Here is a 57,671-nt window from a genome sequence, read left to right as displayed (position 1 = left end):
AAGTATTCGCCCATGATGGTCTGGGAGACGTCCAGGACGTTGACCTTGCGCTCAGCCAGGGCGGTGGTGACCGCGGCGATGATGCCCTCGTGGTCGATACCTGTAACGGTGATGATGATCTTCACGGTGTTCTCCTTGGGGATGGTGCGAATACTGACGGCGGATGCGTCCAGCTGCCGCGGCGGGCGGAATCACCCGGGTTTTATGCATAGAAGAACGAACCTATGCATAATTATACCGACAATTATAGGTTACCCAGGCCACAGATAACAGGGGAACGCGCACTATTTTGCAAAGCCACACCCCAAACCCTCAAAACCCGAGAATAAAAAATCCGCGGCTTCCCCGATATAGATATCGAAAAAACCGCGGATTCTTATAAACCCGTGTATCTAAAACCTCTAGCGAGACTTAGATATTAAACGTAGGATGCGATATACAGCTCACCGCTACCGCTCAGCACGGCCTCGGAGGGCTCGCCCACGTGCAGTACCGACTCGGTGGCGCCGAGCACGAACTCGTCCGTACCGTTGCCGTCCTTGGCCTGAATCGTTACCTTACCCGCGACGCTCAGGGCCGCGCTAATGCCCTTGAAGGTGTAGTTCAGCGGCTTGCCCTCTTCAACGCGAACACGGGTCACGCTCATGCGCTCATCCCACATGGCGTAGGTGCCCAGGGGACCGTCCTCGGGGTTGGGGCGCTGGATGACGGGTGCATCCTGCTTCTCGCCGAGCACCTTAATGAGCTCCTCGGTGTCGATATGCTTGGCGGTCAGGCCGGCACGCATCACGTTATCGGAGGGGTTCATCAGCTCAATGGCGGTACCCGAAACGTAGGCGTGCACCTGGCCGTCGGGGGTAAAGGCGGACTCGCCGGGAGCAAGGTGCACCAGGTTCATCACGAAGGCCACGAGCAGACCGCGGTCACCGGGGTACTTGCCGTCCACGATGCGCACGAGCTCGGCGGCGTCGGCTACCACATCGTTCGAGGCGCCCAGCAGCCCGGCGGCGGTGTCTACCAGGTGCTGCACTGCGGCGGAGGCGGTCTCCTCGGGCAGGCGGATAATCTCGGTCAGAAGCTGCTTGGGGCTGAGCTCGGCACGCTCGTCCAGCCAGGCGGCACCGAATGCGGCGGCCAGGGTCTTGAGCTGCTCGACGGGGCGCACGCCGGTGAGCACGCGCATCGGGCTCAGCGCGATGACGGTCTCGGGCTTGGAGTAGCGGTCCTTGTAGTTGCGGTAGGGCGCATCAATCGCGATACCGCGGGCCTGCTCGTCCTCGAATCCGGCGATGGCCTGTTCGGGGGTAGGGTGCACCTGAATGGACAGGGGGGCGTCAATCGCAAGGATTTTAAAGAGGAAGGGGAACCAGTCGGAGGTTCGGTCCGGGCGCAGGAAGCGGGAGGGGTTCTCCACGATCAGCTCGTTCAGCGGGGATTCGGCGCCGTCCACGGTAGCGCGCGAGGGTGCAGCCGGATGCGCACCCACCCACACCTCAGCTTCGGGCTGTTCGGTGGGTACGGGCACGCCACGCATACGTCCTAGAATTTCGCGTGAACCCCACGCATAATTCTGAATCTGGTTTTTAAGGGAAAAAATCTCACCCATGGGGAAAAATACCTCTCGCCGGGGGCTGTTTGATGTAAGTGACGTGATAAAAAACCCATATATTCAGCGGAATTTATAAGGTTTTACCTGCCCATTATAGGGGCTTAGTAGACTTCTTTACCGCTAAAATAAAAGGCGTGACTACTATTAATCTACATGACTCATTCAAGGCGTACGACGTGCGTGGCATCGTCGGCGAGACCATTACTGCAGAGACTGTTCGCGCTACCGGCGCGGCATTTGTCGATGTTCTGGGACTGCAGGGCCAGACCGTCCTGGTCGGCGGCGACATGCGTCCCTCCTCTCCCGAATTCATGGATGCATTTGCCCAGGGTGCAACCGCTCGCGGCGCAAACGTTGAAAAGATCGGTCTGATTTCTACCGACGTTCTTTACTTTGCATGTGGCGTTGAAAACGCCGCCGGTGTTACCTTTACCGCTAGCCACAACCCTGCCGAATACAACGGCATGAAGATGGCTAAGGCCGGCGCCGTTCCGGTGTCCTCCGAAACCGGTCTGTTTGACATCCGCGACCAGGCACAGAAGTACCTGGACGCCGGCGAGATTCCCTCGGTTGAGAAGGTCGGCACCGTGACCGAGAAGGACATCCTCAAGCCCTACGCAGAGTACCTGCGCAAGCTCGTGGACCTCTCCTCCATCCGCCCGCTGAAGGTCGTGGTGGACGCCGGTAACGGCATGGGCGGCATGACCACCCCCGCCGTTCTGGGCGACACCATCCTGCCGGGCCTGCCCCTGGAAATCGTCCCCCTGTACTTCGAGCTGGACGGCACCTTCCCGAACCACCCGGCCAACCCGCTGGAGCCGGCCAACCTGGTCGACCTGCAGAAGGCTGTCGTGGAGCACGGCGCAGACATCGGTCTCGCTTTCGACGGCGACGCCGACCGCTGCTTCGTGATTGACGAGAAGGGTAACGCAGTGACCCCCTCGGCCGTGACCGCTCTGGTGGCCGAGCGCGAGATTGCCCGTGCCAAGGCTGAGGGCAATGAAGAGCCCGTCATCATCTACAACCTGATCACCTCGAAGGCTGTGCCCGAGCTCGTTGAGAAGCTGGGCGGCCGCGCCGTGAAGACCCGCGTTGGTCACTCCTTCATCAAGGCCGTCATGGCTAAGGAGAACGGCGTGTTCGGTGGCGAGCACTCCGCTCACTACTACTTCAAGGACTTCTTCAACGCCGACACCGGTATGCTGGCCGCTATGCACGTGCTGGCAGCTCTGGGTGGCGACGACAAGTCCCTCTCCGAGATCAGCGCGAAGTACTCCCCGTACGTTGCCTCCGGCGAGATTAACTCCGAGATTGAAGACAAGGCTGCCGCTGTGGACCGCGTGCGTGCACACTACGCTAACGCTCCCGTGGTTGTTGAGGATTCCGACGGCACTACCTTCACCAACACCGAAGAGGGCTGGTGGGTTAACCTGCGTCCGTCGAACACTGAGCCGTTCCTGCGCCTGAACCTTGAGGCACCGGATGTCGCCACCATGGAGCGCGTCCGCGACGAGGTTCTGGCTCTGGTTCGCCAGGGCTAAGCTCTCCGCTAGCTACTAAAAAATCCCGCCCCGCAGAATATGTCTGCGGGGCGGGATTTTTATTTTGAGTTCTTAGCCCGGCTAGATTTTCTGCCTAATAGGAGAACCTAGCCGGCCATAAGAAAGCTAGCCGGCGAACCGGAGGTTTTTATGCTTCGCGTGCCTGGTCGTGGAGCATCCACTGGTCCGGGCCGAAGATCTCGTAGTTGATGTTCTTGCCGGGGACGCCCGCATCCACCAGTGCGGAACGCACGCCCTGCATGAAGGGCAGCGGGCCGCAGAGGTACACGTTGGCGTTGGAGGGAACGTCCAGCTTGGAGACGTCCACGCGGCCGGTGTAGTCACCGCCCTCGCCCTCGATGAAGGAGACGAGGCGACCGTTGGGCAGCTTGCCGACGAGCTCGACGAGCTCTTCGCGCAGGGGCCAGGTGTCCAGGCGGCGGTCTGCGTGGACCACGGTCACGGGGCGGGTCGAGCCCTTCTCAACCAGCTCGGAGAGGAAGCTGAGCATGGGGGTGGTGCCGATGCCCGCGGAGAAGAGGTACAGGGGTGCCTCGGGGTCGCCGAAGCCCTCCAGGGTCAGGTCGCCGTAGGGGTTGGAGAGCTCAACGACGTCGCCGACCTTCAGCTCGTGCAGGATGGAGGTCATCTCGCCGTTGGGGTCGAGCTTCACGCCGATGCGGCGCTGGTTCTTCTCGCTGGGCAGCAGGGTGTACTGGCGTGCCTGGCGCAGACCGTCGCGCGCGGGAACGGTGATGGAGACGTACTGGCCGCCCTTGGACTCGGTCATGGGGGTGTCATCGGCAGGCTCGAAGGTCAGCACGACGACGTTCTCGCCGGTCTCCTTGCGGTCCACGACCTTGAAGGGTGCGCGGGTCACATCGTTGGCCTGAGAAGCATACAGGCCCTTCTCCAGCTTGATGAGGGCGTTGCCCATGAGCCAGTAGACCTCGGTCCAGGCGTCGACGATTTCGGGGGTGGCCAGGTCGCCGAGGTTAGCGGCGATAGCCTCGAAGAGGTACTTGTAGACGGTGGGGTACTCTTCTTCCTTCAGGCCCAGGGAGGCGTGCTTGTGTGCCACACGGGAGAGGACCTCGTCGGGGTAGGAGTCCGGGTGCTCAACAATGTAGGAAGCGAACACGGCGATGGAGCCTGCCAGTGCGCGGGGCTGGGTGCCCTCGAGCTGGGAGGAGCGGGAGAACATGCCGTCCATCAGGTCGGGGCGGGCGGCGAACATTCGACGGTAGAAGTCGGGGGTGATGTCGTTAATGCGCTCGGCGATGATGGGCAGGGTCGCCTCGATAACCGGGCGGGACTTTTCGGAGAGCATCGGTGTATGCCTTCTTCCTGTAACGGTCACCCGCGGGATCCGGAAGCGTTGCGGGCCGACGTTGGTGGCGGCCCCGAGGTGCCCCGAAGGTCACCCCGTTGGTGACAAAGTGTTTATAAAACACCCCTACCCTAACACTTTGACCTATGTTTGCGTTTTCTCAGGGCGTACTGTGTGCCGGGAGCACCCCGACTCACGGGTACTTAAGGTTTGTTTAGACCTGAAGTGTCAACTAAGTGAGACACAATATATTTGCGTTGGAAAAGCTGATTTCGCGAGTGACTAGCGACGGTGCATGCATAAAAATTCTGCAATGAATATATATTTTCATGAGAAAGTTTGCACACTCACGAAATAATGACTCTGCTCACATTTTTATACCGTGAGCTCAAATCTGCATATTTTCGAAAATAGTGCACGTTTACAGCCCCGAGTAGTCGTCCCGGAACTAGTCGGCAAGGCTCTCCACCGAGCCTCCAGATGACCTACGAAAAAGCGGGAATCGCGTTCTCCGGAGGAGCCATTCCGAGCTCCAGAAGGATCGGACCCACGGGGCTGGCACCCGCGGTCAATTCGGTAATCGTCACCGAATCCACGGCAGCATAGAAAGCCTCGCGAGCCCTCGCCAGTACGTTGCGCAGGCGGCAGAACTTATCCAGGGGGCAGTGGCCGTTCTCATCCTCACACTCAATCATGGGGATGTCACCCTCAGTAGCACGAAGAATGGTGCCCACCGTCACCGAACACCCGGATTCCGAGAGCATTACACCTCCGGAGCGACCGCGCGTCGAATCCAGATACCCCTGGTTCACCAGGAACGCCACGGCCTTCGCCACGTGATTGTAGGGAGTATCCACGCCCTCCGCGATCTTCTGGGTCGACAGCTTCTGCCCCGGCTCCAGGGCAGACAGGAGCATCAGCACACGGAGCGAGACATCCGAGAATGCTGTCAAACGCATGGATACTCCTTTACTACTTCGCCTTCAGCGGGGAACCCGCCGAGCATCCGGTGGCACGCGCACCGCATCGACCGACCGGGGCGCGTCAAAAACATACACAGGCATTGTATCGATGCGCTCCATGTACTGAAAGTTAGAGGCCTCTTCCCCACTCGATTGAAGGTGTCCAAATATTTCTTCGGCTCGTTCGCATTATCTTTTACGGTGCATAGCTTTACATTTCAAATTCGCGCGCTCGGTGCCCGGCAGATAGGCAAGGGGCGGAACCTCAACCGAGATTCCGCCCCTTCAACCACTCAAAGAGTTAGCGATTTAACCTCACCAAATTAGTCCTCCAGGGACTTGGCCAGGGCATCGCGCTGCTCGCGAACCTTGGCGGGCAGCTTATCGCCGAACTTAGCCAGCCACTCGTCGATGCCGGGAAGCTCAGCGGCCCACTCGTCCTTCGAGACAGCCAGGGCAGCCTTCAGCTCTTCCTCGGAGATTTCCAGACCGGTCAGGTCCAGGTCTTCCTTGGTGGGAACGGTGCCCAGGAAGGTCTCCTCGCCGCCGGCCTTGCCATCCAGGCGGTCGAAAATCCACTTGACCACGCGAGAGTTCTCGCCGAAGCCGGGCCATGCGAAGCCTCCGTCGGGGGTGCGGCGGAACCAGTTGACGTAGTAGACCTTCGGCATGTTCTCTGCACCGTGCTTCTTGCCCAGGTCAATCCAGTGCTGGAAGTAGTCACCGGCGTTGTAACCGATGAAGGGCAGCATGGCCATCGGGTCGCGGCGAATCACGCCGACGGCGCCCTTAGCGGCCGCGGTGGTCTCCGAGGACAGGGTGACGGCGCGGAACACGCCCTGCTCCCAGCTGTCGGACTCGGACACCAGCGGAACGGTGGTCTTGCGACGGCCACCCAGAACGATGGCGCTCAGCGGCACACCCTCGGGGTCGTAGTACTCGGGAGCGAGCATATCCACCTGGGATGCGGGGGTGCAGAAGCGGGAGTTCGGGTGAGCTGCCGGGCGGCCAGACTCGGGGGTCCAGTCCTTGCCGGTCCAGTCAATCAGGTGTGCGGGAGCCTCGTCGGTCTTGCCCTCCCACCAGACGGAGCCGTCGTCGGTCAGTGCAACGTTGGTGAAGATGGTGTTGCCCTTGGCGATAGCCTTCATAGCGTTCGGGTTGGTGGAGTAACCGGTACCCGGTGCCACGCCGAACAGGCCGGCCTCGGGGTTGACCACGCGTGCCTGGTGGTTCTCGTCGAACTCAATCCAAGCGATGTCGTCGCCGACCATCTCAGCCTTCCAGCCGTCAATGGTGGGCTCCATCATTGCGAAGTTGGTCTTACCGCAAGCCGAGGGGAACGCTGCGGAGATGTAGCGAACCTTGCCCTCGGGGTTGGTCATCTTCAGGATGAGCATGTGCTCTGCCATCCATCCCTCGTCGCGACCGATGACGGATGCGATGCGCAGTGCGTAGCACTTCTTGCCCAGCAGTGCGTTGCCGCCGTAGCCGGAACCGAAGGACCAGATTTCGCGGGTCTCGGGGAACTGGACGATGTACTTCTCGGGGTTGCAGGGCCAGGAAACATCCTTCTGGCCGGGCTCCAGGGGTGCACCAACGGAGTGCAGGGCCTTGACGAAGAAGCCATTGGTCTCGTTCAGCTTGGCCAGAACGTCCTTGCCGATGGTTGCCATGATACGCATGGAGCAGACAACGTATGCGGAGTCGCTGAGCTCAACAGCAATCTTGGGGTTCTTAGCCTTCAGGGAGCCCATGACGAAGGGAATGACGTACATGGTACGGCCGCGCATGGAGCCCTCGAACAGGCCGGTCAGGGTCTGCTTCATTTCGACGGGGTCGCGCCAGTTGTTGGTCGGGCCGGCGCCCTCTTCGGTCTCGGAGCAGATGAAGGTGCGCTCCTCGACACGTGCCACGTCGTCAGGATCGGAGAAAGCTGCGTAAGAGTTCGGGAATTCGTGATCGCTCAGGCGAACAAAGGTTCCGGCATCCACCAGCTCCTGCGCAAGGCGGTTATATTCTTCCTCGGAGCCGTCCACCCAGTAGATGTGGTCGGGCTGCGTCAGCGCGGCAACCTCGCGAACCCATTCCAGAAGACCCTGGTGGGTGGTGGGTGCGCTCTGCAGCTCCTTTTCGAGTTCGGCAGAGAGAGTACGAGTTGAGGTGTCAGCCATTGACGTTTTCCCCTTCAATCGGTAAATACCACGGATACTACGTTGATCCGCGATAGGTCTGCGGTAGCGAAGAAGCAGTTAAAAACTACAAGCGTGCAAATAATGGTGAATATGCACGCTTGGACAGAAGCCACTTCCTCGTGATGCTTACAGAATAACGCATTAACGACCCGAACATCCTTCTATGACGTTATTTCTTACGTTCCGCCCGTCACACCTTCAGCAGGAAGACACCGAGGGTAATCAATGAGAAATTCGAGGGCCGGAGGGTAAGAATCGTACGGGGCGGAGGGTTCTCGCAGGGGATCCCCACCTCCCGTTCGGAGCAGCACAAAAAAATATTTTAAAAAATTTTCCGGGAACCAAAAACCCCGGAATTTCGCGGTAAAACAAGGCATTACAACACTCCGGTGACCCAAAAATGGGACCCTTTTGAGTTTTTCGACTTGCAGGCCCCTCGTAACCTCCGTATAGTATTACCTGTTGCCGCGACGGATTGAAGAAATCCGAGGCGAGGAACATGCGCCTGTAGCTCAACGGATAGAGCATCTGACTACGGATCAGAAGGTTGGGGGTTCGAATCCCTTCGGGCGCACCACCGATCCCCGGTTCTTCGGAACCGGGGATTTTTTGTATCCCCGGACATGTGAGCCCGGACGGGGTCACCTTCCCCCGCCTATTGTGGGCGCGGCGGGTGCATCCTCACCAAAAATCCGCATTTCACCCGCACAATATGACGTGCGCCGGCGCACACCGGTGAAAAAACGCATAGGATGGAAACAAGACCTTCCACGCCCAAGTTGGAGGGACACATCACGCGAAGGAGCACCATGGCTCAGTTATCCATCCCGCAATCCCTCATAGGTGCGCTTATCGATATTGCAGATCTAGGAACACTCGACTACTTCGCCCCCAGCGAGCGATGCGCGCACTGGGCCCTCTACGACAACCAACGCCGCGAGTTGCTCTGCCCCTGCGCCCCCGCCGAGGTGCCGAGCGTTGAGAAGCTCTTCGAGAGCGCCGCAAAAATTCTCTACGAAAACTTCCCGCGCTATATCGATACGCCCGACCAAATCATCCCGTACACCTCGCGTCAGGAGCTTATGGCCGCCCTCCTGCGAGGAGAGGACACCGCAGAAGGCCCCGAAGACACCGGCGCAGAGGGCAACGACGCAGAAACCGTTACCGAGGCCGGGGAAGCTACCGAGGGAATCGTCGTGCAGAGCGGCGAAGAAACGAGTGAATCGGCCGAGGCCGTTGCACCGGCTGCGGAGAAGCCCAAGCCCTCCCCCGCGCTGATGGCTCGCCGCGCCCGACCGGTAGCCGAGCAGGAGACTCCCGGAGAGCAGACGGTCGAGGAGAAGGGTCTCGCCCCCTCGGAGGCCCCCAAGCCCAGCGTCCCGAAGCCCAGCGCACCCAAGCCCTCCGCCGCCCAATTTGCAGCCCCCAAACCTGCCCCGCCGAAGCCCAGCGCACCGGTTGCCCCCGCGCCCCTCGAGGTTTCCTCCGAGACGCGCCCGGCCGCACCGAAACCGCCGGCGCCCTCCGCGGCCCCCTCACCCAGCATGTTCCGCAAGGCGACGCTCACCTACCGCCCGCCGCAGATCGAGGAGTACCTGCAGGGCCTGCGTGCCCGGCAGCAGGCCGCCGAGCAGGCCACTGAGCAGAACGCCACCCCCGAAAACATCGCTTCGGAGGCCCCGAACATCCCGGCGCCGGTGCCCGTGCCCTCCGCCGGAGCCGCGCGGACCGCGACGAAGAACGTTGCGCCCGAGGCTCCCACCCGCCCCGCAGGGGTCACCGCGGAAGATCGTGAGCGCGCCTACCGCATCCGTCCCGGGTTGCGTCAGCGCATGGAGCGCGAGGGACTCACCGAGGACCTCGTGCGCACCGTCCTGCGCGAGGGCGCAGCGGAACGAGTCAACGACTGGACGATTCGCTTCAGGCATGACGACTACCGCGTGGACGTCAACACCGCCTCCGCCGAGCTAATAACCGTCGTCGACGAGTACGAAGCCGAGTGCAATGACGGGGCCAATACCGCCCTGGCCCGCGGCGAGTACACCCCGCTCAATGCTCTCAAAATGGCCTTCAGCGAGCGCGCCCGCGTCTTCCTCTCCAAGAACCCCGAGTTCGTCTTCGACCTTATGGTCCGCACGCTCGAGAACCCCGAAAGCGTGCGCATGGGTGAGGGCTGGACCCGCATCTACGCCGCGGAGGGGCTGGAGATGACCATCTCCCCGGATCAGCGGACCGTACTCTCCCTGACCAAGACCCCCGATTTCCAGGCCCTGCACGCCGAGAGTCTGCGCCGCGCGCAGATTGAGGATCTCAGCGATGCCATTAACCGGCAGGCCGAGGCCGCCACATCCGAACAGCCCAAGCCCCAGAACGCTCAGAACGCCGAGGAGGAGAAGTAATGTCGGCCAAGCAGATTACCGTTCCCCTCGAGGTGTACGTGCGCCTGCAGGAGCTGGCCTCCCTGGCCGGCTACAGCTACCGCGAGGCGGAGGAGGGGACGGAGCGTACCTGGGACCTCGCCAACGACGAGGACGCCTCCCTGCTCGATGAGCGCGGCGCGATTCGCCCCGAGGCCGCAGAGCTCTACTTCACCCTGATGCCGCTCATCGCCCACGAATTCGTGCAGCAGCAGCAGGCCCTCGTGGAGGCCTACCGCAAGACCCCCAAGCCCGCCGCGGCGCGCGCGAAGATTCGTCCCTCCAACCAGCGGCTCATCCCGCTGACCGAGGTGCCGCTCGAGAATCAGCGTATCGCCGCGCGCATCGAACAGGAGTTTTACGGCGAGGTGCCGGAGAGCCGCCGCATTTACGGGGTGCTGCCCGGCGTCATGGACTACATGATGCGCCACGACCTCGGCTACGCCCTGCTGCTCGAGATTATCGAATCCCCCAAGAGCGTGGTACGCGAGGAGACCGCCGAGGAAAACCGCTACGGCCGCGAGGTCACCCTCTACACCCACGAGGATCTGGGCTACCAGGTTGTGTTGAACCCCCTCACCGTGGAGGTTCTGGCCCTGCGCCCGCTCAAGGCCTCGGCCGGCGGCTACCAGCTCTCCCTCGAGGCTCAGAGCCAGCTCAAGGCGCTGGGCCTGACGAGCGAGTACATTACGCGCATCCTGGATGAGGCCGATAACCGCCAGCCCATTCCTGGTACGAGCCGCACCGTGTACTCCCTCAACGGCTACCAGGTGGAGTTCTCACACTCCGATCAGCAGGTCATCCGCATTGCGCGCGGTGTCGCCGCGAACCGTAATCCCTTTGAGTCTCAGCCGCGCATGAGCGGACGCAAGCGCCAGCGCGGCCGCAAGATTCCGCACGACGTGGACGAGTTCGTCCAGCTTCTACAGGAGCACGGATTCACGGTGACGATGGGCGGTAAGCACTACGATATACGCCACGAAGCGCTGGCTCCGGGGCAGAAGGCCGTCACGTCGGTGACTCCCTCCGACTCGCAGCGTTGGCACCTGAATTCTGCGCGTCAGATTCGCAATACCTTCGGTGTTGATCTGCGCTATGCCGATCCGCGCGATAGCGTGCGCGGCATCGTGCGGGGTACCCGCCCCGCAAAGGATGCGCTCCCGGCGGAGGATTCCGCGCCGGATGACGGCAAGCAGCCCGCGGATAGCGTGAGCTGAAGGGCAGCGTTCCGAGGGTGAGCTGGCCGGATAGCCCGTACGTATAGACCGGGTTGGCAGACCCGGTGCGCGTTAGGCCGTGCGCTCGCAGAAGGGGCGGGGCTCGGGGGCTGTGCTCCCGGCGCCCCGCCCCTGCGTCTTTATGCTTTCCAAGGTATTTATTTGCACCCCGGGGCAGGAGTAAATGACGGGTCTTTCCCCGCTTGTCAAGGGATCAAAGGGTAGACTAGAAGCGAGCTATACGTGCTCTTCAGCATAAAAATTAATATGCGTTCCCGCAGGATGCGTGACGCTAGAGTTCGGGGTATCACATCGGTGGGGTTAATACCGGCCCCTGCCTCTACAATAGAAACGCATCACTACAGAAGAAGGAGAACGCATGGGCGTAACGATTAAGGTCACTGACGAAGCAGGCGAACACTACGATATTCAGTGGGAAGACCACCACACCCTCCTGGAGACCCTCCAGGCCAACGGCGTGCCGGTCCTCGCCACCTGCGGCGGTAACGCATCCTGCGCAACCTGCCACGCCTTCATTGACCCCGAGCACTACGCGGCTTCCGGTGAGCGCACCGAGGCCGAGCAGGACCTGCTCGACATGGTTGATGATGTCGCAAACGAATATTCCCGCCTGTGCTGCCAGGTTGAGTACGCCCCCGGTATGGACGGAGCAGAAATCCAAATGCAGGCGGCGATGTAACAATGTTTAAATCGGCTCAGGTACTCGCATCAACCACCCTCCTCTGCGGCGTGCTCGCGCTCAGTGGATGCGGCGCGTCCCAGGCCGGTCAGGATGCAGAGGACACCTCGGCACACCCGAGTGCCTCCGCATCGGTGAAGCCCGGCACGATTAGTGTGGCTTCCGAGAGCCCCAGCGCTTCGGTGGCCCCGGGCTCCATCACAGTTGTCAATAGCGCGTCCCCGGAGCACGGGGATTCTTCCTCCGCTCACGCCGAGGAGTCTAGCTCGGAGAATCACGAGTCGAAGCACGATCATTCGTCTTCTTCCTCGAGCGAGGCAAAGCACGAGGGTCTTCCCCCGGAGAATAGCGAGAGCAATAACGGCGAAGAGCGCAATGACTCCGATTCCGGGAACCGTCAGGGTTCTTCCTCGGATTCCGGTTCCTCTTCCTCGAACTCGGGTTCGTCGAATTCCTCCGGCGGCAACAGCAACGGTAATAACAACGGTAGCTCGAGCCGATCCGATAATTCCGGCCAGAAGAACGCCGAGGGACCCTCGCAGTGCTCCATGGATGATTTGAACGTTTCGGTCTCCGTGACGGACAACTCCCCCGGTGCACGCACCCTCACGCTGTACTTCCAGAATTCCAGCGATTCACCCTGTTCCCTGCGCGGGTACCCGCGCGTGATTTACGCGGACTCTTCGGGTAATTGGGTGGGGCGAGAGGCTTCTAACTCCTCCGAGTTCATGAACCCCGCCGGTGTGACCATCGCCCCGGGTGATAGCACCACGGTGGTAATGCGCTCCATCAATACGAGCCGCTTCGGCGATAGCTGCGGCGCGCGACAGGTGGAGGGCTTCCTGGTGGGCCTTGCCGGCGATCGGGACGGCGTTACCGTACCCTTCGACACGACGGCTTGTTCCTCTTCGGTCCCGCAACTGTCCGTGGGCCAGTTTGGGGCACGCTAGGTAGCGCGACCCAGCAGGCGGCGCAGTAAGACGTTAAACGCGTATATAGTTCAAGGGCGGTTCCCCATCGCGGGGAACCGCCCTTGAACTATTTCTAAGCCTAATTCTTAGGCTCAAGGTTATGTGGCAGCTTCGCGCGTTTTAGACGGAGCGGGTGACGTCCTCGTGGCTGAAGCGTGCGGAACGATCGTAGCCGGAGGGGATGCCGTGGCCAATGTTGACGACCAGGAAAGGCTGCTCGTTGGTACCCGCCAGGAACTCCTTCTTCAGACCCTCGAAGTCTGCGCCGGTCATGGGACCTGCGTCCAGGCCGAGGGCGCGAATCGCGGTGATGAAGTAGCCAGCCTGGATGTGCGCGTTCATATCGGCGGTGGGCTTTGCCAGGTTTTCGTCAGCATAGTAGCCCTTAATGAACTCCGCGGAGCGGGGGTTGAAGGTGTCGGCCTTCTCGACCCAGCCGTGGTCTGCGGAGAGCAGCGCGATCATGGGTGCGGATTCGGCCTTGGGCTTGTTACCGTCCACCAGGTAGGAGATGAGGCGCTCGCGAGCCTCAGGGCTCTTGATCCAGGTGATGCGCAGGGGCTGGCTGTTGAAGGCGCTGGGGCCGTAGAAGGTGAGCTCCTGGATGCGGCGCAGTTGTTCGTCGGTGACGGGCTCGTCGGTGAAGGAATAGGCGGTGCGAGGCTCGTGGAAGAGCGCGACGAGCTGTTCTTCGTTCAGGCGGGTCATGATGATTCCTTTGCTGAGTTCTTAAATTATTTTACGAGTAAAATATTATGGGGTCCGCATGTTATCTGTCAAGCCATCATCACCCCGCACCACCCGTAAATCAAGTGACCCGTAACACGCGTCATAATTGAAGCATGACCGATGCACTCTCCCACTTCTCCGCCCCCGTCCGCGAGTGGTTCCGCCGCGCCTTCAGCACGCCCACCGCCGCGCAGGAAGGCGCATGGGAGAGCATCCGCGAGGGCCGCAACACCCTCATCATTGCACCCACCGGCTCGGGCAAGACCCTCGCGGCCTTCCTCTGGTCCCTCGACGCCCTCTACCGCGAACACCGTGAGCGGGCCGCCGGCACCGCGCAGCCTCCGCGCGGCACGCGGATTCTCTACATTTCGCCCCTCAAAGCCCTCGGCGCTGACGTCGAACGCAACCTGCGCGCGCCGCTGGCCGGCATCACGCGACTGAGCGCCGCGGACGCCGGAAGCGCACCGGAGGAGCCCCTCATCACCGTGGGTGTGCGTAGCGGCGACACCCCCGCCCGCGAGCGCCGCCAGCTCATCAGCAACCCACCGGACATTCTCATCACCACCCCCGAGTCTCTCTACCTCATGCTCACCAGCTCCGCCCGCGACACCCTCGCCGGCGTCACCACGGTCATCGTGGATGAGATTCACAACCTGGCCGCCACCAAGCGCGGGGCGCACCTGGCCGTTTCCCTCGAGCGCCTGGACGCGCTCCTGCCCGAACCTGCCCAGCGCATCGGGCTCTCCGCGACCATCGAGAACCCCAACGCTGTGGCCCGTTTTCTGGGCGGCGTGCAGCCCGTGAACATCGTCAACAAACCGGTACCCAAGCGCTGGGACCTGAGTCTGAGCGTTCCCGTTCCCGATATGGCGGCCCTCGGCGGGGCAAACGATTACGGGCAGGGCCTCTACGGGCCGGGCGAGGGGGCAGGAGGCGCACCGAAACCGGCCTTTCCCGCCGCCATGCCCGTTGCCGATCCCTCCGCCGACCCTTCCGCAGAAAGCCCCTCCGCCCCCGGCTACACCCTCGAGGATGCCATCGGGGTTTTCCCCACCGCGCCCTCGGCCGGTTCCGAGGCTCCCGGAGTGCCCGGGGACGAAACCGGCGGAACGGGCGGAACGGGCGCGGAGGAGCTCGCATCCTTCGGCCTCAACGCCGTTCTTGACCCCGCAGAGGCCTACGCGGAGGCCGCGGGCGGGACGGAGGGGCACGCCGAGACCTCCATCTGGCCCCGAGTGCAGGAACGCATCGTCGACCACATCGAGAACAACCGTTCTACGATCGTTTTCGTGAACTCCCGCGGGCTTGCCGAAAAGCTCACCGCGGCGCTCAACGACATTCACCTGCGCCGCGAGCTCGCCCGGCGGGGCATCGACCCCGAGGAGTACGCCGCACAGACTGATGTGAACTCCCCCGAGGCCGTGCCTCCCCTGGCCCGCGCCCACCACGGCTCCGTCTCCAAGGAACAGCGCACCCTCATCGAGGAGGCGCTCAAGGGCGGAACCCTGCGCTGCGTGGTGGCCACCAGCTCGCTCGAGCTGGGTATCGATATGGGCCACGTGGACCTCGTCATTCAGGTGGCCGCGCCTCCCTCCGTCGCCTCCGCCCTGCAGCGCGTGGGCCGCGCCGGCCACCGCGTGGGCGATATCTCCCGCGGCGTCTTCTATCCCAAGCACCGCGGCGACCTCCTCGGGGCGACCGTGCCCCTCGCGGGTATGCGCAGCGGCACCCTCGAGCCGCTCGCGATTCCCACCAACCCCCTGGATGTGCTCGCCCAGCAGACCGTGGCCGCCTGCGCCCTTGGGCCCATCAGCGTTGACTCCTGGTACGAGGCCCTGCGTCGCAGCGCCCCCTACTCCGAGCTGCCCCGCGCCCTCTTCGACGCCACGCTCGAAATGCTCGCCGGCCGCTACCCCTCCGACGAGTTCGCCGAGCTGCGCCCGCGCATCCTCTGGGATCGAACCCCCACCGAGCAGGCACCCTCCGGCAGTATCGAGGGCCGCCCCGGGGCTCAGCGCCTCGCCGTCACGAGCGGTGGAACCATCCCCGACCGCGGTCTCTTTCCCGTCTACCTCGTCGGCGGGGACGAGGAACGCGGCCCCAAGCGCGTCGGCGAGCTCGACGAGGAAATGGTCTACGAATCCCGGGCCGGCGAGGTCATCACCCTCGGCGCCAGCAGCTGGCGCATCGAGGAAATCACCCACGACGCGGTGCGTGTCACCCCCGCCCCCGGCCTGCCCGCGCGCCTGCCCTTCTGGCACGGCGACCGCGCAGGACGCCCCTACGCCCTGGGCCTGCAAACGGGTGCCTTCACCCGAGCCCTCGCCTCTCTGGAGGCCGCGGATGCACCCGCCGCCCGCGGACAGCTCGGGCAGCTCGGCCTGGACCGCTGGGCCGTGGACAACCTGCTGGCCTACCTGCGCGAGCAGCGCGAATCCACGGGTGCCGTTCCCTCCGACCGGCGCCTCATCGTGGAACGTCACCGCGACGAGCTGGGCGATTGGCGGCTGATTCTCCACTCGCCCCTGGGCTACTCGGTGCACGCCCCCTGGGCCCTCGCGGTGCGCGCCCGCATTATCGAGCGCTACGGCGTGGACGCCTCGGTCATGGCGGCTGACGACGGCATCGTCCTGCGTCTGCCCGCGATGGAGGACGTGCCACCCGGGGCCGACCTCTTCCTCTTCGACCCCGAAGAGCTGGAGGGCATCGTCACCGATAGCGTGGCCGATTCGGCTCTTTTCGGCTCGCGCTTCCGCGAGAACGCGGCCCGCGCCCTGCTACTGCCCCGGCGTAATCCCGGCAAGCGCACGCCGCTCTGGCAGCAGCGTCAGCGCGCCGCGCAGCTTCTGGACGTGGCCCGCAAGTACCCCGAGTTCCCCATCCTGCTGGAGACCGCCCGCGAGTGCCTGCAGGACGTGTACGATCTGCCGGCCCTGCTACAGGTGCACCGCGCCCTGGAGTCTCGCAGTATTGCCCTGATGGAGGTGGAGACCGAGGCTCCTTCGCCCTTCGCCCGCACCCTGCTCTTCGAGTACGTGGCCGAGCACCTCTACGATGCGGATGCGCCCGCCGCCGAGCGCCGCGCCGCCGCCCTAGCCCTGGACCCGGCCATGCTCGCGGAGCTTTTGGGCACGACCGGGCTGCGCGAGCTGCTGGACCCTGCGGTACTGACGCAGACCCTGGCCCGCCTGCAGCGCACGGGCGAACGCTACCGGGCCTCCGGGGTGGAGGGTGCGGCGGACCTGCTGCGACAGCTGGGCCCGTTGAGCGCCCGCGAGCTGGCCGAGCGACTCCGCCCGGAGTCTGCCGAGCCCGAGCCGACGACTCCGGATCGATCCGCCGAGCACTGCCCCGCGGAACCCCCGGTGAGCGAGGAGTACGCCCGCGAGCTGGCCGAGCGACTCGTGCACGCGCGGCGCGCCTATTCCTTCAAGGGGCCGGGGACTCCGGAAAGCGGCCCGCAGCTCTACTACGCCGCGGTTGAGGACGCGGCCCGCCTGCGCGACGGCCTGGGCATTATGCCCGCCGCGGCGCTACCGCTCGCCTTCCTGGAGCCGGTGGCCGAACCGCTCGAGGACCTGGTCTCCCGTTTTGCCCGCACCCACATTCCCTTCGGAGTGCACGAGGCTGCGGCCCACTTCTCGCGCTTGACTCCGGTGGGCACCGGCGTGCTTCTCCCCGTGCTGCTGCGCCTGCAGCGCCAGCGGCGCGTGACCTCCGGCGAGTTCCTGCCCGAGGTGATGCGGGGCGCCTCCGAGTGGGCCGAGGGGCCGGGCGGCTCCCCCGAGTGGGTGGATGTGCAGGTTCTACGCACGATTCGCGCCCGCTCACTTGCGGCACTGCGGCAGGAGATTGAGCCGGTCCCCGCGCGGGCCTACGGATTCTTCCTGCCCACATGGCAGAACGTTCGTTCTTTATCGGTACGAGTGGCCCGGCCCCTGGCCGAGGCGAGCGCCTACGGCGCGTACCTCGAGCCGCAACGCACGGCCCGAATTATCGACGAGGCACCCGCGCCCCTCACCTCCGCCGCGCCCGAGAACGCCCGGGAGGAACAGACCGGCGCGCCGAACGGCGCTCAAGGCCTCGACGAGCCCGCCCTGCAGGAGGAGCTGCTGACCGCCATCGACCAGCTGGCCGGTGTGCGCATGCCCGCCTCCGCTCTGGAAACGCTCATCCTGCCGGCCCGTGTGAAGGGCTACCGCCCGCACCTGCTCGACGAGCTCATGATGACCGGCTGCGTCTTCTTCACCGGGGCCGGTCGGCTCGGCGGCGCCTCCCAGCGCTCCGACGGCTGGATTCGCCTGCACCTGAGCGAGAGCGCGCCGCTCACCCTGGGCCCCGGCTACCCCGCGGATTTTCTGCGGGAGGAGGAGCCCGAGCTCCTCGAGCGCCTGCAGACCCCCGGCACCCTCGAGCACGCAATCCACGAGGCGCTCGCCCACGGCGGCCTCTTCGTGCCGGCCCTGCGCGAGCGGGTCGTTCAGATTCTCAGTGGGGCGGCGGCCCCCGGCCAGACGGTCTCATTCCCGGATACCGCCGAGCTCTCGAGCGCCCTGTGGCGCCTCGTGTGGGCCGGCGTGCTGACGAACGATTCCTTCGGCCCGGTTCGCGCGACGCTTGCGGGGGTCAGGAGCGCGCATCCGACCCCGGCGGCCGCCCCTCGCCTCTCGCGGGTGGGTCGCCGCGGAGCCGGCCGCATCGCGGCGGCGCGAGCCTCGATGGGCCGTTCCCTGCGCGGCGGGTACGCCGGGGGAGGTCCCTCGCCGGTGGCCCCGCAGGATAGCGGCCGCTTCTCTCGCGTAGACTCCCTACTGGGCGAGCCTCTGGACCCCACGGTGGCTGCCCTGGCGCGCGCCGACCTGCTCTTGGACCGCTACGGCGTGCTTACGCGCGGTTGCCTGCAGGGCGAGGACTCCCCCGGCGGCTTCAGCCAGCTCTACCGCATCTACTCCGAGGCCGAGGACCGTGCGCTCGTGCGCCGCGGCTACTTTATCGAGGGCCTGGGCGCCGCACAGTTCGCGGCCCCCGCCACGGTGGATGCGCTACGCTCGGCGGCCGACCGCCTCGGCCCGCGCGATGAGCGACCGCGCCGCACCGCGACCGAGGAGGTGTTCGGCACGTTCACGGTGACGCTTCTGGCCGCCACGGACCCGGCCAACCCCTACGGTGCCGCCCTCGCCTGGCCCGAGCTGTCGAAGCTCTCGGAGGGCTCGGCACCCCTGCGGCACCGCCCGGCTCGCAAGGCCGGCGCCTGCGTGGTGCTCGTGGATGGTGCACCTGTGCTCTACCTGGAGCGCGGCGCGAAGACCCTGCTCATCTTTACGACCGACCCGGTTCTGCTCGAGGCGGCCGCCCCGGCCATCGCGCGCATGATGGACTCGGGCGGCATGGATAAGATCTCGATTGAGAAGGTCAACGACGTGGAGCTTCTCACCGACTCCCCCACCCTCAACCGGCAGGGTGAGGATCCGGTGCAGATTCTGCGCCGCGCCCTGCAGCATCAGGGGTTCTACGCCACGGTGCGCGGGCTCTCCATGCGCCGACCTCTCTAGCGCCGGCTCGCCCGTACCGGTTTAGGACGACTCCCCGACGCGGCGAGGCATCCGCAGGGGCCTTCCGCGCACGACAAAGCGCCCCGCGCCTCCCCATGAGGGAGGTGCGGGGCGCTCTGCGTTCCCTACTCACAAACCGGATGGTATTCCCGGAATCCGCCGCGCTCTCGGGGTCCTCGAGACGGTGGGCCGTGGCGCGATACCTCGGCCCACCGGCTCGAGCCCGGGGGCCCGGCGGAGGAATATCCGTCCGGGGATCCGCGGCCCCATTGTCGTCGAATCCTGCAACCAAACATCGGAGAGGGAAGTTTGCGGACCGTGAGGCTAGTAGCCTCCGGTGAGGGTATCGACGGCACCCAGGCACAGGTCAATGGCTTCTTCCAGCCCCAGACCGCGGGTGCGCACGGTGCGCTGGTCGCGGGGGTTGAGCTGCACCACGTGCAGGGCGAAGTAATCCACGAGCTGCAACCAGCCGCCGAGAATGACGCGGGTGCGGTCGTTAATCGGCATGCCGGTACGCTTGAGCATCCATTCGAGGTAGTCCGTGGGGTTATTGGGGAAGTCCTCACCGCCGGGGGTGGGGACGCCCGCCACCACGAGGAAGTACGTGCGCAGTGCATTGCGCAGAGCCTCTTCGGGGTTCTCGTGATGCTCGCCCAACGCCTCGAGAACCGCCTTGGCCTCGCGGCGGGTGACCGCCGCGGCGAGCGAGTCCTTGCCGGGGAAGTAGTGGTAGAGCAGCGCGCGGGTGATGCCCGCATCGCGGGCGATGGCGCTCATGGACGCGCCGAGCACGCCCTTGCGCGCAAAGTGTTCCGAAGCCACCTGAAGAATCTGCTCTTCACGCTCGTGCGGTTCCATTCGCAACGCACCCGCGGTGCGGTGTTCTGCGCCCTGTTCGGTGAACGGCGCAGAAACTTTAGCCTCGGCGACTGTGCCTTGAGGTGCGTGTGAAGTGTCAGATTGCACCGGTGCAACCGGGGGAGTTCCCTTAATCTCTGCTTCCTTACGCTGTTTCTGTCCCATTTCGACCCCTTCGTTCGATTTTTCGAACTTCTGTGTCTTAATCGTAACGCTTTAATGCGCTTCTCAGCCTTTTTAAAAGTATTTATGACGTAGGCTATTCAGCCTACCAGGTCTCTATACGCTTCACATCTTTTAATCTGCAACGGGCTATATACTCTAAATGAAGTATTTATTATTGATGGTTTGACAGGGTTTTCGAAAATAACGTATATATTCATTTGTTTTTGTAAAATTAGCTTTATTTTTTTAAATTAAATCCCGAATATTTTCAAAAATGTGTGAGTATTTCGTTTTTATCCCCACCTATTCCCACAAGAACAGATGAGTGTCAGATAAATCTGCGATTCCTCTAGGCCGCCGCACCAACCGGTACAGTAGAGCCATGCCCACCCACGATTCCCACCGCGACACGCCGAGGGCCCGTAACACCCCGGAGCTGAGCACCTCCACCCGGATCACCTCTGTGCAGGAAACCTCCGCGCAGCACGCCAAGCCCGCCCGCCGCACGCATCGCCGCCTGCTGGCCCCTCCGCTGGCGCAGAAGAACGGCATCGACCCCATCCAGCTCATGCTCCCCCACCCCGAGGAGCTCCCGGAGGAACTCTCCCCCGGCGGACGCGCCCCCGCCACGATTGCCGACTACCTCATCGCGCGCTTCTACCCGAACGACCCGCAGATTATTCACTCCCGCTTCGAAACCGGCGAGGTGCGCCTGGATGACGGCACGGTGCTGACCGCCTCCAGCCCCTACGCGCCCGGCGAGCGCATCTGGTACTTCCGCGAGCTCGCCGATGAGCCCGAACTCCCCTCCGACATGCCGGTACTCTACGAGGACGAGCACGTGCTGGCCATCGACAAACCCCACTTTCTGCCCACCACCCCGCGCGGTTCCTATATCGCGCAGACCGCGCTGACCAAGCTACGCGTGCGCGAGGGCAACCCGCTGCTCATCCCAATTCACCGACTCGACCGCCCCACCGCCGGGGTGTTACTCTTCGCCAAAACCGTTCAGGCGCGCCGCCCCTTCCAGATGATGTTCCAGCACCGCCTGGTATCGAAGACCTACCGCGCTGTGGCCCCGGTGCCCGCCGACCCCACCGCCGCCGAACAAGCCCTGAGCACGGAGGGGCTGCGGGTGCGTTCACACATTCAGAAGGTGCGCGACGTGTTGCAGGTCCGGCAGCTCTCAGAGACGGAGTGCGTGGCGCGGGGCGTGGAGCCGAACACCCTCACCACCGCGCGCATCCTGGAAACCTTCACCCCCAACCCGGCCGAGGCCGAGGCCTGGGGCGTCGAATCCGGTCGCCCGTGGGGCCTCTACGACCTCGCCCCGCACACCGGTAAGACCCATCAGCTGCGAGCGCACCTGAACCTGCTGGGCGCCCCGATTCTTGGGGACGTACTCTACCCGCGTGTGCTCCCCGACGGACCCGACCGCCCCGAGCGCCCGCTGCAACTGCTGGCCTACACTTTGAGCTTCGAACATCCCATCACCGGCGAGCCCATCAGCCTGCGTAGCGGTCGCACATTAAGTGCATGGGAGATCAAGAACAGCGCGGTGTGGGAGGCAAGCTGAACCCCCGGAGGGACCGGTGATGACCCGGCACCAAAAAATGCGATAATGCAGAAGTAAGACTTCACCGTACACATATAGAGGGCACCGTGAATTCCCAGCCGTCTTCCCACACCGCGCACTCCCCGGCATCTATGAGCGAGTACGCGGAACGCACCTCCTCCCACGCCGAGGCCGCAGCCGTCAGCGTCACCGACACCTTCGTGCACCGCATCCTCGGCGTGCCCGGAGCGCTCATCGGATCCATTCAGGTACCCGACCCCCGCCCGCTGAGCCAGCGCCTGAACACGTGGCACTACTGGTGGCAGGCCCACCTGCTCGAGTGCATCATCGACGCCGGCCAGCGCCACCTGCGCGAGGGTCGCATCACTGAGGCTCAGGAGCAGCTGCACCGTGCCCGCGCGCTGCTGCGCGGCATCAACGTGCGCAACCTTGGCCGCTACGCCAACGACTACTTTGACGACATGGCCTGGCTGACCCTCGCGGTGGGCCGCATGAACTCCTTCTCGATTGAGCTGACCGGCGCAAACGACGTGGCCGCACAGGACGCCGGGGCCGCCCTCTTCGAGCAGCTCGCCAAGGGCTTCGCGCCCGGCGGAGGCATGAGCTGGCGCAAGTCCAAGCGCGACTTCGTGAACGCCGCGGCCACCGCACCGGCAGCTATCGCATACGCTCGCGCGGGTGACCCGCACACCGCCGCCGCCCTCATTGACTGGATGAACGCAACCCTCTGGGACGCAGAACGTTCGCTCTATATGGACGGCGTGAACGTTCGCGGCGAGGAGTACGAGCTCGAACGCGGCGAGTACACCTACAACCAGGGCACCGCACTGGGTGCCCTGCTAACCCTGGCCGCCTCCGGCGTGCCCTGCGAGGTGGACCCTATCGAGCGTGCGGAGCGCCTTATTGTGGGCATCGTGAAGCACATGACCGAGGAGGTCGAATTTGTCTCCGGAGCGCGCCGCCGCATCCTCATCTCGCACGGCGACGGCGATGGCGGCCTCTTCACCGGTATCCTGGTGCGCTACCTGGGCATGGCGGCATCCTCGCCCCTGCTGAGCGACGAGGCCCGCGCCCTGGCCTCCAGCCTTATCTACTCGACCGCCCGCGCCCTGTGGGAGGGCCGCCGCGAATTCGACCCGAACCTGCCGATGAACGAGCTGGGCATCGACCCCAACGAGATTCGCGGTCGGGCGCTCGTGCAGTTCTCCCCGCGCTTCACGCAGGCCACGAGCGAGGCGCTCAAGCCCGGCGTGCCCGTAGAGTTCTCCACGCAGCTGCAGGCCTGGATTATTCTCGAGACCGCCGCGCGCCTGGCCCATGCTCGCGATATCGCTTCGCACCGCGGCTACTAGAGACCGGGCGGTATGTTAGGGCTGGGTTCATTGCGGGGGCGTGCGCGCGGGCGTACGGTGAATTTTATGCTTGCTTCAGAATCACAACAGGTCACTGCCAGCCCGAACGCTAACACCATTTTCATGGTGTGGAAGTTCAAGGAAGGCCTCAGCCAGGATGCGCTCATTGAGGGGTTCCAGAACCTCTGCGGGCTCGTCATTAACCTCAACCACACCGCCGCGAACCGCTACTCGTCCGAGAACGCCAGCATTGTGCTGGGTATCAGCCACAGCGCGTGGCTGACCCTGGATCTGCCCAAGCCGCTGCCGCAGGAGCTTGTGGACTTCGAGGAGATTAGGGGCCCCAAGCACACCGCGGTGTCCACTCCCGGCGATTTGCACTTCCACATCCGTGCGACCCAGCCGTCCGTCGCCTACGATATGGCCTCCGCTATTACCGCGGCTCTGCGCGATGTAGCCGAGGTACTCGAAGAGGTGCACGGCTTCCGCTACTGGGATGGCCGCGCCATCATCGGTTTTGTGGACGGCACCGAGAACCCGCAGACCCCCGCGGCACGTGAATACTTCGGTCTCATCGGTGACAGCGACCCCATGTACAGGGGCGGCAGCTACCAGTTCGTGCAGAAGTACATCCACGACATGACCGCGTGGAACGCCCTGCCTGTCTCCGAGCAGGAGAAGGTCATTGGCCGTTCCAAGCAGGACGACATTGAGATGAGCGAGGACGAAAAGCCCGCCAACTCGCACTCCGCTATCGCCAATATCGGTGACGATTTCAAGGTTATTCGCGACAACATGCCCTTCGGCACCGTGGGTAACAACGAGCTGGGCACCTACTTCATCTGCTACGCCAGCACCTTCTCGACCGTTCAGAAGATGCTGAAGAACATGTTCATGGGAGTGGATGGCGCCAACTACGACCGCCTGCTGGATTTCAGCACCGCGGTGACCGGCACCCTCTTCTTCGTGCCGACCGTGGATATGCTCGGCGACTTCGCAGGCTAAGATCAGCTACTCTCAGCTAAATTCTCGTGAACCCCGCCTCCGGCAAGAGAGGCGGGGTTTTCCGGTAGGCTAAGGTGTAGACATTCAGACGGAAAGCAAACAATCGAGAGAAGAATGAGCGTTCTAGATAACTCTTTCCCCACCGAGGACTTTGGCTTCACCATCACCAGCCGCCTGGCGGACACCGCCTCCCCCAGCGTTGAACGTGTGGAAGCCAACGGCGGACAGTTCCGCGGACGCACCGGTGTTATCACCACCCCGCACGGACAGATCCAGACCCCCGCCTTCACCCCCGTGGGCACCAAGGCAACCGTCAAGGCGGTCCTGCCCGAATCCATGAAGGAGCTCGGCGCTCAGGCTCTGCTCTCCAACGCCTACCACCTGTACCTGCAGCCCGGCCCCGAAATCCTGGATGCGGCAGGCGGCCTGGGCGCATTCATGAACTGGGACGGCCCCACCTTCACCGACTCCGGCGGCTTCCAGGTCATGAGCCTGGGCTCCGGCTTCAAGAAGGTAATCGACATGGGTACCGTCGCGGACGCTAAGGGCGCCGACGGCCGCCCCCTCGGCGACGACGACGTGGCGAAGGGCAAGGAACGCCTCGCCCACATTGACGACGACGGCGTGAACTTCAAGTCGCACATTGACGGCTCGATTCACCGCTTCACCCCCGAGGTGTCCATGCAGGTTCAGCACCAGATCGGTGCCGACGTCATGTTCGCCTTCGACGAGCTGACCACCCTCTACAACTCCCGCGGCTACCAGGAGGAGGCGCTCGAACGCACCCGCCTGTGGGCGCTGCGCTGCATCGCCGAGCACCAGCGCCTGACCACTGAGCGCGTGGGCAAGCCCTACCAGGCGCTGTTCGGCGTCATTCAGGGTGCACAGTACGAGGACCTGCGCCGCAAGGCATGCCAGGATCTGGGCTCCATGCCCTTCGACGGCTTCGGCATCGGTGGTGCGCTCGAGAAGGAAAACCTCGGCACCATCGTGCGCTGGTGCGCCGAAGAGCTGCCCGAATCCAAGCCCCGCCACCTGCTCGGCATCTCCGAACCCGACGACATCTTCGTCGGCATCGAAAACGGTGTAGACACCTTCGACTGCGTCTCCCCCACCCGCGTGGCACGCAACGCCGCCGTCTACTCCCCCACCGGCCGCTACAACATCACCAACGCGCGCTTCAAGGCGGACTTCTCGCCCATCTACGAGGGCTGCGACTGCTACACCTGCACCCACTACACCCGCGCCTACCTGCGTCACCTCTTCAAGGCCGACGAGCGCCTGGCGGCGACCCTCGCCTCCATCCACAATGAGCGTTTCATCGTGCGCATGGTGGACGACGCCCGCGAGGCCATCAAGGACGGCACCTACTTCGAGTACCGCGACGAGTTCCTCGGTAACTACTACTCCGGTAAGAAGCCCTAAGCCCGCCGACCGCACAGCCCACGACCTCATCAGGAGAAAACCATGAGCATCACCCGCGTCCCCGACGAGGAGCTCCTCGTCTTCGACCACGAGATTGCCGCACCCATCGAAGACGTCTTCGGCGCGTACATGGACCCCGAGCTGCTGGTCCGTTGGTACGGCCCGGCCGGCTGGCACGTGCGCCCCACCGACGTGGTGCTTGAACCCGTGGTGGGCGGCATGCAGCGCCTGTCCATGATCAACGAGGTGGACCCCTCGGTGTCTTGCATCCTGCAGAGCCGCTTTCTGGCCATCGAGCCCTTCAAGGAGATTGAGTACGCCGAGCAGCTGCCCGATCACCTGGGCAACCCCGGCAGCGTGCTGGTCTACCAGCGTCACCGTTTCTTCCCCGAGACCGTGATTACCGCCGACGGCGTGGGGTCCGGAACCCGTATCGTCGTGGAGATTGGCCCCATGCCTCCCTCGGTTCACGAGGAGGTGCGCACCACCTGGCGTTCGACCTTCGCCCGCCTGGACGACGTGCTCGCCACCCGCGGCGAGGCGTAGACCCCACCGCACGGGCTTCTCGAAATAACATGAGCGCCGCGCTGACGATTCAATCGTCAGCGCGGCGCTCGTGTTGTAGGGTCCGTCTCTTGAATCGCGCGGGCTTTGAGATGCCGGCTAGTTGGTCAGCTTCGCGGTGATGACGGTGTTACCACCGTCCAGGGACACGCACTCGGGGGTCGCGCGGTCCACGCCGTCGCCCGGCTTCCAGTAGCAGCGTGCCGACATGACGGTACGCTCGCCATTGGCCTTGTCGGTGACCTCGGCGGGGTTCTGTACTACGAACTGGCGAATCAGTTCCTTGGCGAAGAGGCAATCCACCGCGCCCGAAGCCACCTGAATCGTGGCGTCGTGCTTCAGGTATCCGGTGGCCTCCAGGGTGCCGCAGGTGCCTCCCGCGGACTTCACCTCGGAGGAGGAGAGCGAGGCGGTGCTCGAGGGGGCCGAAGAAGCTCGGGCCGTCGAAGAAGCCTGAGCCTGACCGCCGGTCTGCGCGCTCGCGGTAGCCGTAGCGCTTGCGGTCGTGATGGTGCCCGGGGTGACGGTCGCCTCCGCGGTCGCGGTCTGCACCGTTCCGGGGGTCGGGGTGGTTTCTGTGACGGTCACGGTGCGAGTGGGGCTGGGGGTGGGAGTTGCCTTCGCGCTCGTCGCGCTGGGGCTGGGGGTCGCGGTGGTGCTCGGCGAGGCCGAGGTTCCGCCGCCTCCGGAGCAGGCCGCGAGGGCGAGCAGGAGCGTCGCGCCAAGGGCTGCGGGGGCGTAGCGTTTCGTCCGGCGATGCGGGTGAGGGGTCTGTGCCGGTTGCATGGTGACCTTTCTGCGTCTTTGGTTCCGGGTTCCTTAACCATTCTAGAACGCCGCCTGTGCGGGGGCTATGCCGCACCTCCACAAGCTATGTATGGGCGGAGGGGGCTCCCCGTCATTGCGGGGAGCCCCCTCCGCGATTCGTCACGCCCGGGATCTCACTCCGACCTAGAACTGGCCGCCGCCAATGGGCACCGAGTAGGTTCCGCCGTCGTGGCAGGTCATCACGCCCTCCTCCGGCTCACCGTAGCAGGTAATCTGCTTGCCGGAACCGGTGGGGAACACCGTCACGTTATTCGGTCGCAGCATGAGCGTGTTCGCGGTCGTGCTCTCGGCGTGCAGGGTCGCGGGGGCGACATCCTCCACGCGCTCGTCGTAGGCTCCCGTGGCAAAGTTCATGCGGGTGACGCGCACCGGTGCCGAGAAGGTACGACCCACCGCGCCGTTACCGTCGGTGAGCTGACCGCCCAGACGACGCTCGCAGGTCAGGGTGGATTCGGCGGGGTTCAGCTCGCAGACAGTCCGCTCGTCGTAGCTCTTGAAGCGGTAGTAGCCGGCACCGGAATCGTAGCGGGCAGGCTCCATGAGGAACGGGATCTCGGGGGCGTCCGGGTTCTGCAGGCGAGCCACGAAGGCGGTGTCCTCACCGATGGTGCACTCGGGGGCGCCGCGATCTTCGCGGCGGTTTTCGACCATCTCGTACTGCGGGTTCCAGTAGCAGGTGGCGTCCTGGACCTTCGCGATCTGGTTCTGAGTCAGGTTGTCGTCGGCTCGCGGGGTGGTGACGTATTCGGTCAGCACGTCCAGGGCGTGGGCGCAGTCCACGGTGCCGCGCAGCACCATGATTTCCGCGCCGGTCTTCAGGTAGCCCTTGCGGCCAATGTGCCCGCAGCGCTCGCCGGCGGAGGCGCGTTCGGCCTCCACCTTCTCGGGCGCGCGCGGCGTCTCAGCGGCGGCGGGGCTGGCATCCGCGACGGGGGTTGCCTTTGTCTCAGCAACCGCCGAGGATGCGGAGGGGACGGAATCAGCGGTTGAGGCGGGGGCCGTAGTTTCCGTGACGGTCGGCCTGGTCGTTGCGTGCGGCGTCGGCGTGTTCGGAGTCGGCGTGGCCGTGGAGGAAGGCAGCGGGTGGCGGGTGGGTGAGGCCGTGGCGGTGGGGTTCGGGGAGGACTCGGCGGTGCTCTGGGAGCCACCGAAGCATCCGGTCAGGGCGAGGAGTAGGACGGCGGCGCATCCGGTGGCGCGCACGGTGCGGCGACCCCAGCCTGCGGGGGCTACCTGAGTGTGGTGAAACGACATTGTTCTCTCCTGGGCTGTACCTTTTGCACCCTTTGCAGAAGGTACCTTAAGCATACGCGTTTCCCGTGAACACCGCCTGAATACGGGCCTGCGCGCAAGCCATCCGGGCTGCGCAGGCCCGTACCCTCCCGCGTTTATTCCTTCGGCAGGAAGGACTTGAGCAGCTCTCGCTGCTCGGGGCTGAGTCGAGTCAGTCGCCCCGCCACGGAGTCCCAGAAGGCCAGCACGGTGAAGGCGCGCACGCACTCGCGCTGATCCACCGGGGAGATAATCGAGTAGCCGATACGCACGGATGCGGCGCTCACCTTTTCCACGCGTGCACGTACAGGCACGGGCTCACCGGTGTAGGGCAGCTGCGCGAGGTAGCGGATGCCGTGCTCGGCGATGAGGGCCTGAACGCCCTCGGGCACCAGGTCGAAGAGCGGGATGGGCGGGTTGGGTGCCACGGTCGGTTTCTGTCCCGAGGAAGGCGGCGGGCCGAAGAGGGCCACGCGGGCCTCCTCCATGATCGAGAGCATGGCAACGTTGTTGACGTGTCCGTAGGCGTCCATGTCGCCCCAGCGGGCGGGGACGTACACGGTCAGCTCATCGGCCGCGGTCGTGGCGGCGGAGGCGCCGGCCGCAGAAGTGGTTTTCTGAGGGTTTTCGTGGCTTTGCATGGCTTTAACTCTACTCCTTTCGGAAATACTCCGGAAAATTCACACATAAACACATATTTACATTAAAATCTATGTTCTTCGGAAATTTCACTACTAAAAATATTGGCTCGAATTAAAACGATGAGGCCCGAAAGCTACGATGCTTTCAGGCCTCATCCAACACACAGACATTTGAACGCATACAAGATCATACGGTTCACTATTTATAATAGACCTCTTTCGAGGGCCTGCGTTATTTTTACGGTTATATTACGGCAGAAGCCTTAATCTTCCGTATTTTTCGTTTCTTGACGTTCGCGCCGCGGGAGAACCGCGAGGGGGTTAGCGTCCCAGCTTTGCCGCGGTTTCGAGGGCGTGGTCGGCGTCGTGCTGCGCCGCGTCGTAGCCCTCCGTCGCCCGCTGCGCCTCCGCAAACGTCTGGTCGTCAATCGTGTGGCTGTGACGGATACGAGCGAAGTACAGCACGCTCAGCACCACGAAGTAGCCCACGCCCACCACGGAGGGAATCGCGGATCCGCGCACCCTAAAGAGCGCCACCCACACAGCGAAAAGCAACACAATACCCACGCCGGCGGTGAAGCGTCCACCCCACAGGCGGAACCCGTGCGCGGCGGGCTCAACGCGCTTGTACACGATGTAGGCGAAAAGAATCAGAACCCACACGGTCAGCGCGCACACCATAATCACAAAAATCATGGAGAGGAACGCCTCCTTGGGGCTGTACAGCGCCAGCAGAATAGCAATCACCATGCCGCTGGTCGACAGCCACACGGCACGCGCAGGCACACCCGCGCGGTTCACCCCGGCCAGCGGTCGAGGAGCCATACCGTCAACCGCCAGGGAGTGCAGCAGACGCGCGCCGGCGTACAGGTTCGCGTTCGCGCTCGACAGGGCCGCAATCAGAACCACAAAGTTCACGAAGTGCGCCACGCCGTGCACGCCCAGCTGTTCAAAGACCAGAACGAACGGGGAAGCATCCACAGCGTCGCCCAGGCCCGATGCCGAACGCCACGGAATAACGGCCACCACAATCAGCACGGCCAGCACGTAGAAGGTCGCCAGGCGAATCATCATCGCCTTCGCCGAGGAACGCACCGAACGGGAGGGATCCTTCGCCTCCGCAGCAGAGATCGAGATCATCTCAATACCGCCGAAGGAGAACATCACCACGGCCAGCGACAGCCACACCGACTCCGGGCCGTTAGGCATGAAACCGCCGTCATTGAAGAGGTTTGCGGTACCCACCGCGGCGTGGCCGGGCAGGCCGAAGAAAATCAGGCACAGGCCCACCAGCAGGAAGGCCACAATCGAAATGACCTTGATCGAGGAGAGGAAGAACTCCAGCATGCCGAAGGACTTCACGCTCGTCAGGTTCAGCACAATCAGCGCCGCGCCGAATGCCGCGATGCCCACCCACAGCGGCAGCTGCGGCCACCAATAACTCAGGTAGGTCGCCACCGACACGAGCTCCACGCCGGCAATCAGCACCGTCGCCGTCCAGTAGGCGATGCGCGTCAGGAATCCCGCGAAGGGCCCCAGGTAACGGGTCGCGATCGTGCCGAAGCCGCCACGCACCGGGTAGCGAATCGCCATTTCACCGGTCGCCGCGCCAATCACCGAAGCGAGCGCCGAACCGATGGCGTAGGTCAGAATAACCGCGGGGCCGGCCATGGCAATCGCGGTGCCCGACCCCAGGAAAAGGCCGGTGCCGAGAGCCGAACCCATCACGATCATGGTCATCTGCCCGTGGGACAGGGAACGCTTAAGGGTTCGAGGCTCGGCGGTTCCCGCGGCGACGGGGCCGCGGGTGCTGTCATTGTGGGACACGGCTGTGCCTTCCTTTAGTACGCCCGAGGGCGTGATGTGTGCTGTGTGCTCGCGCTGCAGAAACCGAGGAGTCAAAACCGCTGGGTCGCGGGCGCGAATAATTCCATTGTACGGGTGCCGGTTCGCACGTCCTGCGGCAGAGGCGGGAGCTACCGGATGCGACGGGGCGCCGCGGCTCTTGCCCGCGACGCCCCATCCTATAACTTCAACTTTAGGTTAAGACTCGGTGGCTCGGGCCTGTAGCTCCTCGGCCTCGTGCATTGCATCCAGGTCGGGGCGCTTGAACCCGCCCAGGCGGCGCGAGGCAATCACGTAGCCGATAGAAATCAGCACGAAGAAGACCACGCCCACCATGATGGATTCCTGCACGCCCGAGCCGTCCAGCATGAACAGGGCCACCAGGGTGCCCAGCACGCCCACCAGGGCCAGCCCCGCCGTCAAGCGGCCGCCCAGCACCGTGAAGGAGGAGGCATCCCCCTGGTCCTTCTTGTAGGCCTGGTAGGTCAGCAGAATCATAATCCACACAATCAGTATGCACAGGGTCACCAGGGCCATCAGCAGGGCAAAGATGTTACCGATCTTGGCCACGGCCATCACGGTCGCCACGACAACGCCGGTGAAGGAAATCAGCAGGGCCACCATCGGCACGCCGCGGGAGGTCGTGCGGGCCGCAACCGAGGGGGCCATCTTATCGGCACCCAGGGCGTGCATCAGACGGGTTGCCGCGTACAGCGAGGCGTTCGCACCCGACAGGGCTGCCACCAGCACCACGAAGTTCATGATGTCGGCTGCGAAGGGAATACCCATCTCTGAGAAGACCATCACGAAGGGGGACTCGGTCAGCTCAGAGTTCTGAGCCGCCGTCTGCCACGGCACCAGGCACAGAATAATCGCCATGGACACCACGTAGAAGGTGGACAGACGCCAAATCATCGCCTTCACGCTGGAGGCCACCGAGCGGGCGGGATCCTTCGCCTCCGCGGCGGAGAGCGAAATCATCTCAACACCGCCGAAGGAGAACATGACCACGGCCATCGAAATCCAGATCGACATGGGGCCGTTCGGCAGGAAACCGCCGTCGTTGACAAGGTTCTGCACGCCCGCAGCGCCATGGTTCGGCAGGCCCACGAACACCAGCAACAGGCCAATCACCATGAACACGATGACCGCGGATACCTTAATCGAGGAGAGCAGGAACTCCAACGCGCCGAAGGACTTCACGCTCACCAGGTTCAGCACCAGAATCAGCACGCCGAAGAACGTCACCGAAGCCCACAGGGGAATCTGCGGGAACCAGAACGCCACGTAATGACCCACGGCCACCAGCTCGGCACCGGCCAGCGGCACGGTGCAGGCCCAATAGGCCCAGCGGGTGATGTAGCCGCTAAAGGGGTTCAGGTAGCGGCTCGCAATCGTTCCGAAACCGCCCTGAACCGGGTGGCGCACGGACATCTCGCCCGCGCAGGCGGCGATAATTGCCGCAATCATCGAACCAATAGCGTAGGAGACAATAGCGCCCGGGCCCGCAATCTTAATCGCGGAGGATGAGCCCAGGAACAGACCCGTACCCAGCGCCAAGCCCATCGCAATCATGGTCAGCTGACCGTGGGACAGGGAACGGCTCAGGGAGTCGCCCTTCGACTGCTCAGAGGTATTCTCCCGCAGTGTAGACATAACGTGTCGCTTTCGTTAGGAATGCTGTGTATCGAAAAATGAAGTGTGAATAGGGGAAGGCCGCCCGAGCAAAACGATCGAGCGGCCCCGTGCGTCAGTCCGGTGTCGGGGCTAGGCCACGTACTCCAGCTCGTGACGCTTAAACCAGCCGATGACCGGGTAGCTAATGGGCATGAGGATAACCTCAACCAGGCACTTGTAGACGTAGCCGACCAGCACGTAGTTCAGGAAAGCCTCGGGGGTCTCGATGCCGAGCACCGGAGCCGCAATCGAGCAGAAAATCAAGGTGTCAACCAGCTCTCCGACCAGGGTGGAGACAATCATGCGCAGCCACAGGAAACGACCCTTGGTAGCCTTCTTCATGGACACCATCACCCAGGCGTTCAGGGTCTGGCCGCACAGGTAACCGAGCAGAGAACCGGCGTAAATCTGCCACACGGGACCCAGAACGGCCTCAAAGGACTTCTGGTTCTCGTAGAATCCCGCGGCCGGCAGGTACATGATGACTAGGAAGCACACGGCGGCAAAGGCGGCTGCCACGAAGGAAGCCACGATGGCGCGGCGAGCGCGCTTGAAGCCGTACACCTCGGAGAGCAGGTCGCCAATCACGTAGGCCAGGGGGAAGAGGAAGAAACCGCCGTCGGTCACGATGGTGTTACCGATGACAGGCAGCTCGAAGGGCAGCGGGCCGAACTCCACGCCCTTGGTTGCGCCAATATTCGAGATAATCAGGATGACGCAGGATGCAGCCAGCAACAGATCAAAGTAGCCGCGACGACCGGCCCACGGCACCTTCACGGTGCTCGTCTGAGCCTTCGACTCGCTAACGGGTTTAGCCATAACTCTCCCCAGGTTCTTTCTCATGCGTTGTGTTTCTAGTGGTGGTTGTGTGGTGGGCTGACCACCGTAAACTTCAAATGCGGCACGTGGACCGCGTTCGGTGGGCTCGTCTGCCACCCGAGCCTCTCTAATAGTACCCATATACCGTGCGCCGGGCAGGGTGGGGGCCGCCCGCGCTAAAGTTCGGACGCTCGGGCGCAGCCGCGCCATGCGCCTCTGGGGCGTCTCGGCCCGCGGCGAGAGGTGGCGTCCGGCTTCGAGGCTCTGCCTACAATGGAGCCATGAAGAGGTTGAGCCACCGCCTGCGTCGTCCGCTGATCCACCGCAACCAGCGGCGGCTCAGCGCGCACATTCCGCGGTTGCATCCGCTCCTCCCCCGCGCGGCGCGCCTGGTTCGAGCGGCCGCCACGGTATTTGAGCCGCTCGTACTCGCCTCCTCGGAAATTGTGGGTTACCGCCCGTTCTCGCACCGAGGGCGCACTATCTACTACCGCGTGGATAACCTCAACCTGCTCAGCAACCCCGCTACCGGCCGGGCGCCCGGGCTGCTCCTCTACTTCGACGGCGACCACATCTCACGCGCCGGAAGCCGCCTGCTGCGCCGCCGCTCTTCCCTGCGCGCCGAACTGGCGCAGGTGGCGGCTGAGTTCAATATGCTGTCGGTGCCGGTGCTGTCGCCGGGTAGTCTGCGGGAGCCGCGCCTTACCGACACCGATTCTTATGCGCCTCCGCTGACCTATAACTGGTGGGTTCGTGCCCGCTCAAACGGCAGGATGGTTCGCGCCCTGATTGAGGAGATTTCCTTGGCGTACGGGGTGGATATGAGCCGCGTCTGGCTTGCGGGCTATTCGGGTGGTGCGGAGTTCCTCAGCTATGAGCTGCTGTCGCACGATATTGACTGGCTTCACGGTGGCGGTGCCACCTTCATCGGTGGCGGCGGCGCTGACGGCATACCTACGCGGGTGCGTGAGCGGGCGGCGTTGAGCCCGTCTTCGCATGCGCATCTGCTGATGAGCTGGCACGTGGGTGTTTTGGATGGGCGTTCCCCTTCGGCTCGGCGGCGCATGGCGACGAGCACTGAGGGTAGCTGGTCGGCGCGTATTGCGGCGCAGGAGGGCATCGCCTTCTACGAGGCGCTCGGCGCGCGGACGCTACTGCAGGTGACTCCGGGGCGTGGCCATACGGGGTATCCGATTGCGTCGTTGGTGGGTGCGGATTTGGCGACGGCGACGCGTTTGGGGTTCCTGTAGGGGCTTGTTTTTGTCATAAACGCGAAAATTCGCATGGATTATGCAAATTTCTTGGTGACACATTCGATATATTCGTCATTTGCTGACATTCTGCGGTAAGGTGTCACTATGCCACGTATTTCTGCAGCCACCAACGCCGCCCAGCGCGAGAACACCAAGCGCGCCATCCTTAACTCCTTTGGCGAGATTCTTTACACCCGAGGCCTGCCCGGCCTGACCATGACCGACGTCGCCAAGAACGCGGGCATCGGCCGCACCGCCGTGTACAACTACTTCGCCGACATGGGTGAACTGCTGGTCGCCTACGCCCTGGACGAGACCGGACGCTTCCTCAAGGAGCTACGCGAAGGTCTGGAGGGCATCGAGAACCCCATCGACCAACTGGCCGTGTACATCCGCCTGCAGATCAACGACCTGGCGCGCCGCCACCTGCCCCCGGGCCCGGCCATGCGCTCCATGCTCTCCCCCGAGTCCTACGCGAAGCTCGGCAAGCACGTGCAGGAGTTGCAGATGGTCCTGGCGAACATCCTTTCGGCGGCCATCGCCGAGAAGTACATTCCGCAGAACGATATCCGCGAGCTGGCGATGCTGGTGCACGGCTCGCTTTCTTCGAGCGCGGGACGCACCGAGGACGCGCCGGACGAGCAGACCCGAGAGCACCAGATCCTCAACACGATTCGCTTTATTCAGATGGGTCTGGGCGCCCGCTTCGATACCGAGGGCAACCCGGTACGCCTGGACTCCGAGGAACTCGCGCCCCAGTTGGCCCTCGCGCAGGACGACTCCGTCCAGAAGGATGCCGCGTAGGCCCCTTTCTACCGCGGTGGCGTGTTCGACGGAGTTCCGTCGCGCAGATATACGTTGAAACTTTAAAACGCAGGTGCCGAGCCGTTCATAGAATGGCTCGGCACCTGCGTTGTACGGTTCTGCGGGCAACCGCGCGGTCCGGGCTCGGAAAGCCGCCCGGCGTCGCCTAGTTGCGGGCCCCGGGCAACAGCGCCGGGGAGATGGAGTCCAGGTCGAGCACCCGCGCGTACATGACGGCGCGGCGGTGCAGGGCGTTGCGGAGCGCGCGGTGCACACCGTCCTCCAGGTAGAGTTCGCCGCCCCATTTGACCACGTGCGGGAAGAGGTCGCCGTAAAAGGTGGAGTCCTCGGCCAGGAGCGTTTCAAGGTTGAGGGTCTTCTGGGTGGTGATGAGGGTGTCGAGACGCACCTGCTGCGGCGCGATACCGCCCCAGTCGGCGTGGGTCATGCCGTGCTGGGGGTAGGGGCGGCTGTCGCCTACTTTTTTGAAAATCATGGTGGTGCTTTCTGCAGGTTTTTCGGACGCCCGGCGGCACGGACCCCGAGGGGCTCTGAGGAAATAGTAGCAAGGGCGCAAAAAATCCCCGGCCTTAGAGTCTAAGACCGGGGATCGGTGGCGGAGGATGGGGGATTTGAACCCCCGAGGGCTGTTAACCCAACACGCGTTCCAGGCGTGCGCCATAGGCCGCTAGGCGAATCCTCCAGCTATGTTCCCTGCGCATTGCGTAGGCAACGAATAAGACTCTACTACAGATTGATGATGCCGCGCAAGCCTAGCGGGGAAAAAGTAATAGAAAGCACACTATAGTTGGGTTTGGCGGGTGCATGCTCGCAGGAGAAAGACCTATTTTGGGGTATAGAAAAACCTCCTACGCAACCGCTGAAACCCAGGATTCCGAGCGAGCGAAGAATCAAATCCGGATTCGAAGCCGCGAAGCGCCAGCGGAGCGGGCACGTAGTGCATATGACGGGTGCATGACTATCTAGTTACCCGTTTTCGGGCATAGAAAAACCTCTTACGCACCCGTCATAGCTCGAATACCCTTGCTACCTTCCGGTCCTGGGGGAGTTTTCCAAGATAACGCCACGTAAGAGGCAAGAACCAGTGTACCGGATTTTTGGCGCGTTGGGAACTCGGGGCGAACGCGCGGTGGTTGCGGGCCGGCGCATCCTCGCGGCACCCCGTCGCACCCCCTTGAACAGAGCCCGTGCAAACACCGCACCCGAACCTCCGGCGGGGGTTCGCCGGGCGGTGACGGCGGGCCGCTCGGGCGCGGGGTAAAGCGTCTAAAATAGTAGGGACTGTCCTATCCGCATCCCCGAGCTTAAGAGGTTGCCGTGAGCACTGCCCTTTATCGTCGTTACCGCCCCGAGACCTTCGCCGAGGTCATCGGGCAGGAGCAGGTTACCGTGCCCCTCATGACGGCTCTGGAGAAGAACCGCGTCAACCACGCCTACCTTTTCTCCGGACCGCGTGGCTGCGGGAAGACCACCTCGGCCCGTATTCTGGCGCGCTGCCTGAACTGCGCGCAGGGCCCGACCCCCACCCCGTGCGGCGTATGCGATTCGTGCCGTGAGCTTTCGCGTGACGGCGGCGGTTCCCTCGACGTGATTGAGATGGACGCGGCGAGCCACGGCGGTGTGGACCACGCCCGTGACCTGCGCGAGCGCGCGACCCTGGCGCCGGTGCGTGACCGCTACAAGATTTTCATTATTGACGAGGCCCACATGGTCACCCGCGAGGGCTTTAACGCCCTGCTGAAGATTGTGGAGGAGCCGCCGGAGCACGTGAAGTTCATCTTCGCGACGACCGAGCCGAATAAGGTGCTGGGCACGATTCGTTCGCGTACCCACCACTACCCGTTCCGCCTGGTGCCGCCGGAGGTTCTTTTGCCGTATCTGCAGTCCCTGTGCGACCAGGAGCAGGTGGCGGTGGAGCCGGGCGTGCTGCAGCTGGTGATTCGTGCCGGCGGTGGCTCTGTGCGTGATTCGCTGTCGATTCTTGATCAGCTGATGGCTGGTGCGTCCTCCGAGAAGGGTATTGAGTACGACCTTGCGGTGGCCCTGCTGGGCTACACGCACGCCCAGTTGCTGGATGAGGTCGTAGAGGCGCTGGGCGCCAGGGAGGCGTCAACGCTGTTTGGCGCGGTGTCTCGCGTGGTGGCAACCGGTCAGGATCCTCGCCGTTTTGTGGAGGATCTGCTGGAGCGTCTGCGCGATTTGATTGTGGTGAAGGCCGTTCCGCAATCGGCCGCGCAGATTCTGCAGGGCGTTCCGCAGGATCAGCTGGAGCGCCTGGCCGCTCAGGCTCAGGCGCTGACCGAGCGCGAACTGACCCTGGCGGCGGGAACCGTCAACGATGCACTGAACGGTATGACGGGCACCGCTAACCCGCAGCTTCAGCTGGAGTTGCTGTGCGCCCGCCTGCTTCTGCCGGTGGAGGAGGGCTCGGCGAACGGCGCGGAGGTTGCGGCGCTGGCCTCGCGCCTGCAGGTGTTGGAGCGTCGCGTGGCCGCCGGTGGTTCCGCCCCGGCAAGCGTGCAGACCGGTTCTCAGGCTGGTTCTCAGGCCCCGGCGGGCATGTCGGCCGCGCGTGCGGCGGGCATGGCTGCGGCAGGCCTGACCCCTAAGACTCAGGCGCCTAACGCGCAGGCTCCTAGCGCCCCGGTTCAGGAGGCGGCTCAGCCCGCGCAGCAGGTAGCCCCTCAGCAGGGCGGCTCTCAGCGGGCTGGGGCGGGTGCTCCCCCACTGGCCGGCGGTCCGCTTAGCTCTGCGCCCCTGGACCCGGCAGCGCAGGCACCTTCGACTCGGACTCCTGCCGCTCCGGTCGGTGCACCCCTGGCGGGTACCACCCCGGCGGCGCCTAATGCTCCGGCTTCCCCTGCAGCTGATGCCGCTCCGGAGGGTACGCCCTCAGCGCCTTTGAAGCTTAATCCGAATGACCCGCTGGCGGCGGTCCAGGGCAATTGGCGTGCCATCCTTAACCGAATGAGCGTTCCGGGTTCCGCGGAGCAGCTGGCGAAGGTTTACCCCGCCCGCATGGAGGGCACCGTGCTCTACGTGCGCGCCGACATCGCAACCCTGCGCGCGGTCAAGGGCTACGTCCCCGAGCTGACCGCCCGCGTGAGCGAGTTCCTGCGCGGCCCCGTGACGATTCACGCCGAAGTCGTCAAGCCCGGAGAGCCCCTCAAGCCGGGCGCCCCTACACCCCAGCGGGAGGCTCAGCCCGCCGCACCGGCTCCCCAGCAGCCCGCCGCGCCCCTGGCGGAAGGCCCCCGCGGCGGTGAGGATGCGTGGCGTCGCCACGGTCAGCCGGTGAACGACGCCGCGGCTCCGGCAGCCACCAGCGTGGATGCGCCCCTGGGCGCCTGGGACGTGGCACCCATCCCGCAGAGCGAGGAGGCTGCGCCCGCGGCCGCCGTGGAGCCCTCCCCTGCAGAGCCTTTCCCCGCGCAGGTGCCCCCGACCCAGCCTGAGCCGAGCCCCCACGCAGGACCGCTCTCTCAGCCCGGCACGGATGCTCCGGCCGGCGGCTTTGGCGAGCGCGATTCCTTCGCGGCCTCCGGCAGCGGGGTTCCGCAGGAGGCCCCCGGTCGTAGCGATGCGCAGGAGCCTCCGTTCGAGGACGAGCCGCCCTATGATGCGGAGCCCTCTTACAACGAACCGGCTGAAGCAATGCCCGAGGCCCCCGAGGCGGCGGCTCCCGCGGCTGAGCCGATTGCGCCCGCAGGCCCTCTGGCGGCAGGCCCCCTAGCGGCAGGCCCCCTGGCCGCCGGTCCTCTGGCGGCGGGTCCTCTGGCCCCGGCGCCGGCCAATGAGTCGGCTTCTGAACCGGTTACCGAGCCCGAGCCTCCCGCCGAGCCCGCCTCATCCGAGGTGGTGCCCACGAAGCCCGTGCACGTCGTGACCGAGGAGGACTACATCTCGGAGGACGACGAGAAGGTCGAAAACAGCACCTTCATCGGCCTGCGGGCCATCGAGAAGATCATCGGCGGCACCGTCATCGACGAGCGCCCCCTGCACCAGGGCTAGACCCCCAAGGGCACGCGTTTTGGCCGGTCGTTCCGATGAGCCGCCCAACGCGTCCAACGCACCCGCCGGCGCCGAAAATGACAGGAATTTTCGGCGCCGGCGGGCATTTTTCTGCCCGAATCCCCGTTAAGCTGTCAGGGAGTTGGGCCACACTGGTACCGAAGCGGCCCCCACGCGGAGTATCCTAGACACTCACCGCGGACCACGGCAGATTGGAGAAGCATGTACGAGGGTGCAGTACAAAACCTCATTGACGAGCTCGGACGCCTCCCCGGCGTGGGCCCCAAGTCGGCTCAGCGCATCGCTTTTCACATCCTGAACGCTGACGCCGCCGATATGGCGCGCCTGGCCAACGCGATTTCCACGGTGAAGACCAGCGTGAGCTTCTGCGAGGAGTGCGGCAACGTCTCCGAGACGAAGCTGTGCCCCATCTGCCGCGACGAGCGCCGCGACCCGTCGGTGCTGTGCGTGGTCGAGGAGTCGAAGGATGTAGTGGCGATTGAGCGCACCCGTTCCTTCACCGGCCGCTACCACGTGCTCGGCGGGGCTATTAACCCGCTGGCGGGCGTGGGCCCGGAGCAGTTGCGCATCCGCGAGCTGGTATCCCGCCTGGCGGATGAGCGTATCCAGGAGATTATTCTGGCGATGGACCCGAACCTTGAGGGTGAGGCGACCGCAACCTACCTCTCGCGCATGCTCGTGCCGCTGGGTGTGCGCCTGTCGCGCCTGGCCTCGGGCCTGCCGGTGGGCGGCGATCTGGAGTATGCCGACGAAATCACCCTGGGTCGCGCGCTGGAGGGTCGCCGCGTGATCAGCGAGGGCACCGCCGCGGTTCACACCGCCGCCGAGGATTTTGAGCGGGCTAACCGCGAGGAAGAACAGGAGCGCGAGCAGGCCGCCGCGGTGCGTGCCGAGGAGGCGAAGCAGAGCCGCCGCCGCTGGAACTCCAGCATGTTCGACGACCTGGAGGCACCGGGCGCTCCCGCCGGTGAGGCTCCCGCGCCCGCCGGAGTGCAGGCCACGGTGGATGAGCAGCTCATCGAGCGGGTCCTGCAGGACGGCGGGGAGGCTCCGGCCGCCGAAAACGGCGAGGCTGAGGCCCCCGAGGCCGAACCCACCGCCAAGGAACCCGTAGCAAAGAACGCCGAAACACCCGAAAACCCTGAGACGTCCGAAAGCCCCGAGGACCCCACCGTTTCCCAGGGCTCCGTTGCCTCCGAGAACCCCGAAGAGCCCGAGGAGGCTCACGAGGTGTTCCGCAGCGCCGACTACGAGGAGCGCATCCGCTCGATTCAGAACGCCCCGTTACGCACCCCGAAGCCGGACGTTCCGCCGCTGCCGGGCGTCACTTACGTGAACCCGTGGACCTAGCCTTCCACCACTAGTACGTGCGCGGTAGGGTTCGCGCTCCCGGGCCCGCCACGGCCCGCGTAACATTCGGTAATATTCCACGAGTCAATACATACGGCTGGCAAGTTAGCCGCCCGGCCTGAACGCCGTCTACTATAGGTGAGGAGCCGGCGCTCTGCCGGCGGCACAGATATAACAGACCTGGAGAATTCTATGAGCCTGATCGTCCAAAAGTTCGGCGGTTCCTCCGTAGCGGATGCGGAGGGCGTCAAGCGCGTAGCCCGCCGCGTCGTGGACACTCAGAAGGCAGGTAACGATGTGGTCGTCGTGGTGTCCGCTATGGGCGACACCACCGATGAGTTGCTCGACCTTGCCGCAGAGGTCACCAGCAATGTCGTTCCCTCGCGTGAGCTGGACATGCTGCTGACCGCCGGTGAACGCATTTCGACCGCCGTCCTGTCGATGGCCATTAACGACCTGGGCGCTAAGGCGCAGTCCTTCACCGGTTCGCAGGCTGGCATGATTACCGACGGCGTGCACGGTTCGGCGCGCCTCGTGGAGGTTCGCCCCGATCGCATCCGTGAGTCCGTCGAGGCCGGCAACATCGCGATTGTGGCCGGTTTCCAGGGTATGAACCGTCAGAGCGGCGACATTACGACCCTGGGCCGCGGCGGTTCCGATACGACCGCCGTTGCGCTGGCCGCCGCGCTGAACGCCGATGTGTGCGAGATTTACTCGGACGTGGACGGCGTGTTCACCGCCGACCCGCGCATCGTGCCGACCGCGCACAAGCTGGATACCATCACCAGCGAGGAAATGCTGGAGATGGCGGCGAACGGTGCAAAGATTCTGCACCTGCGTAGCGTCGAGTATGCTCGTCGTTTTAACTTGAAGCTTCACGTGCGTTCTTCGTTCTCGGACCTTGAAGGCACTATCGTGGTTCCGGAGGAGTCCGCGGAACTGACCCCCATTCATCTGAAGGAGATTCCCTTGGAGCAGCCCCTGATTTCCGGTGTCGCGCACGATCGCACCCGCGCAAAGATTACCGTTGTTGGCGTTCCGGACGTTCCCGGTTCGGCCGCTAAGGTGTTCGGCCTGATTAACGAGGCGAAGGTAAACCTGGACATGATCGTTCAGAACGTTCCCACCGACCGCCCCGGCGTGACCGATATTTCCTTCACCCTGAACCAGGCGCAGGGCCCCACCGCGCTGAAGGCGCTGGAGGATGCCAAGGCTGAGCTGGGCTTCCAGGAGGTTATTTACAACGAGTCGGTCGGCAAGCTGTCGCTGGTTGGCGCGGGCATGAAGACCAACCCCGGCGTTTCGTTCACCTTCTTCGAGGCGCTGTCCTCGGCGGGCGTGAACATCGACATGATTTCGACCTCTGAGATTCGTATTTCGGTGATTACTGAGCTGAGCAAGCTGGATGAGGCCGTTCGCGCGGTGCACACCGCGTTCGGCCTGGACACCGAGGGCGAGGCTACCGTGTACGGTGGTACCGGCCGCTAGGGTTGAGAGGGTTAGCTCGTTCGCGAGCTGTACGCTTCGGTAAGGGGCGGCGCCGGTTTGGTCCGGCGCCGCCCCTCCCTTTTATCAGTGCACAGGTGAAATAACTGAAATGCTTTACAGTTATTTCAGATAGGGGTAGGGTTGTATCAACCGTGGATGAGCCTCTCACCGAATGATATTCACCCCACCGGCGTGGCATCTTCGGACGTTGGCTCTGCCGGCAACAGCACCAAGGAGAAGATAATGACCACAACCCTAACCACCCCTCTGGAGGAAGATACCCTCAATCAGGCTCGCGCAGAGGCACGGGAAATCCTTAAGAACTCTGAAGAAACCACCATTGAGCTGACCGTTTCGGGCCGAGAAAGCCAGCAGCTTGGCGATGCCCTCAACCAGGTCATTCAGCATGTCCTGCATGCCCTGGCTAACGGGCAAAGTATCGATGTTCAGGTTGTCCCTCACGATTTGACGACGACGATTGCGGCGCAGCGCATCGGTGTTTCCCGCCCGACACTCATGAAGGCTATTCGTTCTGGTGACCTTCCGGCGCATAAGGTGGGTACCCATTTCCGTATCCGTACTGAGGATGCTGACGCTTTCCGCAAGGAGCTACTCAAAAAGACTGTTTCACAGAAGGAGCAAGCCCTCAAAGAGCTCTGGGAGCTCGAGGAAGAACACGGTCTTGTTGACGCCCTCGGAGGGCCCGCATGGTAGCCGCCGAATACCCTGTTTTGCTGGGTACAAATATTCTGATGTCCAAGACTCTCGGGATTGGATTTTATTGTTGGCGGTGAAGAGTGAATACGAGTTCTTTACGCCTCACGTCTCCAGCGGAATTATGGATGAGTTTGGCTACCACGTTCGTCGAGCCAATCCAGCGATAAGCGACGCCGTCATTGAAAACTGGAAGCAACAAATCATTAAGTCCTGCATCTCATGCATCTCCGGGTTTCCTGTTGAAGCTCCTGCTTCCTTCCCCGATACGGACGATCTTCACGTGCATGCCGCAGCCCAACATGGCGGCATGCACGCGCTGGTCACCGATGACCGTAAACTGCTCGGCTATGCTTCAACGGAAGAAGCTCAGAATGTCCAAAATTACGAGACGCTCAGCGCTGATGATTTTCTGATGCAGATTACCGAATACGCCCACCCTTCTCTCTTCGCACAGGTTTATCTCGTCCAGGAATCTTATGCTCGTTCTAAGGGGTTCACGGAGATTGATATTCCTCGCGCACTTGAACGGGCTGGGGCGGGTCAATTTGCCCGTTATCTCCGGACTGTGGTGATTAATAGCCCACAGTTTGTCGATTTTGAACGTGAGTTTTACGCACCACCTTCCGGTGGGTAGATTCCACGCCATACCTTGTCGCGGCATCGTTTAGGCTAGAAGCATGAGTGGTGTTGTTTTTTCCCAGGTGATGGATGCCCGTCAGTGGCGTGCCGCCGCGGCCGCCCACGAGGTGCGCGCCGGCCGCTACGCCGACCCTTTTGCGCAGCGTCGCGCCCGCCACGAGGTGCACCCCGTGGAGGACTTCCTCTTCACCTACTACACGCTCAAGCCCGGCCAGTTCAAGCGCTGGCACCCCGGCGCCGGCGTCATTCTGCTGGACGCCCCCGAGCGCGCCTCCTGGCGCTTCTACCGACCCGCCACCGAGCAGGAACTCCTAGAGGCCGGATGCGCCCCCGAGCAGGCGCGCGCTCAGGCGGAGGCGGCCTCCGCCGTCACTGTGGACGTCACCGACTTCGTGGAGCGCCGCGCCACCGCCCTCGCCTTCACCCACGAGATTCTGCGCAATACGGCCGCGAAGAAGGGCCAGTTCGGTTGCTTCGGCATGCACGAGTGGGCGATGGCGTACAAGTCGGTGGAGAACAATATCCGCCACGACTACTTGGAATTGCGCCTGGGCGCGGAGGGCACGGACCGGGTGGTGGAGAGCCATCGCATCCGCTGCTCGCACTTTGACGCGTTCCGTTTCTTCATGCCGCAGGCGGTGCCGATGAACGAGCTGCAGCCCACCCGTGAGACGCAGCGCGTGTTGGAGCAGCCGGCGTGCCTGCACGCGAACATGGACGTGTACAAGTGGGCGTACAAGCTGCTGCCGCTGGTTGATTCGACCCTGGTCATGGATTGCTTCGACCTGGCATGGGATGCTCGCGAGCTGGACATGCGCGCGGCCCCCTACGAGATTCGCGAGTGGGGCTACGAGCCAATCCCGGTGGAGACTGCCGAGGGTAAGGCAGAGTACGTGCGTATTCAGCGTGAGCTGTCCGAGCGTTCGATTGGCCTGCGCGAGCGCCTGCTGGAGGTGTGCGAGCGCTATCTTCCGCCCCTCGAGGCGTAAAAGACGTGATTCGAGCCTCTTAGGGTATCCACCAACCGAACGCATACCCCCGTTACGGTCGTTAGTACGGTAAGATGAGATACGGCTCATACAGAACCCACGCACCCAAGGAGTGCCCACACATGGCCCGTATTGTTGTTGATGTTATGCTCAAGCCCGAAATTCTTGACCCGCAGGGTAAGGCTATTTCTCACGAGCTGCCCCGTATCGGTGTTGATTCCTTCGTGGATGTTCGCCAGGGTAAGCGCTTCGAGCTGACCGTCGAGGGTGAGGCTACTGAGGAGCACCTCGCAGCTGCCCGCAAGGCTGCTGAGGAGCTGCTGTCCAACCCCGTGATTGAAGACGTCGTGAACGTTTCGGTTCTGGAGGACTAAGACCTATGGCAGAGTCCCTCGCACCTACTGAAGTCCCCCTGGTTGGCGACTTTTCTACTTCCGCCCCGAACCCCGCCTTCGCTGATGCACGCGTTGGCGTGGTGACTTTCCCCGGCACCCTGGATGACCGTGACGCTGCGCGTGCTGTCCGTCTGGCTGGCGGTACCGTCGTCGAGCTGTGGCACGACGACGCTGACCTGAAGAACGTTGATGCCGTCATTATTCCCGGTGGTTTCTCCTACGGTGACTACCTGCGTGCCGGCGCTATTGCCGCGAAGGCTCCCGTGATGCGTTCGGTGATTGATGCCGCTAACGCTGCCGGTACCTCCGGTTCTTCGCCCCTGCCTGTTCTGGGTATTTGCAATGGTTTTCAGATTCTGACCGAGTCTCACCTGTTGCCCGGTTCGATGATTAAGAACGATCACCGCAAGTTCATTTGCCGTGACCAGACTCTGCGCATTGAGAATAACTCCACCTCCTGGACCAGCAACTACGCTGCCGGCCAGGAGATTGTTGTTCCGCTGAAGAACCAGGACGGCCAGTACGTTGCGGATGCTAAGACCCTGGAGGCTCTGGAGGCTGAGGGTCGCGTGGTGTTCCGCTACGTTGGCTTCAACCCGAACGGTTCCCGTAACGATATTGCCGGCATTACCAACGAGCGCGGTAACGTGGTCGGCCTGATGCCGCACCCGGAGCACGCTGTGGAGCCGGGCTTCGGTCCTTCGTCCTCCGGTTTCGGTTCGGTGTCCCTGCGCGGTGGCGCCGATGGTCTCGGCGTGTTCACCTCGGTTCTTTCCAACCTGATTAACGCCCGCTAAAGCACGACAAGGATTCTAAGAAGTTATGAGCGAAAAGCAGTTTAACCTCGACACCGTCGAGCATGCGGCAGCTACCCCGGACACCGAACTCCCCTGGGCCGAGCTGGGCCTGAAGGAGAACGAGTTCGAGGACATTAAGGAGATTCTGGGCCGCCGCCCCACCGCGGCTGAGCTGGCAATGTACTCGGTCATGTGGTCCGAGCACTGCTCCTACAAGTCTTCTAAGGTTCATCTGAAGCAGTTCGGTGCGAAGGTCACCGAAGAGATGAAGAAGGACCTGATGGTCGGTATCGGTGAGAACGCCGGTGTGACCGACATTGGTGACGGCTGGGCCGTGACCTTCAAGATTGAGTCCCACAACCACCCCTCGTACGTGGAGCCCTACCAGGGTGCCGCTACCGGTGTGGGCGGTATTGTGCGTGACATTATTTCGATGGGTGCACGCCCGATTGCTGTGATGGATCCGCTGCGTTTCGGCGCGATTGATCACCCCGACACCGCTCGCGTGGTTGGTGGCGTGGTTGCCGGTATCGGTGGCTACGGTAACTCCCTGGGCCTGCCGAACATCGGTGGCGAGGTTGAGTTCGACTCCTGCTACCAGGCAAACCCGCTGGTCAACGCGCTGGCTGTGGGCATCATGCGTCACGAGGACATCCGCCTGGCAAACGCATCGGGCGTGGGCAACAAGGTTGTCCTCTTCGGTGCGCGCACCGGTGGCGACGGCATCGGCGGTGCGTCGGTGCTGGCTTCGGAGTCCTTCGACGACACCAAGCCCTCGAAGCGTCCCGCCGTTCAGGTGGGCGACCCCTTCGCTGAGAAGGTTCTGATTGAGTGCTGCCTGGAGCTGTTCAAGGGCTCCGTGGTTGAGGGTATCCAGGACCTGGGTGCTGCGGGTATTTCCTGCGCAACCAGCGAGCTGGCTTCTAACGGTGAGGGCGGCATGCACGTCGACCTGACCAAGGTTCTGCTACGTGACCTCACCCTGACCCCCGGCGAGATTCTGATGTCCGAGTCTCAGGAACGCATGATGGCCGTTGTCTCCCCCGAGAACGTGGAGCGTTTCGAGGCCATCATGAACAAGTGGGGCGTGGAGTACTCCTTCCTCGGTGAGGTCACCGACTCCGGCCGCCTGGTCATCGAGTGGGACGGCGAGGTCATCGTGGATGTTGACCCCCGCACCGTCGCACACGACGGCCCGACCTACGAGCGTCCCTACGCTCGCCCCGAGTGGCAGGACGACGTTCAGGCTAACCACTTCACCGGTTCGGCTGCTGACGACTCCCGCCCGCGCGGTGAGGAGCTGGGCGAGGCAATCAAGGCGTTCATGGCGTCCCCGAACATGTGCTCCAAGTCCTGGATTACCAACCAGTACGACCGCTACGTTCAGGGCAACACCGCCCTGTCCATGCCGGATGACGGCGGCGTGGTTCGCGTGGACGAGAACACCAACCTGGGTGTTGCCCTGGCTACCGATGCCTCCCCGCGCTTCACCTACCTGGACCCGTACGAGGGTGCCCGCGCGTCCTTGGCTGAGGCGTACCGTAACGTTGCGACCGTTGGTGCACGCCCCGTGGCTGTGTCTGACTGCCTGAACTTCGGTTCCCCCGAGGATCCGGACGTCATGTGGCAGTTCGCTGAGGCCGTTCGCGGCCTGGCTGATGGCTGCATGGAGCTGGGTGTTCCGGTGACCGGCGGTAACGTGTCCCTGTACAACCAGACCGGTGGCAAGGCTATTAACCCGCCCCCCGTGGTGGCGATGATGGGCGTTATGGATGACGTCACCCGCCGCACCCCGTCGGGTTGGGCTCCCGAGCACGATGGCCAGGCCATCTATCTGCTGGGCACCACCCGCGATGAGCTGGACGGCTCCGAGTGGGCTCGTTTCAAGGGCCACCTGGGCGGTCTGCCCCCGAAGGTTGATCTGGCTCTGGAGCGTCAGCTCGGCGACATGCTGGTGAACATGTCTCGCGACGGTATGATTGATGCCGCTCACGACGTGTCTGCCGGTGGTCTGGCTACCGCTCTGGTGGAGGCCTGCCTGCGCTTCAACACCGGTGCCCGCATTGGTCTGGGTGAGGTTGCTGAACGTGACGGCCTGGATTTGTTCACCCTGCTGTTCTCGGAGTCCCTGGGCCGCGTTGTGGTTTCGGTTCCGCGTTCTGAGGAGGTGCGCTTCAAGGATATGTGCACCGCTCGCCAGTTCCCCTTCGCACGTATTGGTGTGGTGGATGCTGAGTCGAACGCTCTGGACTTCCAGGATGAGGTTTCCATTGACCTGGATGAGCTGCGTGCAGCTCACGAGGGTACTCTTGCAGCTCACTTCGGTGAGGTTGCGAAGGGCTAGTCTTCGGCTAGTTTGAGACTAACGCCGAAAGGGGCGGATGCTTGTGAAAGCATCCGCCCCTTGTGTGTGCTCGGTGGACGGTTCAGGCTCATGTATAGCACCTGCACTTTCCACCTCAATATATTCCAATATTCATATATATAGATTCCCGTTCGTTACGCTGGCAACTATCAGTTGATTAACAGGTGCGGAATTATCTTTATCCCCGCCCGCACCGATACACTGAAAGGTAGCGCCCCTCGGACCCCGGTCGGTTGAACGGCGCCCCTAGAGACCCCTTCGAGAAAGAGACCCCTGCATGGACCCTCAGCAGCCTCACGAGCAGAGAACCGCGAGCGCTGTCGCCGGATACGTTCCCGAGTACTCCGAAGCGGCGCATAGCGGCTCCTTTGATATCGCCCAGCACGGCCTCACCAGCGATGACGTTGCACGCCTCACGGCTGAGGGTAAGGTCAATACCCAGAACACGAAGTCTTCTCGCACGCTGTGGAGCATTATGCGTGCGCACCTTTTCACGGTCTTTAACCTGGTTCTGGGCCTCTGCGGTGCCGTGGTGATTGTGTACCAGCGTTGGGCTGATCTGCTCTTCCTGGGGGCTGTTATCGCTAACGTGGTGATTGGTTTTGTGCAGGAGTACAAGGCGAAGCTTGAGCTGGACCGCATCTCCCTGCTGGACCGCTCCCCCGCAACCGCTGTGCGCGATGGCAAGACCGTCGAGGTTCCCATGGAGCAGTTGGTGGAGGGCGACGTGGTGGTCCTCAAGCGCGGCGATCAGGTGCCCGCCGATGCCGTGGTGCTCACCTCCGATTCGCTGGAGCTGGACGAATCCCTGCTGACCGGCGAGAACGACCCGATTGCGAAGCGCCCGGGCGACATGGTGCTCTCGGCCTCGAGCGTACTCGGTGGTACCGGTCGCGTGTTGCTCTCTCACGTGGGTGCGAACTCGCGAGCCAGCAAGATTTCCGACGAGGCGCGCCAGTTCTCGCGTATCCAGTCTGAGTTGCGCGATGCCCTGAACCTCGTGGTCCGCTGGATTACGATTGGTCTGGCCGTCATTATTCCGGTGGTGCTGTGGGGTCAGATTCGCGCCGCCGGTGGCCTGGAGGCCGTGGAGCAGAACCACATGTGGGAGCAGGTCTCCATCGCCGTGGTCTCTTCGGTGGCTTCGATGATTCCGCAGGGCCTGGCGCTGATGACCACCCTGGCCTTCGCCGCGGCAGCCGTGGCTCTGGGCCGCAAGCACAATATCCTGGTGCAGGAACAGCCTGCGGTTGAGGTGCTGGCTCGCGTTGACGTGGTCTGCTTCGATAAGACCGGCACCCTGACCGAAGGTGGCGTGATTTTTGATTCGGTGCGTCCCCTGACCACCGAGGCGGTGGCTGAGGGCCCCGACGTCGACTCTGCCGAAAACATCTCCTGGCGTGCCTCCCTGCCGACCGGCTGGAACGAGGCGCTGTCGTGGTTCGGCCACGATGAGAACGCGAATCCGACCGCCGCAGCGCTGACCGGCGGCTTCCCGCAGGCTTCCTCGGCTACCGTCAGCGGCATCGTGCCGTTCTCGTCGGCGCTGCGTTTTAGCGCGATTGAGTTTAAGGATTCGGGGGCCTGGCTGCTGGGCGCCCCGGAGGCGCTGCTCGCCAAGGGCACCGCCGAGCGCGAGCGCGCCGCCGAGCTAGCGGCTCTGGGTCTGCGCACGATGGTGCTGGCCCATGCCGCGGCCGTGGTGCGTAACGAGAAGGGTGAGCCCGTCCAGAAGATTCCGGCGGACGCTACCCCGGTTCTGTTCGTGATTTTCCGCGAGAACGTGCGCGCGGACGCCCCGGAGATTGTGGAGTACTTCCACCGTCAGGGTGTGACGTTGAAGGTCTTCTCGGGTGATAACCCGTTCACGGTTGCCGCCGCCGCAAAGACTGCGGGTATGGACACCTCCGCCGGCGCGGTTGATGCCTCTACCCTGCCCGAGGACGGCCCGGAGCTTGCCGAGGCTGCCGCGACCCACAATATTTTCGGTCGTGTCTCGCCCGAGCAGAAGAAGAACATGGTCATTGCGCTGAAGGAGCGCGGCCACGTGGTGGCGATGACCGGTGACGGTATTAACGACGCGCTGGCGCTCAAGCACGCAAGCTTGGGTATCGCGATGGGTAACGCTGCTCCGGCGACGAAGGCTGTCTCCCGTCTGGTGCTGCTGGACGGTAAGTTCTCGTCTCTGCCGGCCGCCCTGGAGCAGGGCCGCCAGGTCATCACGAACATTGAGATGGTGGCGAACCTGTTCCTGACGAAGACCGGTTTCGCGATTCTGCTGGGCGTGGTGTTTGGCCTGTTCGGCTGGGTGTTCCCCTTCCTGCCGCGCCAGTACTCGACCGCTGACTTCCTGATTGTGGGTGCGTCCTCCTTCGCGTTGACCCTACTGCCGAACTCGCGCCGCTACGTGCCGGGCTTCCTGCGCCGCGTGCTGAACTACACGGTTCCGAACTCGATTATTGTAGTGGCCATGCTGCTACTGGTGACGGCCGCTTCGCTGTGGATGCACATCGGCGATATCCGCCAGGTGCAGACAGCTTCGTTCATTACCCTGGTCATGATGGGTCTGTGGAACCTGGCCGCCGTGGCCCGCCCGCTGAACCGCGCCCGCGTGCTGCTCTTCGGTGCGCTGCTGGCGGTGTTCTTCGCGGCGCTCTTCGTGCCGATCCTGGTGGAGTACCACCAGTTCACCGAGGTGGCCCCGCACCTGCTGTGGACCGCAATTGGTGCCGGTGCCCTGGGTGCGGCTCTGATTGAGGTGAATGCGCATCGCAACCGCCGCTGGCAGAAGCGCCACTACCCCGATCTTGAGGTGGCCTCGCTGAGCTTCGTCCCGAAGAAGGCCGCGAAGTAGTTCGTTGCCCCTACCCGGGATAGCCCCGGCTGGGACTTTTTGGAGGGCCCCGTCTTCTCGTTTCGAGGATGCGGGGCCCTCCGTGCGTTGTGCCTTTATCCGTCGGTTGGCTCGCCCGAATGACCCGCCCGGGGGTCGCATCCATTTGCGGAAATTTTTAACAGCTTCTGGGAGTTTCCTGTATCCATCTTGCCCTGAACCTGGGAAAACCCTTAAAGTTACAGGGAACTATTGAGAAGGGGTATCCCTCTCTTGAACAGGATTGTTACTGGATTGGCAGGCAAGACCTGAGTGACTCAACACCATAGCGGTAGTGTAGCTTCCGGCGCGTAGCCGGTGGTCGTGCCGTATCGCTGTACCCGTACGGGGCATCCGTCCCGACCGTAGGTTGAGAGCGCTCGGGTCTTTTGTGTTTTTGGGAAGCTTTTGCGCGTAGCGCGGCTGTTTCCCACCCCCACCCGGCCGTCCAGATTTCACCCTGTGCATAGACTTTGACCGCATATCTAAGGAAGTATCGTGAACAACCGCGAACTTGGCGAGAAGATTCTCGACGGCCTCGGCGGCCCCGAGAACATCTCGCACATGACGCACTGCGCGACCCGCCTGCGTGTGACCCCCGTGTCGAACGAGGCCGTGCAGAACGAGAAGATTAAGTCCCTGCCCGGCGTGCTCACCGTGATTGAGCAGTCCGGCCAGACCCAGGTGGTGCTGGGTGACCGTGTTGAGGCCGTGTACAACGAGATTAACGCGCTGCCCTCCATGTCGAAGCAGGCTGAGAGCGAGGCTCCGGCAGAGTCTAACGGCAAGAAGGCCGGCTGGCTCACCAACGTCTTCGACGTTCTGTCTGACTCCTTCCGTCCGCTGCTGTGGGCACTTCTGGGTACCTCGATGATTCTGACCCTCATCGTGTTCCTGCAGCAGCTGGGCTTCTTCGGCCAGTACACCGACCTGACCGGTCAGGTTGTGAACGTGGACATCGTCAACGGTGCTCGCGTGGCTGATAAGGAAGCCGCTACCGCTCTGAACAACCAGTGGATGCATCAGTTTGCTTTCTGGTACATCCTGAAGGCTGCTTCGCTGTCGGTGCTGAACTTCATGCCCATCATGCTGGGTGCTACCGCAGCTAAGCGTCTGGGCGCGAACATGTGGGTTGGTGCGGCTATCCCCGCTGCGCTGATGACCGGTACCTTCACCGATCTGACCGCTCTGGCTGATCCCGCAACCAAGGTTCTGAACGTTCCGTTCTTCGGTCTGGATCTGCCGCTGTACGCGTTCAGCTACACCGGCCAGGTCTTCCCGCCGCTGCTGGCTGTTGCTCTGCTGGCTCCGCTTGAGCGCTTCCTGAAGAAGGTTATTCCTTCGATGCTGCAGATGGTGTTCGTGCCGATGATTTCGGTGATGATCCTGGTTCCGCTGACCGTGTTCCTGGTGGGCCCGATCGGTATCGGTGTGGCTATGGGAATCTCTGACTTCCTGAAGATGATTAACGATGTGGCTCCCGGTGTTGTGGGTGCCCTGATTGCCGGCCTGTACCTGTTCATGGTTCCGCTGGGCCTGCACTGGCCGCTGAACGCCGTGATGATTAACAACCTGCAGACCATGGGTACCGACTTCATCCAGTCCCCCATGGGTGCGTACAACTTCGCCGTGTTCGGCCTGGTGACCGGTGTGGCTATCCGCGCCAAGAAGGACCGCGAGCTACGCCAGACCGCTATCGGTGCGTCGATGTCCGGTCTGCTGGGCGGTATTTCTGAGCCGTCCATGTACGGTGTGGTACTCCGCTACAAGCGCGTGATTCCGATTATTCTGGTTCCCGCCGTGATCGGTGGTGCGACCATTTCGATGCTGGGCGTTAAGTCCTACGCCTTTGCGTTCACCTCGCTGCTGTCGATTCCGGCTATGCAGCCCTCGTACCTGTATGTGATTGGCCTGGCTATTGCCTTCTTCGGCGCGATGGCCGGTGTGCTGGTCTTCGGTTACGAGTCGAAGGACGACGCCGCTAAGCACGCCGCTCAGCGCGCGAAGGAAGAGGCTGCCGCTGCTCCCGCCGAGAAGAAGGTAGAGAAGAAGGCCGAGGAGGCTCCCAAGGCTGAGGCTGCCGCCGCCGCGGCTCCCGCTGCAGCAGGTGAGGTCATTGAGCTGCACGCCCCGATTGAGGGTACCGCCGTTGCTCTGGCCGATGTTCCGGACCCGATTTTCGCGGCTGGCAAGCTGGGCGAGGGTGTGGCGATTGAGCCGACCGGTACCACTGTTGCTGCTCCCGCAGCCGGTAAGGTTGCCGCAACCTACCCCTCGGGCCACGCTGTGGGCCTGAAGCTGGAGAACGGCATTGAGCTGCTGATTCACGTTGGTCTGGATACCGTGAACCTTGACGGTAAGGGCTTCAGCGTGAAGGTTGCCAAGGGCGATGTTGTTGCCGCCGGCGACACTCTGATTGAGTTCGATCCCGAGGTTATCAAGGAGGCGGGTTACCCGCTGATTACCCCGGTGATTGTCACCAACACCCGCAAGTTTGCTGAGGTGAAGGGTCTGCCGGGCGTTGCTCACCAGAACCTGAGCACCGTCCTGAAGGTGACCACTAAGTAGTTCGCTTTCTGAGGCTCTAAGGGGCCCCACCATTGTGGTGGGGCCCCTTTCCTTATGCTCCCTTTCCCTTATGCCCTGCTTCCTGATGTGCTGAGTCTTTGGGCCGGGTTTGCTGGGCAGGGGTTTGCTGGGCCGGGTTTGCTGGGCTTAGGCACTGGCCGGGGGGGTATTTCTGCTAATGTGATAATAAGCTCAACAAGGAAGTTCTCACGTGATAGGGAGTACGATGATGTCTTCTGATACTAGGACATGGGATACCGGGGTGTGGGAAGAGCAGCAAAAAGAGTTGCATGCTCTTTCTCCTGTTCGACGGCTGATGCGCCGGATCAATCTTGAGGCGCTCGTCTACGATTCCCCGCCGTTCCCGGTTCTGCTGCGTAAGCTCTCCGCGCTGATTCCAGCCTGCCTTCTGTGGTGGGTTATCTATGAGCCGCACCGGCTTGCCTCTTCCTCCCATCTCCCCGAGGGTGCTCACGCTATTACGCTGCTCCCCGGAGCCTGGGGTAACCCCGCCACGGGGGCTTACGGCGGTCTTCCTGAGCTGCCCGGCGTCCTCTTACGCTGGGTACTGTGCATCGCGGCAATGGTAGCTGTCGTTCATGTCTGCGGAGTCAAGGCGAAGGGCCAGAGCTTCACCATTCCTCACGATGCGCGTTCACGGCTGATTGCGCTGATGCAGGCTCTCGGCATTTTCGGTGCGTTTGCGCTGGTGGTCTGGATTGAATACATGATGACTCCGCTAACCCTCATGTTTGAAACCGTGTATGCAGGCCCCACCGCAGCCTATAGCGGCGACGGCACGATACCCCTGCACCTGTTCCTGTCTTCGTCGTTGAGCGCTATTTTCCTGGGCTACTTTTGCGTAAACATTCTTGCCTCACTGAATATCCCCGGTTACCTCGGCATCCCCGCAATTATCTTCGTGGGGGCTCTGCCCTGGGCTCACGCGGAGCGGCATCAGTTCACGTTGGCACTCGCCTGGGTCATTGCGGTGACGCTGGTGAGCTGGCTGGTGCGCGGAATGTGGGGTACCCCGATAGCTTGCGCTGGATATTCTCTGTGGATTGTGCTGGTGGCAACCAGCGGCGCTCCTTTTGATTTGCCAGCTAATATGAGCCGCGTCCTCGTGATTTTGGGATTCCCGCTGGCCTTTATTGTCGCTGGAGGCGGCATTTACCGCATCTTCTATCTGCGGCAGAACCCGAACCTGTTGAGGTACCTGCAGGAGCGTTCCCTGTACATGGGCGAGTGGTAGCAACCGGTTAGGGCGGCACTCCCCTCCCCCAGTTTTTGTAATTACATATCCCGCTAACGTGTCCCGCTGAAGGACACAGAACAAGGGGAACAGAAAAATCCCGGGCACTCTCTTGTGAGAGTACCCGGGATTTTGAGTCCTACAGGATGACTAGAGCATTACCTGAAACGGTATTACTCTCGCCTGCTCTATTCCTGCCAGCCGACGTTGACCCAGTAGTCAGCGCTGGTGTAGCTCTGCTTGAACAGGGACGGACCGTAGTTCGCAACCTTTGCCTTCACAGCGGCGTACATCGGGCCGTTACCGTAGGGCAGGTACACTGCGACCTTCTCGTAGTAGAGCTTCTCAGCCTCGTTGGCGATCTTGATGCGCTCGCCATCGTTCTCGGTGTTCTGCAGCTTCTCGATGAGCTTATCAACCTCGGGGTCACCGACTCCGAACACCTCGGTGGTGAAGAAGTAGGGTGCCGAGGATGCCAGGTCGGGCAGAACGCCCCAACCGGTGAAGATTGCTTCGTAGCTCTTCTGGCCGAGCACGGAGTTGGAGTTCGACTGCGGCTGGTTGTCGGAGGTCAGGCGGATACCTGCAGACTTCAGCTGCTGCTCCAGGATCTGGTAGACAGCCTGGTAGACAGCCTCGGAACCGAAGGAGGTCAGGGCGAAGCTGGCAGTCTTGCCGCCCTTAGCGTAGTAGTCGCCGGACTTGGAGTAGCCTGCGGCCTCCAGAATCTTGGCGGCTGCCTGGGCGCCGGACTCACCCTCGTAGTTGTTCTGGTAGCCCTTCTGGAACGGCATTGCGATGATGGAGCCGGGCAGCGGCTCGGTCCAACCGAGCTGCGAGAAGTATGCCTTAGCAATCTGCTCGCGGTCCACAGAAGCAAGGATTGCGCGGCGCAGTGCCAGGTCCTCGATGCGCTTGGGGTTCAGCTGAATGATGTTGACGTTGGTGTTCTGGCTCTGGCGAATCTCGGTGCCTGCCTGACCCTTCACAGCGTTGTAGCTGGTTGCACCCACGAAGGTGAAGGCGTCCAGTTCGCCGTTCTTGAAGCTTGCACGGATTGCATCGGAGTCCATCTGGCGCCAGATAATGCGATCCAGCAGAGCCGGGGTGCCCCACCACTTGTCGTTCTTGACCAGGGTGAGCACCTTCTGGGAGGAGTTCCACTCACCAATCTTGAAGGGGCCTGCCCAGTACTGGTCGAGGGGCTTGTCGACAAAGCCGTCATTGAAGAGGTTGACGTCTTCCAGAGCAGGGTGAATTGCGAAGGCGCACAGACCCTCGGAGGGGTAGTACGGGGTCTTCATGGTGACCTTGACGTGGCGGTCGTCGCCGTCCACTGCCTCGATGCTTTCCACCTGCTGCCACATCTGGTTATCGGTGATGTGGTAGGGGTTGTCGGTGACTGCGCTGTAGACCTTCCAGCAAGCCTGCACAGCCTTCACGTCCATAGGAGTACCGTCGTTGAAGACCGCCTTGGGGTTGATCTTGAAGGTTGCGGTCTGCACACCGTCGACGGTTTCAGTCTTGTGTTCGGTGCAGAACTCGGTGTTGAGGGTACCTTCACCGTCGGGGCTCATGGTGTAGAAGCCCATCACGGCGGGAATGTTGCAGGGTGCCAGGGCATCCAGGTTGCTGGAGGTGTAGCCGCTCTGGGTCTGCAGGTTGAAGTTCGGGCCCAGGGCGGTAGCCGCGAGGGTCAGGGTACCGCCCTGCTTGAGGGAGGAACGGTCCTGCTTGTTGACCTGAAGGTTCTTCAGAATATCTTCGGCGTTGTTAGCGGCACTACCGCCAACCTTTTCCTTCGAGCTGCCGCAGGCAGCCAGTAGACCGACGGTGCCGAGGGCAACGGTGCCGGTCAGGAGGGTACGGCGAGAGACAGACATGCTCTTCATGGAATTTCTCCTAGAGTATTCGCAGTGTTGTGGAGGCGGCGCGCGAACGGTGCGCAACTAACACTCCAACCCGGCGGGAGGACAGTCTCTGCCGGGGTCGCGGGCAGAATGCCCGCATTTGTTTTAAGTATATCCGTGCAAATCTCTGAGGAACGGGAAAGCGGCGTGCTCCAGAAGGTTTTAATCCTTCTGTAACACGCCGCTGTAGCGCTTTTACCCCTTATGGAGTGTGTGAGCGGTGCTCAACGCTTAGATTTTTACTTCTCCCAACCGACGTTGATCCATACGTTCGGGTTGTAGTAGGGCAGACCGAAGAGCATGGGGCCGTAGTTCGCCAGGCCCTTACGGCACGCCTTGAAGTTCGGGCCGTTGTGGGTGGGCACGTAGATGGCGACCTCGTCCAGGTGGCGCTTCTCCAGCTCGTTCATGATCTTGAGCTGTTCCTTCGGGTCCTCGGTGGACATCATGGTTGCTGCCAGCGAGTCCAGATCCTTACCGTGACCGTTGTTGGTCTCGGAGATGTAGAAGTAGTTCGCTGCATCCACCGGAGAGGTGGTGATGCCGTAGCCGCCGGTCTTAATCGCGAAGTTCTTGGAGGAGATGATGCTCGACATTTCGGAGGCACCGTGGTTCTCGATGGTCAGTTCAACGCCGACCTCCTTCATCTGCTGGACGAGGAACTGCGCGGTGGAGCTGACAACCGGGTCGCTACCGAAGGTGATGACCGGGTAGGAGACCTTAGCGCCGTCCTTGGTGTAGTAGTCACCGGACTTGGTGTAGCCTGCGTCCTCAAGGATCTTGGTGGCGACATCCTTGCCAAGCTTGGTCGGGTAGTTGTCCTGGTAGCCTTCCTGCATGGGCAGCATGCACATGGAGCCGGGCAGGGTTTCCTTCCAGCCGAGCTTCTCGTAGCGCAGCTTCTGCAGCTGCTCACGGTTGAGGGCTGCAACGAATGCGCGGCGGACGGGCAGGGGCACCTTT

The 57,671-nt window shown here is 63.0% G+C and carries 41 protein-coding genes, 2 tRNA genes and 1 other RNA gene (1 of these 44 only partly in view); 26 read left to right on the top strand and 18 right to left on the bottom strand.

The genetic code is table 11. The features are described 5' to 3' along the window. Both HMPREF2944_RS01440 and manA read right to left on the bottom strand, forming a co-directional pair. A protein-coding gene (locus tag HMPREF2944_RS01440) for an ACT domain-containing protein (RefSeq protein ID WP_049342690.1) crosses the window boundary here: on the bottom strand, positions 1–125 show its beginning. The gene continues 145 nt to the left of window position 1, outside the view; only the first 125 of its 270 coding nucleotides appear in the window; the start codon lies at positions 123–125; the stop codon falls past the left edge of the window. Between the two features lie 293 nt (positions 126–418). After that, a complete protein-coding gene (gene manA / locus HMPREF2944_RS01435) occupies positions 419–1,606 on the bottom strand; it encodes a mannose-6-phosphate isomerase, class I (protein ID WP_070679759.1) in 1,188 nt (395 codons plus the stop codon). A 137-nt stretch (positions 1,607–1,743) separates the two neighbouring features. Here manA and HMPREF2944_RS01430 point away from each other — a divergent pair, with 137 nt between their 5' ends. Then, positions 1,744–3,150 carry a phosphomannomutase/phosphoglucomutase gene (locus HMPREF2944_RS01430; protein WP_070679757.1) on the top strand — a complete coding sequence of 469 codons (1,407 nt, stop codon included), beginning with the start codon at positions 1,744–1,746 and terminating at the stop codon, positions 3,148–3,150. A 148-nt stretch (positions 3,151–3,298) separates the two neighbouring features. Here the strand turns inward: HMPREF2944_RS01430 and HMPREF2944_RS01425 are convergent, their stop codons facing one another. The 3 genes from HMPREF2944_RS01425 to HMPREF2944_RS01415 all read right to left on the bottom strand — a co-directional run bounded on the left by HMPREF2944_RS01425 (position 3,299) and on the right by HMPREF2944_RS01415 (position 7,616). Beyond that, positions 3,299–4,480, bottom strand: coding sequence for an FAD-binding oxidoreductase (locus HMPREF2944_RS01425; RefSeq protein ID WP_070679754.1), 1,182 nt, complete (start codon positions 4,478–4,480; stop codon positions 3,299–3,301). 485 nt (positions 4,481–4,965) lie between these two features. Then, the gene (locus tag HMPREF2944_RS01420; RefSeq protein WP_070679750.1) at positions 4,966–5,439 is read right to left on the bottom strand and encodes an RrF2 family transcriptional regulator; all 474 of its coding nucleotides are present in this window, start codon (positions 5,437–5,439) and stop codon (positions 4,966–4,968) included. 326 nt (positions 5,440–5,765) lie between these two features. Then, positions 5,766–7,616, bottom strand: coding sequence for a phosphoenolpyruvate carboxykinase (GTP) (locus HMPREF2944_RS01415; RefSeq protein WP_070679748.1), 1,851 nt, complete (start codon positions 7,614–7,616; stop codon positions 5,766–5,768). Between the two features lie 522 nt (positions 7,617–8,138). Between HMPREF2944_RS01415 and HMPREF2944_RS01410 the strand changes: the two genes are divergently transcribed. The 5 genes from HMPREF2944_RS01410 (at position 8,139) to HMPREF2944_RS01390 (ending at position 12,921) form a co-directional block, all read left to right on the top strand. Continuing rightward, positions 8,139–8,214, top strand: a tRNA-Arg gene (locus tag HMPREF2944_RS01410). A 232-nt stretch (positions 8,215–8,446) separates the two neighbouring features. After that, the gene (locus HMPREF2944_RS01405; RefSeq protein WP_070679745.1) at positions 8,447–10,036 is read left to right on the top strand and encodes a DNA repair protein; all 1,590 of its coding nucleotides are present in this window, start codon (positions 8,447–8,449) and stop codon (positions 10,034–10,036) included. Then, on the top strand, positions 10,036–11,271 hold the full coding sequence (locus HMPREF2944_RS01400) for a cell wall biosynthesis glycosyltransferase (protein ID WP_070679742.1): 1,236 nt from the start codon (positions 10,036–10,038) through the stop codon (positions 11,269–11,271). The genes HMPREF2944_RS01405 and HMPREF2944_RS01400 overlap by 1 nt, the downstream gene beginning before the upstream one ends. Positions 11,272–11,650: 379 nt before the next feature. After that, positions 11,651–11,971 carry a 2Fe-2S iron-sulfur cluster-binding protein gene (locus HMPREF2944_RS01395; protein ID WP_049333989.1) on the top strand — a complete coding sequence of 107 codons (321 nt, stop codon included), beginning with the start codon at positions 11,651–11,653 and terminating at the stop codon, positions 11,969–11,971. A gap of 2 nt (positions 11,972–11,973) precedes the next feature. Further along, complete coding sequence (locus tag HMPREF2944_RS01390) at positions 11,974–12,921, top strand: DUF4232 domain-containing protein (RefSeq protein ID WP_070679739.1); 948 nt, start codon at positions 11,974–11,976, stop codon at positions 12,919–12,921. A gap of 141 nt (positions 12,922–13,062) precedes the next feature. On the opposite strand, the gene HMPREF2944_RS01385 is transcribed toward HMPREF2944_RS01390, so the two are convergent. After that, the gene (locus HMPREF2944_RS01385) at positions 13,063–13,650 is read right to left on the bottom strand and encodes a malonic semialdehyde reductase (RefSeq protein ID WP_070679736.1); all 588 of its coding nucleotides are present in this window, start codon (positions 13,648–13,650) and stop codon (positions 13,063–13,065) included. 134 nt (positions 13,651–13,784) lie between these two features. Here HMPREF2944_RS01385 and HMPREF2944_RS01380 point away from each other — a divergent pair, with 134 nt between their 5' ends. Continuing rightward, positions 13,785–19,223, top strand: coding sequence for a DEAD/DEAH box helicase (locus HMPREF2944_RS01380; protein WP_070679733.1), 5,439 nt, complete (start codon positions 13,785–13,787; stop codon positions 19,221–19,223). Positions 19,224–19,547: 324 nt separating this feature from the next. Here the strand turns inward: HMPREF2944_RS01380 and HMPREF2944_RS01375 are convergent, their stop codons facing one another. After that, on the bottom strand, positions 19,548–20,249 hold the full coding sequence (locus tag HMPREF2944_RS01375) for a TetR/AcrR family transcriptional regulator (protein ID WP_246826231.1): 702 nt from the start codon (positions 20,247–20,249) through the stop codon (positions 19,548–19,550). 382 nt (positions 20,250–20,631) lie between these two features. Between HMPREF2944_RS01375 and HMPREF2944_RS01370 the strand changes: the two genes are divergently transcribed. From HMPREF2944_RS01370 to HMPREF2944_RS01350, 5 genes are all read left to right on the top strand, one after another. Beyond that, entirely contained in the window at positions 20,632–21,825 is a 1,194-nt protein-coding gene (locus tag HMPREF2944_RS01370) for a pseudouridine synthase (RefSeq protein ID WP_083313041.1), read from the top strand. 86 nt (positions 21,826–21,911) lie between these two features. Next, positions 21,912–23,177, top strand: a complete 1,266-nt coding sequence (locus HMPREF2944_RS01365) for a glycoside hydrolase family 76 protein (protein WP_083313040.1) — start codon at positions 21,912–21,914, stop codon at positions 23,175–23,177. A 66-nt stretch (positions 23,178–23,243) separates the two neighbouring features. Then, entirely contained in the window at positions 23,244–24,182 is a 939-nt protein-coding gene (locus HMPREF2944_RS01360; protein WP_070679728.1) for a Dyp-type peroxidase, read from the top strand. A gap of 114 nt (positions 24,183–24,296) precedes the next feature. Then, positions 24,297–25,607: a tRNA guanosine(34) transglycosylase Tgt gene (tgt, locus tag HMPREF2944_RS01355; protein WP_070679725.1), complete on the top strand. Its 1,311-nt coding sequence runs from the start codon at positions 24,297–24,299 to the stop codon at positions 25,605–25,607. A gap of 42 nt (positions 25,608–25,649) precedes the next feature. Further along, on the top strand, positions 25,650–26,153 hold the full coding sequence (locus HMPREF2944_RS01350) for an SRPBCC family protein (protein WP_070483353.1): 504 nt from the start codon (positions 25,650–25,652) through the stop codon (positions 26,151–26,153). 117 nt (positions 26,154–26,270) lie between these two features. Here HMPREF2944_RS01350 and HMPREF2944_RS01345 read toward each other — a convergent pair whose 3' ends face one another. The 6 genes from HMPREF2944_RS01345 to HMPREF2944_RS01320 form a co-directional block, all read right to left on the bottom strand. Further along, positions 26,271–26,957, bottom strand: a complete 687-nt coding sequence (locus tag HMPREF2944_RS01345; protein WP_070648306.1) for a hypothetical protein — start codon at positions 26,955–26,957, stop codon at positions 26,271–26,273. A gap of 165 nt (positions 26,958–27,122) precedes the next feature. Then, complete coding sequence (locus tag HMPREF2944_RS01340; protein WP_070679722.1) at positions 27,123–28,253, bottom strand: phosphoglycerol transferase; 1,131 nt, start codon at positions 28,251–28,253, stop codon at positions 27,123–27,125. A 134-nt stretch (positions 28,254–28,387) separates the two neighbouring features. After that, positions 28,388–28,912 (bottom strand): acyl-CoA thioesterase, encoded by a 525-nt coding sequence (locus tag HMPREF2944_RS01335; RefSeq protein WP_070679719.1) that lies wholly within the window; start codon positions 28,910–28,912, stop codon positions 28,388–28,390. 321 nt (positions 28,913–29,233) lie between these two features. After that, positions 29,234–30,739, bottom strand: coding sequence for an amino acid permease (locus tag HMPREF2944_RS01330; protein WP_049333977.1), 1,506 nt, complete (start codon positions 30,737–30,739; stop codon positions 29,234–29,236). 216 nt (positions 30,740–30,955) lie between these two features. Then, the gene (locus HMPREF2944_RS01325) at positions 30,956–32,413 is read right to left on the bottom strand and encodes an amino acid permease (RefSeq protein ID WP_070679716.1); all 1,458 of its coding nucleotides are present in this window, start codon (positions 32,411–32,413) and stop codon (positions 30,956–30,958) included. Between the two features lie 111 nt (positions 32,414–32,524). Further along, on the bottom strand, positions 32,525–33,253 hold the full coding sequence (locus HMPREF2944_RS01320; protein ID WP_070679713.1) for a queuosine precursor transporter: 729 nt from the start codon (positions 33,251–33,253) through the stop codon (positions 32,525–32,527). 281 nt (positions 33,254–33,534) lie between these two features. Between HMPREF2944_RS01320 and HMPREF2944_RS01315 the strand changes: the two genes are divergently transcribed. After that, entirely contained in the window at positions 33,535–34,503 is a 969-nt protein-coding gene (locus HMPREF2944_RS01315) for a hypothetical protein (RefSeq protein WP_070679710.1), read from the top strand. 108 nt (positions 34,504–34,611) lie between these two features. After that, positions 34,612–35,310 carry a TetR/AcrR family transcriptional regulator gene (locus HMPREF2944_RS01310; protein ID WP_070483339.1) on the top strand — a complete coding sequence of 233 codons (699 nt, stop codon included), beginning with the start codon at positions 34,612–34,614 and terminating at the stop codon, positions 35,308–35,310. A gap of 166 nt (positions 35,311–35,476) precedes the next feature. Here HMPREF2944_RS01310 and HMPREF2944_RS01305 read toward each other — a convergent pair whose 3' ends face one another. From HMPREF2944_RS01305 to ffs, 3 genes are all read right to left on the bottom strand, one after another. Continuing rightward, complete coding sequence (locus tag HMPREF2944_RS01305; RefSeq protein WP_049333972.1) at positions 35,477–35,806, bottom strand: type II toxin-antitoxin system VapB family antitoxin; 330 nt, start codon at positions 35,804–35,806, stop codon at positions 35,477–35,479. 118 nt (positions 35,807–35,924) lie between these two features. Next, positions 35,925–36,013: transfer RNA gene (locus HMPREF2944_RS01300), tRNA-Ser, on the bottom strand. 301 nt (positions 36,014–36,314) lie between these two features. Beyond that, an RNA gene (gene ffs, locus HMPREF2944_RS01295) (signal recognition particle sRNA small type) lies at positions 36,315–36,411 on the bottom strand. Positions 36,412–36,648: 237 nt separating this feature from the next. Between ffs and HMPREF2944_RS01290 the strand changes: the two genes are divergently transcribed. The 12 genes from HMPREF2944_RS01290 (at position 36,649) to HMPREF2944_RS01235 (ending at position 54,798) form a co-directional block, all read left to right on the top strand. Continuing rightward, positions 36,649–39,342 (top strand): DNA polymerase III subunit gamma and tau, encoded by a 2,694-nt coding sequence (locus tag HMPREF2944_RS01290; protein ID WP_070679706.1) that lies wholly within the window; start codon positions 36,649–36,651, stop codon positions 39,340–39,342. A gap of 222 nt (positions 39,343–39,564) precedes the next feature. Continuing rightward, positions 39,565–40,713 carry a recombination mediator RecR gene (recR, locus tag HMPREF2944_RS01285; protein WP_070679704.1) on the top strand — a complete coding sequence of 383 codons (1,149 nt, stop codon included), beginning with the start codon at positions 39,565–39,567 and terminating at the stop codon, positions 40,711–40,713. Positions 40,714–40,905: 192 nt separating this feature from the next. After that, on the top strand, positions 40,906–42,201 hold the full coding sequence (locus HMPREF2944_RS01280) for an aspartate kinase (RefSeq protein WP_049333969.1): 1,296 nt from the start codon (positions 40,906–40,908) through the stop codon (positions 42,199–42,201). 243 nt (positions 42,202–42,444) lie between these two features. Further along, positions 42,445–42,915, top strand: a complete 471-nt coding sequence (locus tag HMPREF2944_RS01275; RefSeq protein ID WP_070679701.1) for a helix-turn-helix domain-containing protein — start codon at positions 42,445–42,447, stop codon at positions 42,913–42,915. A gap of 124 nt (positions 42,916–43,039) precedes the next feature. Beyond that, positions 43,040–43,552 carry a PIN domain-containing protein gene (locus HMPREF2944_RS01270; RefSeq protein WP_246826230.1) on the top strand — a complete coding sequence of 171 codons (513 nt, stop codon included), beginning with the start codon at positions 43,040–43,042 and terminating at the stop codon, positions 43,550–43,552. A 43-nt stretch (positions 43,553–43,595) separates the two neighbouring features. Beyond that, positions 43,596–44,546, top strand: a complete 951-nt coding sequence (locus tag HMPREF2944_RS01265; protein ID WP_070679699.1) for a 3-methyladenine DNA glycosylase — start codon at positions 43,596–43,598, stop codon at positions 44,544–44,546. 122 nt (positions 44,547–44,668) lie between these two features. After that, positions 44,669–44,920: a phosphoribosylformylglycinamidine synthase subunit PurS gene (purS, locus tag HMPREF2944_RS01260; RefSeq protein ID WP_005507194.1), complete on the top strand. Its 252-nt coding sequence runs from the start codon at positions 44,669–44,671 to the stop codon at positions 44,918–44,920. Positions 44,921–44,925: 5 nt separating this feature from the next. Next, complete coding sequence (purQ, locus tag HMPREF2944_RS01255) at positions 44,926–45,738, top strand: phosphoribosylformylglycinamidine synthase subunit PurQ (RefSeq protein ID WP_070679697.1); 813 nt, start codon at positions 44,926–44,928, stop codon at positions 45,736–45,738. A gap of 25 nt (positions 45,739–45,763) precedes the next feature. Continuing rightward, a complete protein-coding gene (purL, locus tag HMPREF2944_RS01250; RefSeq protein WP_070679694.1) occupies positions 45,764–48,082 on the top strand; it encodes a phosphoribosylformylglycinamidine synthase subunit PurL in 2,319 nt (772 codons plus the stop codon). Between the two features lie 298 nt (positions 48,083–48,380). After that, positions 48,381–50,957 carry an HAD-IC family P-type ATPase gene (locus HMPREF2944_RS01245; protein ID WP_070679691.1) on the top strand — a complete coding sequence of 859 codons (2,577 nt, stop codon included), beginning with the start codon at positions 48,381–48,383 and terminating at the stop codon, positions 50,955–50,957. Between the two features lie 516 nt (positions 50,958–51,473). Next, complete coding sequence (locus tag HMPREF2944_RS01240; RefSeq protein WP_070679688.1) at positions 51,474–53,543, top strand: glucose PTS transporter subunit IIA; 2,070 nt, start codon at positions 51,474–51,476, stop codon at positions 53,541–53,543. 316 nt (positions 53,544–53,859) lie between these two features. Then, positions 53,860–54,798, top strand: coding sequence for a dihydrodipicolinate synthase (locus HMPREF2944_RS01235; RefSeq protein ID WP_246826229.1), 939 nt, complete (start codon positions 53,860–53,862; stop codon positions 54,796–54,798). 188 nt (positions 54,799–54,986) lie between these two features. Here HMPREF2944_RS01235 and HMPREF2944_RS01230 read toward each other — a convergent pair whose 3' ends face one another. Both HMPREF2944_RS01230 and HMPREF2944_RS01225 read right to left on the bottom strand, forming a co-directional pair. Further along, complete coding sequence (locus tag HMPREF2944_RS01230) at positions 54,987–56,690, bottom strand: ABC transporter family substrate-binding protein (protein ID WP_070679685.1); 1,704 nt, start codon at positions 56,688–56,690, stop codon at positions 54,987–54,989. Positions 56,691–56,947: 257 nt separating this feature from the next. Then, positions 56,948–57,671: ABC transporter substrate-binding protein (locus HMPREF2944_RS01225; protein WP_246826228.1), on the bottom strand; the 724-nt coding region annotated here is incomplete at its 5' end.

The organism is Rothia sp. HMSC072E10, from assembly GCF_001813965.1.
Taxonomy (GTDB): Bacteria; Actinomycetota; Actinomycetes; order Actinomycetales; family Micrococcaceae; genus Rothia; species Rothia mucilaginosa_A.
Note: the sequence above shows the minus strand (reverse complement) of the source record. Positions and strands in the feature narration are given on the sequence as shown.

Coding starts and splice junctions, on each gene's coding strand:
- HMPREF2944_RS01380 (WP_070679733.1), top strand. CDS start 13,785: ATGACCGATGCACTCTCCCACTTCTCCGCCCCCGTCCGCGAGTGGTTC.
- recR (WP_070679704.1), top strand. CDS start 39,565: ATGTACGAGGGTGCAGTACAAAACCTCATTGACGAGCTCGGACGCCTC.
- HMPREF2944_RS01395 (WP_049333989.1), top strand. CDS start 11,651: ATGGGCGTAACGATTAAGGTCACTGACGAAGCAGGCGAACACTACGAT.
- HMPREF2944_RS01375 (WP_246826231.1), bottom strand. CDS start 20,249: ATGGGACAGAAACAGCGTAAGGAAGCAGAGATTAAGGGAACTCCCCCG.
- HMPREF2944_RS01415 (WP_070679748.1), bottom strand. CDS start 7,616: ATGGCTGACACCTCAACTCGTACTCTCTCTGCCGAACTCGAAAAGGAG.
- purQ (WP_070679697.1), top strand. CDS start 44,926: ATGGCAGAGTCCCTCGCACCTACTGAAGTCCCCCTGGTTGGCGACTTT.
- HMPREF2944_RS01275 (WP_070679701.1), top strand. CDS start 42,445: ATGACCACAACCCTAACCACCCCTCTGGAGGAAGATACCCTCAATCAG.
- manA (WP_070679759.1), bottom strand. CDS start 1,606: ATGGGTGAGATTTTTTCCCTTAAAAACCAGATTCAGAATTATGCGTGG.
- HMPREF2944_RS01420 (WP_070679750.1), bottom strand. CDS start 5,439: ATGCGTTTGACAGCATTCTCGGATGTCTCGCTCCGTGTGCTGATGCTC.
- HMPREF2944_RS01310 (WP_070483339.1), top strand. CDS start 34,612: ATGCCACGTATTTCTGCAGCCACCAACGCCGCCCAGCGCGAGAACACC.
- HMPREF2944_RS01315 (WP_070679710.1), top strand. CDS start 33,535: ATGAAGAGGTTGAGCCACCGCCTGCGTCGTCCGCTGATCCACCGCAAC.
- HMPREF2944_RS01245 (WP_070679691.1), top strand. CDS start 48,381: ATGGACCCTCAGCAGCCTCACGAGCAGAGAACCGCGAGCGCTGTCGCC.
- HMPREF2944_RS01370 (WP_083313041.1), top strand. CDS start 20,632: ATGCCCACCCACGATTCCCACCGCGACACGCCGAGGGCCCGTAACACC.
- tgt (WP_070679725.1), top strand. CDS start 24,297: ATGAGCGTTCTAGATAACTCTTTCCCCACCGAGGACTTTGGCTTCACC.
- HMPREF2944_RS01360 (WP_070679728.1), top strand. CDS start 23,244: ATGCTTGCTTCAGAATCACAACAGGTCACTGCCAGCCCGAACGCTAAC.
- HMPREF2944_RS01320 (WP_070679713.1), bottom strand. CDS start 33,253: ATGGCTAAACCCGTTAGCGAGTCGAAGGCTCAGACGAGCACCGTGAAG.
- HMPREF2944_RS01345 (WP_070648306.1), bottom strand. CDS start 26,957: ATGCAACCGGCACAGACCCCTCACCCGCATCGCCGGACGAAACGCTAC.
- HMPREF2944_RS01325 (WP_070679716.1), bottom strand. CDS start 32,413: ATGTCTACACTGCGGGAGAATACCTCTGAGCAGTCGAAGGGCGACTCC.
- HMPREF2944_RS01390 (WP_070679739.1), top strand. CDS start 11,974: ATGTTTAAATCGGCTCAGGTACTCGCATCAACCACCCTCCTCTGCGGC.
- HMPREF2944_RS01305 (WP_049333972.1), bottom strand. CDS start 35,806: ATGATTTTCAAAAAAGTAGGCGACAGCCGCCCCTACCCCCAGCACGGC.
- HMPREF2944_RS01350 (WP_070483353.1), top strand. CDS start 25,650: ATGAGCATCACCCGCGTCCCCGACGAGGAGCTCCTCGTCTTCGACCAC.
- HMPREF2944_RS01280 (WP_049333969.1), top strand. CDS start 40,906: ATGAGCCTGATCGTCCAAAAGTTCGGCGGTTCCTCCGTAGCGGATGCG.
- HMPREF2944_RS01230 (WP_070679685.1), bottom strand. CDS start 56,690: ATGAAGAGCATGTCTGTCTCTCGCCGTACCCTCCTGACCGGCACCGTT.
- HMPREF2944_RS01400 (WP_070679742.1), top strand. CDS start 10,036: ATGTCGGCCAAGCAGATTACCGTTCCCCTCGAGGTGTACGTGCGCCTG.
- HMPREF2944_RS01425 (WP_070679754.1), bottom strand. CDS start 4,480: ATGCTCTCCGAAAAGTCCCGCCCGGTTATCGAGGCGACCCTGCCCATC.
- purS (WP_005507194.1), top strand. CDS start 44,669: ATGGCCCGTATTGTTGTTGATGTTATGCTCAAGCCCGAAATTCTTGAC.
- HMPREF2944_RS01385 (WP_070679736.1), bottom strand. CDS start 13,650: ATGACCCGCCTGAACGAAGAACAGCTCGTCGCGCTCTTCCACGAGCCT.
- HMPREF2944_RS01335 (WP_070679719.1), bottom strand. CDS start 28,912: ATGCAAAGCCACGAAAACCCTCAGAAAACCACTTCTGCGGCCGGCGCC.
- HMPREF2944_RS01270 (WP_246826230.1), top strand. CDS start 43,040: ATGGATGAGTTTGGCTACCACGTTCGTCGAGCCAATCCAGCGATAAGC.
- HMPREF2944_RS01340 (WP_070679722.1), bottom strand. CDS start 28,253: ATGTCGTTTCACCACACTCAGGTAGCCCCCGCAGGCTGGGGTCGCCGC.
- HMPREF2944_RS01235 (WP_246826229.1), top strand. CDS start 53,860: ATGCGCCGGATCAATCTTGAGGCGCTCGTCTACGATTCCCCGCCGTTC.
- purL (WP_070679694.1), top strand. CDS start 45,764: ATGAGCGAAAAGCAGTTTAACCTCGACACCGTCGAGCATGCGGCAGCT.
- HMPREF2944_RS01265 (WP_070679699.1), top strand. CDS start 43,596: ATGAGTGGTGTTGTTTTTTCCCAGGTGATGGATGCCCGTCAGTGGCGT.
- HMPREF2944_RS01405 (WP_070679745.1), top strand. CDS start 8,447: ATGGCTCAGTTATCCATCCCGCAATCCCTCATAGGTGCGCTTATCGAT.